General features: G+C 39.8%; 49 protein-coding genes, 1 tRNA gene and 1 pseudogene (1 of these 51 running past the window's edge). 37 read left to right on the top strand and 14 right to left on the bottom strand.

The features are described from left to right. Both ACWIB3_RS14970 and ACWIB3_RS14965 read left to right on the top strand, forming a co-directional pair. A protein-coding gene (locus tag ACWIB3_RS14970; RefSeq protein WP_454292001.1) for a DEAD/DEAH box helicase crosses the window boundary here: on the top strand, positions 1 to 3302 show its 3' portion. Its footprint begins 34 nt before the window's first position; 3302 of the gene's 3336 nt are visible here — the last part of the coding sequence; its start codon lies off the left edge, out of view; it ends in the stop codon at positions 3300 to 3302. 144 nt (positions 3303 to 3446) lie between these two features. After that, a complete protein-coding gene (locus tag ACWIB3_RS14965; protein WP_454292000.1) occupies positions 3447 to 5423 on the top strand; it encodes a tetratricopeptide repeat-containing sensor histidine kinase in 1977 nt (658 codons plus the stop codon). Between the two features lie 146 nt (positions 5424 to 5569). Here the strand turns inward: ACWIB3_RS14965 and ACWIB3_RS14960 are convergent, their stop codons facing one another. Then, complete coding sequence (locus tag ACWIB3_RS14960; protein WP_454291999.1) at positions 5570 to 6643, bottom strand: leucine-rich repeat domain-containing protein; 1074 nt, start codon at positions 6641 to 6643, stop codon at positions 5570 to 5572. Positions 6644 to 6844: 201 nt separating this feature from the next. Between ACWIB3_RS14960 and ACWIB3_RS14955 the strand changes: the two genes are divergently transcribed. Beyond that, positions 6845 to 7786 (top strand): glycoside hydrolase family 43 protein, encoded by a 942-nt coding sequence (locus tag ACWIB3_RS14955; RefSeq protein WP_454291998.1) that lies wholly within the window; start codon positions 6845 to 6847, stop codon positions 7784 to 7786. A gap of 4 nt (positions 7787 to 7790) precedes the next feature. Here the strand turns inward: ACWIB3_RS14955 and ACWIB3_RS14950 are convergent, their stop codons facing one another. Continuing rightward, the gene (locus tag ACWIB3_RS14950; RefSeq protein ID WP_185212711.1) at positions 7791 to 8972 is read right to left on the bottom strand and encodes an MFS transporter; all 1182 of its coding nucleotides are present in this window, start codon (positions 8970 to 8972) and stop codon (positions 7791 to 7793) included. Positions 8973 to 9198: 226 nt separating this feature from the next. Here ACWIB3_RS14950 and ACWIB3_RS14945 point away from each other — a divergent pair, with 226 nt between their 5' ends. Both ACWIB3_RS14945 and ACWIB3_RS14940 read left to right on the top strand, forming a co-directional pair. Continuing rightward, the gene (locus tag ACWIB3_RS14945) at positions 9199 to 10995 is read left to right on the top strand and encodes a hypothetical protein (RefSeq protein WP_454291997.1); all 1797 of its coding nucleotides are present in this window, start codon (positions 9199 to 9201) and stop codon (positions 10993 to 10995) included. Between the two features lie 9 nt (positions 10996 to 11004). After that, positions 11005 to 12381: a S41 family peptidase gene (locus ACWIB3_RS14940; RefSeq protein WP_454291996.1), complete on the top strand. Its 1377-nt coding sequence runs from the start codon at positions 11005 to 11007 to the stop codon at positions 12379 to 12381. A 79-nt stretch (positions 12382 to 12460) separates the two neighbouring features. Here ACWIB3_RS14940 and ACWIB3_RS14935 read toward each other — a convergent pair whose 3' ends face one another. Further along, positions 12461 to 12643, bottom strand: coding sequence for a hypothetical protein (locus tag ACWIB3_RS14935; protein WP_185218148.1), 183 nt, complete (start codon positions 12641 to 12643; stop codon positions 12461 to 12463). A gap of 714 nt (positions 12644 to 13357) precedes the next feature. Here ACWIB3_RS14935 and ACWIB3_RS14930 point away from each other — a divergent pair. The 8 genes from ACWIB3_RS14930 to ACWIB3_RS14895 all read left to right on the top strand — a co-directional run bounded on the left by ACWIB3_RS14930 (position 13358) and on the right by ACWIB3_RS14895 (position 21478). Then, positions 13358 to 14920 (top strand): calcineurin-like phosphoesterase C-terminal domain-containing protein, encoded by a 1563-nt coding sequence (locus tag ACWIB3_RS14930; protein ID WP_454291995.1) that lies wholly within the window; start codon positions 13358 to 13360, stop codon positions 14918 to 14920. A gap of 693 nt (positions 14921 to 15613) precedes the next feature. After that, a complete protein-coding gene (locus ACWIB3_RS14925; protein WP_454291994.1) occupies positions 15614 to 16285 on the top strand; it encodes a 3-keto-disaccharide hydrolase in 672 nt (223 codons plus the stop codon). Positions 16286 to 16306: 21 nt separating this feature from the next. Beyond that, entirely contained in the window at positions 16307 to 17677 is a 1371-nt protein-coding gene (locus tag ACWIB3_RS14920) for a Gfo/Idh/MocA family oxidoreductase (protein WP_454291993.1), read from the top strand. A 73-nt stretch (positions 17678 to 17750) separates the two neighbouring features. Then, positions 17751 to 18386: an HD domain-containing protein gene (locus tag ACWIB3_RS14915; RefSeq protein ID WP_454291992.1), complete on the top strand. Its 636-nt coding sequence runs from the start codon at positions 17751 to 17753 to the stop codon at positions 18384 to 18386. 212 nt (positions 18387 to 18598) lie between these two features. Then, a complete protein-coding gene (locus tag ACWIB3_RS14910) occupies positions 18599 to 18976 on the top strand; it encodes a hypothetical protein (RefSeq protein ID WP_454291991.1) in 378 nt (125 codons plus the stop codon). Between the two features lie 155 nt (positions 18977 to 19131). Beyond that, positions 19132 to 19204 (top strand) — tRNA-Lys (locus ACWIB3_RS14905). 186 nt (positions 19205 to 19390) lie between these two features. Next, entirely contained in the window at positions 19391 to 20695 is a 1305-nt protein-coding gene (locus ACWIB3_RS14900) for a phage integrase SAM-like domain-containing protein (RefSeq protein WP_454291990.1), read from the top strand. A gap of 507 nt (positions 20696 to 21202) precedes the next feature. Then, positions 21203 to 21478 (top strand): alpha/beta hydrolase family protein, encoded by a 276-nt coding sequence (locus ACWIB3_RS14895; protein ID WP_144034496.1) that lies wholly within the window; start codon positions 21203 to 21205, stop codon positions 21476 to 21478. Positions 21479 to 21597: 119 nt separating this feature from the next. Here ACWIB3_RS14895 and ACWIB3_RS14890 read toward each other — a convergent pair whose 3' ends face one another. The 8 genes and pseudogenes from ACWIB3_RS14890 to ACWIB3_RS14855 all read right to left on the bottom strand — a co-directional run. Next, a complete protein-coding gene (locus ACWIB3_RS14890; protein WP_256962586.1) occupies positions 21598 to 22047 on the bottom strand; it encodes a PhzF family phenazine biosynthesis protein in 450 nt (149 codons plus the stop codon). A 221-nt stretch (positions 22048 to 22268) separates the two neighbouring features. Then, the gene (locus tag ACWIB3_RS14885; protein WP_093099843.1) at positions 22269 to 24062 is read right to left on the bottom strand and encodes a heavy metal translocating P-type ATPase; all 1794 of its coding nucleotides are present in this window, start codon (positions 24060 to 24062) and stop codon (positions 22269 to 22271) included. Between the two features lie 10 nt (positions 24063 to 24072). Further along, positions 24073 to 24834: a phosphatase PAP2 family protein gene (locus ACWIB3_RS14880; protein ID WP_093099842.1), complete on the bottom strand. Its 762-nt coding sequence runs from the start codon at positions 24832 to 24834 to the stop codon at positions 24073 to 24075. Between the two features lie 11 nt (positions 24835 to 24845). Next, complete coding sequence (locus ACWIB3_RS14875) at positions 24846 to 25415, bottom strand: cytochrome b/b6 domain-containing protein (RefSeq protein ID WP_045754281.1); 570 nt, start codon at positions 25413 to 25415, stop codon at positions 24846 to 24848. A 35-nt stretch (positions 25416 to 25450) separates the two neighbouring features. Then, positions 25451 to 26608, bottom strand: a complete 1158-nt coding sequence (locus ACWIB3_RS14870) for an efflux RND transporter periplasmic adaptor subunit (RefSeq protein WP_086946604.1) — start codon at positions 26606 to 26608, stop codon at positions 25451 to 25453. Between the two features lie 66 nt (positions 26609 to 26674). Next, positions 26675 to 31015 (bottom strand): CusA/CzcA family heavy metal efflux RND transporter, encoded by a 4341-nt coding sequence (locus tag ACWIB3_RS14865; RefSeq protein WP_093099838.1) that lies wholly within the window; start codon positions 31013 to 31015, stop codon positions 26675 to 26677. Between the two features lie 160 nt (positions 31016 to 31175). Continuing rightward, the gene (locus ACWIB3_RS14860) at positions 31176 to 31562 is read right to left on the bottom strand and encodes a hypothetical protein (RefSeq protein WP_454291989.1); all 387 of its coding nucleotides are present in this window, start codon (positions 31560 to 31562) and stop codon (positions 31176 to 31178) included. A 96-nt stretch (positions 31563 to 31658) separates the two neighbouring features. Further along, a pseudogene (locus ACWIB3_RS14855) lies at positions 31659 to 32288 on the bottom strand (TraM recognition domain-containing protein); the annotation flags it as partial. Between the two features lie 29 nt (positions 32289 to 32317). Between ACWIB3_RS14855 and ACWIB3_RS14850 the strand changes: the two are divergent. Further along, positions 32318 to 32578, top strand: coding sequence for a hypothetical protein (locus ACWIB3_RS14850; protein WP_045754276.1), 261 nt, complete (start codon positions 32318 to 32320; stop codon positions 32576 to 32578). 445 nt (positions 32579 to 33023) lie between these two features. Here the strand turns inward: ACWIB3_RS14850 and ACWIB3_RS14845 are convergent, their stop codons facing one another. Both ACWIB3_RS14845 and ACWIB3_RS14840 read right to left on the bottom strand, forming a co-directional pair. Next, positions 33024 to 33869: an AraC family transcriptional regulator gene (locus tag ACWIB3_RS14845; RefSeq protein ID WP_045754275.1), complete on the bottom strand. Its 846-nt coding sequence runs from the start codon at positions 33867 to 33869 to the stop codon at positions 33024 to 33026. Between the two features lie 18 nt (positions 33870 to 33887). Then, positions 33888 to 34412 (bottom strand): FUSC family protein, encoded by a 525-nt coding sequence (locus ACWIB3_RS14840; protein WP_454291988.1) that lies wholly within the window; start codon positions 34410 to 34412, stop codon positions 33888 to 33890. Positions 34413 to 34528: 116 nt separating this feature from the next. Here ACWIB3_RS14840 and ACWIB3_RS14835 point away from each other — a divergent pair, with 116 nt between their 5' ends. The 9 genes from ACWIB3_RS14835 (at position 34529) to ACWIB3_RS14795 (ending at position 43395) form a co-directional block, all read left to right on the top strand. Then, positions 34529 to 35443 (top strand): AEC family transporter, encoded by a 915-nt coding sequence (locus ACWIB3_RS14835; RefSeq protein WP_045754273.1) that lies wholly within the window; start codon positions 34529 to 34531, stop codon positions 35441 to 35443. 123 nt (positions 35444 to 35566) lie between these two features. Next, positions 35567 to 36346, top strand: a complete 780-nt coding sequence (locus ACWIB3_RS14830) for an SDR family NAD(P)-dependent oxidoreductase (RefSeq protein WP_086946681.1) — start codon at positions 35567 to 35569, stop codon at positions 36344 to 36346. Between the two features lie 33 nt (positions 36347 to 36379). After that, a complete protein-coding gene (locus ACWIB3_RS14825) occupies positions 36380 to 36853 on the top strand; it encodes a Dps family protein (RefSeq protein ID WP_093099830.1) in 474 nt (157 codons plus the stop codon). A gap of 1021 nt (positions 36854 to 37874) precedes the next feature. Beyond that, complete coding sequence (locus tag ACWIB3_RS14820) at positions 37875 to 38000, top strand: hypothetical protein (protein ID WP_261771990.1); 126 nt, start codon at positions 37875 to 37877, stop codon at positions 37998 to 38000. A 446-nt stretch (positions 38001 to 38446) separates the two neighbouring features. Continuing rightward, positions 38447 to 38659 (top strand): hypothetical protein, encoded by a 213-nt coding sequence (locus tag ACWIB3_RS14815; RefSeq protein ID WP_454291987.1) that lies wholly within the window; start codon positions 38447 to 38449, stop codon positions 38657 to 38659. A gap of 278 nt (positions 38660 to 38937) precedes the next feature. Beyond that, positions 38938 to 39171 (top strand): response regulator transcription factor, encoded by a 234-nt coding sequence (locus ACWIB3_RS14810; protein ID WP_157739592.1) that lies wholly within the window; start codon positions 38938 to 38940, stop codon positions 39169 to 39171. A gap of 483 nt (positions 39172 to 39654) precedes the next feature. Further along, complete coding sequence (locus ACWIB3_RS14805; RefSeq protein WP_157739590.1) at positions 39655 to 41853, top strand: glycosyltransferase; 2199 nt, start codon at positions 39655 to 39657, stop codon at positions 41851 to 41853. Between the two features lie 306 nt (positions 41854 to 42159). Next, a complete protein-coding gene (locus ACWIB3_RS14800; protein ID WP_261771989.1) occupies positions 42160 to 42282 on the top strand; it encodes a hypothetical protein in 123 nt (40 codons plus the stop codon). Between the two features lie 51 nt (positions 42283 to 42333). Beyond that, positions 42334 to 43395 carry a fatty acid desaturase family protein gene (locus ACWIB3_RS14795; RefSeq protein WP_093099822.1) on the top strand — a complete coding sequence of 354 codons (1062 nt, stop codon included), beginning with the start codon at positions 42334 to 42336 and terminating at the stop codon, positions 43393 to 43395. Here the strand turns inward: ACWIB3_RS14795 and ACWIB3_RS14790 are convergent. Then, positions 43373 to 43708: an NAD(P)H-dependent oxidoreductase gene (locus ACWIB3_RS14790; protein WP_197700960.1), complete on the bottom strand. Its 336-nt coding sequence runs from the start codon at positions 43706 to 43708 to the stop codon at positions 43373 to 43375. The genes ACWIB3_RS14795 and ACWIB3_RS14790 overlap by 23 nt on opposite strands. Before the next feature lie 729 nt (positions 43709 to 44437). Between ACWIB3_RS14790 and ACWIB3_RS14785 the strand changes: the two genes are divergently transcribed. From ACWIB3_RS14785 to ACWIB3_RS14720, 14 genes are all read left to right on the top strand, one after another. Further along, positions 44438 to 45235: an ABC transporter permease gene (locus ACWIB3_RS14785; protein WP_093099820.1), complete on the top strand. Its 798-nt coding sequence runs from the start codon at positions 44438 to 44440 to the stop codon at positions 45233 to 45235. Positions 45236 to 45269: 34 nt separating this feature from the next. Beyond that, the gene (locus ACWIB3_RS14780; RefSeq protein WP_454291986.1) at positions 45270 to 45866 is read left to right on the top strand and encodes an ABC transporter permease; all 597 of its coding nucleotides are present in this window, start codon (positions 45270 to 45272) and stop codon (positions 45864 to 45866) included. Between the two features lie 53 nt (positions 45867 to 45919). After that, positions 45920 to 46903: an ABC transporter permease gene (locus ACWIB3_RS14775; RefSeq protein ID WP_454291985.1), complete on the top strand. Its 984-nt coding sequence runs from the start codon at positions 45920 to 45922 to the stop codon at positions 46901 to 46903. Positions 46904 to 47483: 580 nt separating this feature from the next. After that, complete coding sequence (locus tag ACWIB3_RS14770) at positions 47484 to 47810, top strand: ArsR/SmtB family transcription factor (protein WP_093099816.1); 327 nt, start codon at positions 47484 to 47486, stop codon at positions 47808 to 47810. Beyond that, positions 47810 to 48379, top strand: coding sequence for a hypothetical protein (locus tag ACWIB3_RS14765; RefSeq protein ID WP_454291984.1), 570 nt, complete (start codon positions 47810 to 47812; stop codon positions 48377 to 48379). Before ACWIB3_RS14770 ends, ACWIB3_RS14765 begins: the two co-directional genes overlap by 1 nt. Before the next feature lie 54 nt (positions 48380 to 48433). After that, positions 48434 to 48907 (top strand): DUF6428 family protein, encoded by a 474-nt coding sequence (locus ACWIB3_RS14760; protein WP_045754520.1) that lies wholly within the window; start codon positions 48434 to 48436, stop codon positions 48905 to 48907. Positions 48908 to 48960: 53 nt separating this feature from the next. Further along, entirely contained in the window at positions 48961 to 50022 is a 1062-nt protein-coding gene (locus ACWIB3_RS14755; protein WP_093099813.1) for an ArsO family NAD(P)H-dependent flavin-containing monooxygenase, read from the top strand. 143 nt (positions 50023 to 50165) lie between these two features. Then, a complete protein-coding gene (locus ACWIB3_RS14750; protein WP_229678254.1) occupies positions 50166 to 50711 on the top strand; it encodes a metallophosphoesterase family protein in 546 nt (181 codons plus the stop codon). A 105-nt stretch (positions 50712 to 50816) separates the two neighbouring features. After that, positions 50817 to 51428: an arsenate-mycothiol transferase ArsC gene (locus tag ACWIB3_RS14745; RefSeq protein ID WP_093099812.1), complete on the top strand. Its 612-nt coding sequence runs from the start codon at positions 50817 to 50819 to the stop codon at positions 51426 to 51428. A 1-nt stretch (position 51429) separates the two neighbouring features. Further along, on the top strand, positions 51430 to 51921 hold the full coding sequence (locus tag ACWIB3_RS14740; RefSeq protein ID WP_093099810.1) for a GNAT family N-acetyltransferase: 492 nt from the start codon (positions 51430 to 51432) through the stop codon (positions 51919 to 51921). A gap of 6 nt (positions 51922 to 51927) precedes the next feature. Then, positions 51928 to 52959, top strand: coding sequence for an ACR3 family arsenite efflux transporter (arsB, locus tag ACWIB3_RS14735; RefSeq protein ID WP_093099809.1), 1032 nt, complete (start codon positions 51928 to 51930; stop codon positions 52957 to 52959). 531 nt (positions 52960 to 53490) lie between these two features. Continuing rightward, entirely contained in the window at positions 53491 to 55662 is a 2172-nt protein-coding gene (locus ACWIB3_RS14730; protein WP_093099806.1) for a TonB-dependent receptor, read from the top strand. Positions 55663 to 55666: 4 nt separating this feature from the next. Then, positions 55667 to 56461, top strand: coding sequence for a cation transporter (locus tag ACWIB3_RS14725; protein ID WP_093099804.1), 795 nt, complete (start codon positions 55667 to 55669; stop codon positions 56459 to 56461). A 417-nt stretch (positions 56462 to 56878) separates the two neighbouring features. Next, positions 56879 to 57337 (top strand): WapI family immunity protein, encoded by a 459-nt coding sequence (locus ACWIB3_RS14720; protein WP_454291983.1) that lies wholly within the window; start codon positions 56879 to 56881, stop codon positions 57335 to 57337. The last annotated feature ends 334 nt before the right edge of the window (positions 57338 to 57671 follow it).

Here is a 57671-nt window from a genome sequence, read left to right as displayed (position 1 = left end):
ACAATTTCAGCAAGCTTTCCGTATTTGAAATACTCAAGCATGTCGAGCGGGCAGGCTTTATGGACAGCAAGGATTACAGGAACATATATCCCGTCAGCATAGAATTAAACTGTGGAGTCTTTACAAAGGCTGTTGTTGGACTTGAATACCCAAGGGTATCCGTGGTTCAGATGTCGGATCGGATTGTAACAAGTTGTTCCTGTGGAAACTATTCCAAGAAGATGTGTGAGCATCAGGGAGAGGTCATACATGCCATCTTGGAAAAGGAAGAATACCGGGTTTTCTTTGATGCCGAACTTCGGGAAAAAACATTGAAACAATATGCAAAGCCTTATGGCTTAGATAATGAGCCCGCTCTAGACCGCTACTTTGATCTGCACTATATGGATGGGAAGCTGTCGGTAGAGCCTAAGATCCAAGGTTTGTTGCCCTATGACAAACAGGCCATGGCAAAGGGTCTAAGTCCAAAACAAGCCAAACTAAAAACAACCGCTCAGGATATTTTAACAAAGAAACCCTTTATCCTGATTGACAAACACCGGTATTACAACCAATTGAACTTTCAATTGATGAAAGCCGATCATACTAAGGCCGGAAAGATCAAAAACCCAATTGAGACGATGGATCCCATGGCCCAAGTTTGGAAGACCAATGAGCCAGAACTACTGAAGTTTTATACGGCGATCCATAGCTTTCAGAATAAATACAACGATGACGAACTTGATCTGGATGCCGAACCCTTAAAACAGATCATAAAGAACCCTTTGGGTTTAGACTTTTACATCCATGACAGCAAGGTATCCGAATCACTTTCTCCCAAATCCCTAGCCTTAGTAATGTTAGAACAGCTGCAAGCTGAAATCAGGCTAACGGTCCTTAAAAAAGAGCCTTTCTATGAAATTACAGGTGAATTGCTGTTCAAGGACAACATATTAGGGTTCAAAGAGCTGAACATCCGCAACGATTATCTGATTTATTATCGCAAGACCCTCTATTTTATCGACAATCCAGACCTATTGCGGGTCATCAAATTTTTCAAGGCCAATAATGAAATCCTGATCCTACATGCAAACAAGTATGAGGAGTTCTTCCAGGATATCCTTTCGCCATTAGAGCACATCTTGCACGTCAATTACAGCTACATCAAGCAGGCGACCCCTGCACAGTTGAAGGAGAAGAGCTATGAGCAACAGAAGCTCATCTATCTCGAACAGGACGGCAAATACATTTCCATAGTGCCAGTCATGAAATATGGGGAAATAGAAGTACCTACAACCTCTAAAAAACAGCTTTTTGATACCGATCAAAACGGCAATGTATTTCAGCTCGAAAGGGATTATGTAGAAGAGGATAAATTAGTTTCCAGCATTATGGAAAAGCATCCGGATTTCGAAAGCCAGGTCGTGGAAAGGAATTATTTCTATCTGCATAAAGATAAGTTCTTGGATGACGATTGGTTTATTGAGGTCTTTGATGAGTGGCGTGAGGAGGATATTTCCATTTTAGGCTTCAGTGAAATCAAGAACAATAGGGTCAATTCGCATAAAGCCAAAATCTCGATAGAGATTATCAGCGGCTTGGACTGGTTCAATGCCAAGTTAAAGGTCGGATTTGGAAACCAACAGGCAGCCCTGAGGCAGATCCACCGGACCATACGAAACAAAGGCAAGTATGTACAGCTTGATGATGGCAGTCTGGGACTGCTTCCTGAGGAATGGATCGAGCGAATTGCAGCCTTTTTCCAGATCGGAGAAATAGACCAGGAAATGATTACCATACCGAAGATTAACTACTCTGAGGTTTCCGATCTGTTTGACAAAGAGATCATGAGCAAGGAAGTGCAGCATGAAATCGAATTGTTAAAAAGCGACTTTTCATCTGAACTGAAGATCACTCCGGTCACAACCCCGAAAGACCTGAAGGCCGAATTAAGGGAATACCAACAAGAGGGCCTTAACTGGCTCAATTTCCTTGATACTTACAACTTTGGAGGTTGCTTGGCAGATGATATGGGGTTGGGAAAAACCATACAGGTCCTTGCCTTTATCCTTTCCCAAAAAGAAAAGCATGGGCAAAAAACCAACCTAATTGTGGTTCCTACATCGCTTCTTTTCAATTGGGAGGATGAAATAGCAAAATTTGCACCTTCGCTGCAAGTAATAAAGCATTATGGACCAGACCGAGTTAAGGATGTCGACCATTTTGAAAACCATGATGTGGTCCTCACGACCTACGGGATGTTGCTTTCAGATATCAGGTTCCTGAAGAACTTCAAGTTCAATTATATATTCCTGGATGAATCCCAGGCAATCAAGAACCCGAATTCTGAAAGATATAAGGCAGCCAGGCTGTTGCAGGCAAGGAACAGGATCGTGCTGACAGGAACGCCAATCGAGAACAATACATTTGATCTCTATGGGCAGCTCTCCTTTGCTAGCCCAGGCTTATTGGGCAGCAAGCAATTCTTCAAGGACACCTATGCTATTCCTATCGACCAATTCCAGTATACCAAAAGGGCGATAGAGCTGCAGGAAAAGGTGAAGCCCTTTATCCTTCGCCGAACAAAGAAGCAGGTGGCCAAGGAGCTTCCAGAGAAGACGGAAATGCTCATCTACTGTGAAATGAACGATGAACAGCGGAAGATCTATGAGGCTTACGAGACAGAACTGCGCGAATTTATATCGGCCAATGAGGATGAGGATATCAAGAAAAACAGCATGCATGTCCTTACAGGGCTTACCAAGCTGAGGCAGATCTGCAATTCTCCAGTATTATTGAAAAAGGGGCACTCCGCAGAAAATGCAGTAAAGGTTGAAATCCTATTGGAGCAGATTGAAAACAAGTCCAAGGAGCACAAGATCTTGGTCTTTTCGCAATTTGTGGAAATGCTGGATATCATCAGGCCCGAATTGGAAAAAAGGAATATCCCCTTTGAATATTTGACAGGGCAGAGCAAGGATAGGGGCAAGAAGGTCCATAACTTCCAGAACAATGAGGAAGTCCGTGTCTTTCTGATCAGTCTAAAGGCCGGCGGGGTAGGCTTGAACCTTACGGAAGCAGATTATGTCTACCTTATTGACCCCTGGTGGAATCCTGCAGCCGAAAATCAGGCAATCGACCGTTCCTATAGGATTGGACAGACCAAACATGTGGTGGCCGTTCGACTGATCTGTTCTAATACCATCGAGGAAAAGATCCTGAAGCTTCAGAAACGGAAAAGCCAGCTTGCCCAAGATTTGATACAATCGGAAAACGCCTTCTTCAGCTCTCTCAGCAAAGGCGACATTTTGGATATTCTTTAATAGGCAGGCTTGATTATCAATTAATTGATAATAAATCCTTTGGAATAAATTTTCCTTCGATTCAATTATTTTGTACATTTCCCTTAATTTCAATAATTTAGTTGATAATAATTAACTACGCTAGCTGATTTCTCAACCTTGACTATGAAGTATATTATTTCCCTTTGCCTATTATGCTGCCTGACCCTATCTGCTTTTTCACAATTGGTTATCCGTATTGATGAAGACCATGAATACCTGAAAACATTGGAAAAGAGACTCCTGGATGCCAAGACGGATAGTGCCAAAGCGATGACGGCTTTCCGGTTATCCTATATGTACAAGAAGTATAGGAACATGGACCTTGCCAAGCAGCGTCTGGAACAGGGGGTAAAGTATGCCCAAGGGAATAACCTTTTGGAAGGGATAGCCAGTTACAACGAAGCCCTGTTTGGTATCGGTCTGGAGGAAATGAGCAAGATTGAAAACAACCTTAATCGTAGTGATAGCCTGCTAAAAGACATACAGGATCCAGAAGCCAAGAAGACCTTGAGCGGCCTATGGATCATGCGTGGCGTCCTCAGCCAGCTAAAAGGGAACGAGAAAGGCGGTCTAGAGTCCTACATTAACCATGCGCTTCCCTATGCCAAGGAATCCAAAGATAAATTCAGCATTGCCAATGCCAATAAATTCGTGGCCACCAGTCTTTTAAACGCGACTGAACGGGTACGCGGAAATGACTACCTCAAAAATGCACTTGCACTCTTCAAGGAAGCTCCTGCCGAAAGTGAGATCACGAAGTTGGAGGGCATATTGGAAGTAACCATCTTACTTGCTGAAAACAACCTATACCTGAATGACCTGCATTCCAGCAAAGCCTATTTGGATGCCGCCTATGCAGTATTGAAGGACTATCCTGAATCCAATGTTTTCCTGTTCTATTATTTCCCCGAAGGGGTTTATTATGAAAAGATGGGTAAATATGTACAGGCGATCAACAGCTTTGACAAGGCCATCGCTTTTCAAGGCTCGGGTCCTGAGAACTTCTACATCAACCGTTCGAAATTTGCCAAGTTCAACCTATTGCGTAAGATAGGCAGGAATGAGGAAGCTATCGATGTGATGCAGGACTTGCTGAAAAGTACAACCCTGTTGCCTAGTGACCGTAATTCTTATGCCAACCTCTTGGCCGAGACCTATGCCAATACCGGAAACATGAAGGAGGCCTATGAATGGTCCCAAAAATACATCACGGTAAATGATAGCTTGCATGCCGCAGATTACAAAAAGGACATGCTGGATATGGAAAACAAATATCAGTCAGCAGAAAAAGCCAAGCAGATTTCCCAGTTACAGGCAGAGAAACAGGCTGCCGAGCTGGTACAGAAGAACCAGAGGCTTTGGGTGCTGCTCCTTGCAGTCGGTGCTGCGGTGCTCTTGTTGGCCTTCCTATACCTGAACAATATCCTGAAAAACCAGAAAAGAGCCAATGAATTTAAGTTCAAGGAATTGGAGCAGCAACGGGAATTGCAAGTGACAAAAGCCTTCTTGGAAGGGGAGGACAAGGAACGTCAAAGGATCGCCCAGGACCTGCATGATGGCCTTGGAGGCGCACTCTCTGGCATCAAGATGAAGCTATCTGCCGTGCAGAACAACTTCCAGGAACCTGAAATAGACAGTTCCGTCGATCAGCTTGACCGATCCATAATAGAACTGCGTCGAATTGCCCATAACATGATGCCGTCCAATCTCCTGCGAAGTGGGCTGGATGTTGCCTTAACGGATCTCTGCAGTGCCCTTTCCAGCAGCAAGACCGAAATAGAGCTGCAAACCGAAGGCTTAGACCCCAACTTAAACCAGCATTATCAGGTCAATATCTATCGCATTATCCAAGAGCTTCTGAGCAATGCCCTTCGGCATTCAGATGCCAACCATATCTTGGTCCAATGCATCCAGAATGACGAGCAGATCTTGATCACCGTCGAAGATAATGGCAAAGGATTCGACCTTTCAAGGGCTAAAGCCTCCAATGGAATGGGCCTCAACAATATTCAGAACCGTGTCGACATCATGAAAGGAAGCTTGGATTATGATGTTATGCCAGAAGAGGGAACCATAGTGAATATTGAATTGACGGTGTAAAAGCTACATTTACGATATTGCGGGCGTATTCAATACGCCCTTACACTGCGTAATACCATTCTAGGGTTATTTTATTTTTCCCACGCCACGATCATGGCCCATCCTCTCATCCATTCCATCCTGGTTCAAAACCCACCTCCCCCTCACTACACAATCACCTTTGTGCCCTTCAAAGCCTTAACAAGATTCACTTTCTCCTCCTCCGGAATAGGATTGGTACTGATGCGTAACTTTTTCAGCCAGGTCATCTGCTGCATGGATTCAGGAAGGTGCTTTACCTTATTATTATCAATATCGAATTCTCTTAAGGAAGTCCATTCGGCAATGTTTTCAGGAAGCTTAATACTGGTCTGGCAGCTCCATAACTGCAGGTCCTGTAGGTTAGCGAGCTCCTTGACACTGTTGAACAGGTTTTGGAGATCGATCGGAGGATTGAAATTCGAATTTATTTTAAGGGTCCTTAACTGGTTCAGGTTTTTTATATCGGCTGGGATGGTCTTGATTCCGTTCTGTCCTAGATCCAACAGTCTTAAGCCACTCAACTCAAAAAGCGCCTTAGGAAGGACCTTAATGCCATTACCACTTAGGTTCAGTTCCTTTAGCCCTTGTAGTTTATTGATATTTTCAGGAATGCTTAACATTCCACTTAGCGAAAAGCTCAAGTTCTCCAGTTTTGGAAGGGTAGAAAGGACCTCGATTACAGCTTCAAAATCAATTGGCTTAGCCTTTCCTTCAAACAGGAGCTGCGTCAATGTAAAGGATTTTAAGTTCACCAACTTCGAAAAGCTGTCGGGGATGGTTGTTAACTTTGGGGTATAAAATTCAATTTCCTCTAGGGAAGTAAGCTCAAAGAACTCATCCGGAAAACCATAGATCTGTTCATGGATCACCAATTTCTTGAGTTTTTTCAATTGGGCGAGTTCTTTCGGCAAGGCCTTCTTGATCGGTGAATCGAAAGCAAGGAATTCCAAGTGCTGCGCCTTAGTAATATTGGCCGGCAAGGTCTCCATGTCATTCAAGGAAATATCGAGTTTCTTTAAATGGGGAAGCTGTAATAGCCAGTCAGGAATTTCGTAGATATTGTTTCCGGTCAGTTTAATCTCCTCAACCAACCTGCATTCCTTTAACACCTCTGGGACATCCTCCAGCCATTTCTCAGATAAATTAATTTTCTTGATCGTATCCTTCTCTTCGACTATCTTTTTCAGGTATTTTTCCATGGGTAGATGCGGTTAAATGTGAATCCTGCAGCTTGCAATTACTCTTTATATAGCAAAGCCTGTTTCTTAAATATATTGAAATTTTTCTATTCATGACAAAAATTAATTGGTCACGAGTGGAGCGATATTTCCTTGATGCAGGGTTAAACCTTGTGGGAATCCCTATTTTCATTATATTTGAGTTATCACAAAACCTAAACCATGTACAATAAACTAATTTCCATTTTGGCAACCCTATGTTTTGCATTGACGGCTTCGGCCCAGCAGGACTCAGCCTATGTATTTTCTTATTTTAAGGGAAATGGGGAAGATGGCCTGCACCTTGCGTACAGTGAAGATGGACTGAAATGGACCGCCTTAAAAAACGATGCCTCTTTTCTCACACCGAAGCTGAGCCCCGATAAATTGATGCGCGACCCTTGTATCATAAAGGGTGGCGATGGGCTCTATCACATGGTCTGGACCGTTAGCTGGACCCAGAAAGGTATAGGACATGCCAGCTCTAAAGACTTGATCAATTGGTCTGAGCAGCAATATATTCCCGTGATGGAACATGAAGAGAATACCAGGAATTCCTGGGCACCTGAAGTCACCTATGATCCAGAAAGCAAACAGTACATGATCTATTGGGCATCCACCATTACCGGAGAGTTTCCCGAAACACAGGTAGAGGCGGATAATGGCTATAACCATCGGATGTACTATACCCTGACCAAGGATTTCAAGACATTCTCGGAAACCATGCTGCTCTATGATCCAGGCTTCAACTCGATCGATGCCACAATCCTGAAAAATGGAAACAACTGGATGATGGTCATCAAGGATGAAACCCGAGAACCTAAGGCCGAGAAAAACCTAAAACTTGCTTTTGCAGATAGCTTAGAGGGACCTTACAGCGATGCCAGCGAGAAGATCACCGGAGATTATTGGGCCGAAGGACCCACCGTAGCCAAAATAAACGGGGAATACTATGTTTATTTCGACCGGTACATGGACAATCATTTTGGCCTGATCAAATCAAAGGACCTCAAGACTTGGACCGATATCAGCGATCAATTGGAATTGCCAAAAGACCTGAGACATGGCACCATACTAAAGATTTCAAGAAAAGAATTGGACAAGCTTAAGGCTGTAAAGCCTTAAGCCTTTATTGCTCCCTAAAGATTTTCAGTCGGCTGGTCATGATGAACATCAAGAAGCCGAACATGGAAAACAGGGCAAATGAATATCGTAGATTGAATATCTCAGCTACATATCCGATCAACGGAGGGCCCATTAAGAACCCGAGATAGGAGATACTGGAAACCATGGCCAAGGCCACTCCAGCTGGAATGGTCTTATGCTTGCCAGTTACACTGTAAACCGTAGGCACATTGCAGGCAACGCCTAATCCGACCAGCATAAAGGCCAGTGTACAGACCCAAAGGTTCGGGAAGACTACAGAAGACAACATCCCCACAAACATCAGGATTCCACTGATCTGTAGGGTCCTTTGCCTACCAATTTTGCTGATGATGGCATCTCCGATAAAACGGCCGGTTGCCATCATGATCATAAAGGAGGCATATCCCAATATCACTAGGTTCTCTGGGGCATGTACAACATCACTGAAGTACACACCGCTCCAATCAAACATGGCGCCTTCCGTTGCCATACTGAAGAAACCTATGATACCCAGTTGTACGATCAATGCATCCGGTTTAAACTTGGTCTTTTCTTTTTCCTTCTTCTCGGTACTGACTTCCGGAACCAAAAACTGTTTGTTCAACAGGATATTGATGGTCAAAAGGACGATAACCCCGATGAAATGGCCATAGGTGTTGATATTGAAGTTCAAGGTCAACAAACCGATCAAGGCACCGGTGAATCCCGCCAAGGACCAAGCCCCATGGAAGGAAGACATAATGGACCTTCCGTAAAGCTCCTCGGCCAATACGCCTTGGGTATTGACGGAAATATTACAGATGTTACCCGTTACCCCAAAAAGGAAAAGTGCAGCGCCCAAAAACCAGGCGTTAGTTGAAAAAGCGATGAACAACAATACCAAAGCATAGAGGAATGCCGCCCAAGGCAATATTTTATGGCTACCGTATTTGTTGACCAAGGCTGCCGAAATAGGCATGGTCAGCAATTGGCCAATCGGTAACATCAATAAGATGGTTCCCAACTGGGCTTCGGACAGCCCCAATGCCGTTTTGATGGTCGGGATACGGCTTGCCCAACTCGCAAAGCCCAAACCTTGACCAAAGTAAAATAAGGCTACCGCCCACCGGATCCTGCTTTTCATGGATTGAGAGACATGGTTGCCTGCCTCACCTAATGATGTCATCGTTGATAAATTTGTAACAAAAATAGCACATTTTTCAGATAAGTCGTACAGATAAGTGTAAAAAATACACAATTCTAACTATTTATTAATCTTGCCGTTATAACCAGTTTTCATTCTGTTCCTTTTCATGGTTTCGTTGAAATCCGCAAATTCCAAGTTCAGGTTTTAATATTACTGAAATTGAATTGTACATTTGTTTTGAATCAATTCAAAATTGACCCAATTTATGAATAAAACACTTCTGTCACTAGCCTTGTTGTTAGGGGGATCCATGCAATTGAAGGCTCAGGTTCAACCGACCTTTTTGTCCAATCCTACCCTCAGCCCCGATGCCCAAACCATTGTCTTCAGTTTTGAGGGCGATCTATGGAAAGTAGCAACAGCTGGCGGACCGGCTCTGCGCCTAACGGCAATGGAGGGCAATGAAGTCATGCCAAGGATCTCTCCAGATGGGCAATGGCTGGCCTTCTCTTCCAACCAAAATGGGAATATGGATGTCTACATCATGCCGATGGCCGGTGGAAACATCAAACAGATTACCTTCCACGAAGCTAGCGATGAGGTCGATTCCTGGAGCTGGGACAGTAAACAGTTGTATTTTACCTCTGGACGCGAGAACCGCCTCAGCAGCTATAAGGTAAGCAAGGATGGTGGTACCGCAGAGCGTATCTTCCCACATTTCTTCAACTATATCCATAATATGGTGGAGACACCAAGCGGTGAATTGCTTTTTACCGACTCTTGGGAAAGCTATAGCGCAGCCAATAGAAAGCGATATAAGGGCGCATTTAACCCCGATATCAAGGGTTACAACCCTAAAACCAAAGCCTATAAGGAGTACACGACCTATGAAGGCAAGGACCTTTGGCCAACCGTGGACAGCAAAGGCACGATCTTCTTTGCCTCCGATGAAGGTAATGACGAATACAATCTTTACAGTATAAGCAATGGGCAAAAACAAGGCCTGACCCAGTTTCCTGAGTCTATCCGTAGCCCGCAGGTTGCGGCGAATGGTGCTGCGGTAGTCTTTGAAAAAGGATATCAGCTATTTGTCTATGACGTGGCCAGCAAGAAAACCACGCAACCCGCCATTAGCCTGAGCCGAAACCAGGTATTGGGCAAGTCCAAGGAATTTGATGTCAAGAGCAATATCAGCAATTTTGATGTCTCTCCCGACGGAAAGAAAATGGCCTTTGTGTCGAGGGGCGAACTGTTTGTCTCGGATGTGGATGGCAAGTTTATACGGCAGATGCCTAGCCAAGGCGAACGTATTTCTGAGGTCATGTGGCTGAAGGACAATAAAACCTTGGTCTACAACCAGACCCTGAACGGCTATCTCAATTGGTATTCCCGCTCGGCAGATGGGAAAGGCGAAGCAAAGCAACTGACCCAGGACAACAGGAACAACCGTGATATCAACTTCAATAAAGAGAATACCAAGGCGGTTTACCTGAGTGGACGCGATGAAGTCCGTTTATTGGACTTGGGGTCCCTGAAGAGTGAAACCATCGTCAAGGACGAGATCTGGGCCTTCCAGAACTCTTCCCCGTCTTTCTCTCCTGATGGAAAGTATGTGCTCTTTACGGCCATCCGCAATTTTGAGCAGGATATTTTCGTGTACAATCTCGCGGATAAGAAAACGCTGAACCTAACGAATACCGGTGTAACGGAAGCTTCACCGGCATGGTCGCCTGATGGTAAATATATCTACTTCTCCAGCAACCGCACCAAACCTTCCTATCCAACGGGAATGGAAAATGCAAGCCTCTACCGGATGGCCCTTGAGAATTATGATGAACCCTACCGCATCAGCAAATTCGAAGAAATGTTCAAGGAAACCGAAAAGGATACGGTAAAGAAAGATAGCACAGCGACCAAAAACGATAAGAAAAGCAAGGACAGCAAAGCAAAACCAGCCGCAAAGGAGGATAAGAAAGATGATAAAAAGGTTATCGTAAGCATTGACGTACAAGGCCTTTCTGACCGGATAACTCAAGTCAGTCCGCAGGCTGGCACCCAATAGAACCCTATATTGTTTGCAAAAGGGGATAAAACATTCCTATTCTACCAATCCAACCATGAGGGCAAATGGGCAACTTACCGCATTACCTTTGAACCTTTTACCAACAGCAAAACCGAAAAGGTATTGGACGGTGGTCTGCAAGCCCTTCAGGAAGTGGATGGTAAATACTTTGCCATCAGCAATGGTAACATACAGAAATACAACATTGACCAGAACAAGCTTGAAAATGTAGATATCAATTTCAAGTTCAACCGAGATCTAGACAAGGAATTCAAGCAGATGTTCTATGAAACCTGGGCCAATGTGGAAGAGAACTACTATGACGAGAAGTTCCATGGCATAGACTGGGAAGGGATGAAAAAGAAATATGGAAACTACCTTTCGGGCATCAACAACCGTATGGACCTTCGGATCCTACTGAACGATATGCTGGGCGAATTGAACTCCTCACACATGGGCTTCAGTACCTTTGGTACCGACGAGCGCAAGCAATATAATTTCATCACGAATGAACTCGGGGTAACCTATGATGCCAAGGATCCCTATAAGATCGCGCATATCGTTGCCAAGGGTCCTGCTTCCAAGAAAGATGTCAACCTGAAGGTTGGGGATGTCCTGGTTGCGGTAAATGGAAACAAGATCGATAAAACGCGTGACCGCGATTCCTATTTTACCTGGCCATCACTTGCCAATGAAGTACAATTGACCGTAAACCGTGGAGGTAAGGAAGAGATCATCAATATCCGTCCGCAGAGCAATGCTGCTTTCAAGGACCTATTGTACGATGAGTGGATCAAGGGAAATAGAAATAAGGTCGATCAATTGAGCAAGAATAGGATTGCCTATTCGCACATGAAGAACATGAGCGGGGATGAACTGCAATCCTTCTTGATCGATATGGCAGAGCAGGAGAACAACAAGGATGCTGTTATCCTTGACCTTCGCTATAATACCGGGGGCAATGTGCATGATGAGGTGCTTAGGTTCCTTTCCCAACGACCTTACCTAAAATGGCAATATCGTGGCGGTAAGTTATCTCCGCAGAGTAATTTTGCACCGGCAGGAAAGCCAATCGTGCTATTGATCAATGAACAGTCCCTTTCGGATGCGGAAATGACTGCAGCAGGTTTCAAAGCCCTCAAGTTGGGTAAGATCATCGGAACGGAAACCTATAGGTGGATCATCTTTACCTCAGGTAAGGGTTTGGTCGATGGTTCGTTCTATCGCTTGCCGTCGTGGGGATGTTATACCCTGGACGGACAGGATCTGGAACTGACCGGTGTCGCTCCGGATATCGCCATCAAGAATATCGTAGCGGATCGTGTTGCAGACAAAGACCCGCAACTGGAAAGAGCGGTGCAGGAAATCTTAAAGGACCTGAACTAATCGATTCTCCATAAACTACAAAAGCCCTGAATTCAAACTTGAGTTCAGGGCTTTTGTAGTTTAGTATCCTTAGCGTGGATTATGTATTTTTTAATTGCCTATTCTGCCTGATGAGGAGAATGGTCAAGGTAGCAAAGACCATGAAGCCAGTCCCGGCGCAGATTATCCGCCATATCTCCTTATCCAAAGAATCAAGAAAGATATAGAAGCTAAAGGATGCCAGTACCAAATTCAGCAATAATCCAAGTCTGTTGTTTTTCATATCCGTTAATTTTAATATCGGAAAAATATCTCAGAATTCCAGAGGTTAAAGGCTAAAAAACTACCTTAACGAACAAATATTAATTAATAGGTAATAATTCGTTAATATTCTCTAAATATTACTGGGTTACATTTGTGCAATTATTAAAATATTTAAAGAACGAGAATCCTTATTCCATTGGTTTTGACCACGTTTGCGATAAAACTCTCCCAGAATGAAAAAGACAAAACTTCAAAATTGAAGTAAAAGAGAAACATACAGCTTCAGTTGCAGCAAACTGTAAGCGTTTTTGTAGGTTGTAATTTATATTTGTTTGAGAAGGTTGCCTGTTGATCAGGCAGCCTTTTTTGTTGTGGGTTAGGCGTAGTGCATAACTCCGCTGTCGATGCTGTTCATGCATGGATCTTCCCGACATAGCCAGCTTGAATCCTTAGGATATACCATTTATTAACATTAAATACATCTTCAATTTTTCTTCGCCAGCATAAAAAATTCGAAAAAAATTTGACCATGTGCGCTTAGTCTTGCTCGACCCATATTCGGGAGATATTGCGAAAATTCGGAATATGTCCCGAATAAGACCAAGTTCAGAATAGGGGATAATTCCGTATTTTAGAAAATAACCGAGGAATTTTAATATAAGATTAACTTAACAGTGGCTTAACCTTTTATTTAATTACATACCCTATGTTTGGGACAAACAACCATAAACACATGAAAAAATTATATTGGTCTTTGCTAGCATGTTTATTGACAGGAACAGCTTTCGGTCAGGACATGGCAAAGGGAACTGTCTTTATTGATGCAAATGCAAACGGTCGTCTGGACAAAAAAGAGGCTGGCTTAGCAGGGGTAAGTGTCAGTAATGGCAAGGAAGTCGTACAAACGGACAAGAACGGTAAATATCAGATCCCGGTTGATAACGACAACATCATCTTTGTGATCAAACCTTCTGGTTATGAACTACCGGTAGATGCCGACAATCAGCCTAAGTTCTATTATATCCATAAACCAAACGGTGCCCCCGCCTTGAAATACCCTGGCGTAACGGCAACCGGTGCGCTTCCGAAATCAATAGACTTTGCCTTAAAGGTGAAGGAAGAACCGGCAAACTTTACGGCTTTCGTGTTTGGCGATCCTCAAGCCTATACAGCTGAGGAAATGGAGTTCTTTAAAAATGGCGTGGTAAATGAGGCAAAGACCAGAAAAGGTCCTCTTTTTGGGATCAGCCTTGGCGACTTGGTAGGTGATGACCTTACCCTGCACCCAAGCTATAAACAGACGATCGGTCAGATGGGCTTACCATGGTTCAATGTGATGGGTAACCACGATATGAACTATGATGTGAAGGAAGATAAGTATGCGGATGAAGGTTTTGAGAAATCCTTTGGACCGGCAAATTACTCCTTCAATGTGGGCAATGCACACTTTATCGTGCTAGACGATATTATCTATCCGCATCCAGAAACAGGAAAAGGATACCAAGGCGGGTTGAGACAAGATCAGATCGATTTCGTTGCCAATGACCTGAAGTTTGTCCCTAAGGATAAACTGATCGTCCTTGCTTATCATATTCCATTGTTTCCGGAGAATGCCAAGTCATTCCGTCCGGAGGATAGAAAACAACTTTTCGATATCCTAAAGGACTACCCGAATACCTTAGGGCTCTCTGCACACACGCATTATCAACAACAAAACTTCCTAACGACTGAGCATGGCTGGTCAGGTAGCAAACCTTACCATGAATACAATGTGGGAACGACCTCTGGCGACTGGTACTCTGGTCTTCCAAATGAACAGGGTATCCCCGCTTCGACCATGCGTGACGGTACGCCTAAAGGTTATGCCATCCTATCTGTAGATGGAAATCAATATAAATTCGACTATAAGGTTGTGGGAAAAGATGACAGCTATACCATCGGTCTATTTGGCCCGGCAGTGGTAAAGGCGAAATATGCAGGTCGCTATAATGTATATGCCAACTTCTTCTTAGGTTCAGCAAATGATCAGGTCCGTTATAGGATCGACAATGCAGACTGGATCGTGATGGACAGGGTACAAGGAGAAGATCCAGCATATATGAAAGAACTGTTGGCTTACGATGGCGCCAATACCTTGGTTGCCGGCAGAAGACCTAGCGATCCGGTTCAGTCAGCCCACCTTTGGAAATTGAAGCTTCCAAAGCTTAATACTGGTAAACATACCATCGAAGTGGAAGCCGTAGATATGTTCGGCAGAACACATGCAGCAAAGAAAGAAATTGAGGTTGTTGAGTAAGCGGGTTTGATGTAAGGTGTTGGGGGATAGGTCTTTGTGAGGAATGTTTCACGGGGAGCGTGAGGGGATTTGAACCAGGATGGGGCTCGACTCCGCTCGCCCAACGAGGATGAGAGGATGGGCCAAGATCTGGGTTTTGAACCAGGATTAATGGGATGGGAGGATAGGCCAAGATCTACCCGCAGAGGATAAATTCAATATTTTAAGAAAATAACAAAAGCGGTATTTTTGCAACAAGCAAAAATACCGCTTTTGTGCATTTTGATTCTGAACAATTCGTGAAGAATCTGTACGTTTCTTCTCCCTTGGGTCTTGTCATCCTGGACCGCAGGTTTTGGAAAGTGCGCCAATGGAATCCATGATATTTTTGGTTGTGAAGGTTGGCATTTTTCCGAGTCCATTTTGGAAAATCCTACTGTGGCACAAAAGCATTAATTATAGGATAGTCGGAAATCAAAAAACAAATGTTGATGCCATGTCTATATTAGCGTACAGTTCCTCTATCTTCGATAGAGGATGACAGGGAGGGTGGTTCAAACCCCCATACCCCCTTATACCATTATTTTTACAATTAATAACCCTACATGTATATACAATCTGTTCATTAATTTATTATATTAGGGTCTATAAACCTGATAGCTAAAGGCTTGCGTCGCATTATCTTATAGACCTAAGAATTAAAATTTATTGTATATGAACATATTGAGATTTAGTGCCAATCAATGCTGTGCATTGATTTTGCTGTGTTTTTTTGGATGTTTTGCTGTTGGTTCTGCTGCTGCGCAGACGCAGGCTGAGAAGGATGAAGGTTGGATTTCGCTGTTTGACGGGAAGACCCTGAACGGCTGGAGGGTGAATGAAAACCCGGAAACCTTTTCCGTGAAAGATGGTGCCATTGTGGTGAACGGTAATGTGTCCCACTTATTCTATGATGGGGATGTCAATAACCATGATTTCAAGAATTTCGAACTGAAGATCGATGTCATGACTTTCCCGAATTCCAATTCGGGGATCTATTTCCATACTGATTTTCAGGAAAAGGGCTTTCCAGCTGTAGGTCATGAGGTGCAGGTAAACCTGACCCATACGGATTGGAAGAAGTCTGGTAGCCTTTACAATGTGGTAAATGTGGATAAAGCGCCAGCAGTGGACAACGAATGGTACACCCAACATATCATCGTGAAGGGCAAAACGGTAAGGATCCTGATCAATGGACAATTGCTATATGAATATGTGGAGCCAAACCTAAAAAAGGATGCTGAACGTGGTCAGTTTATCTCGCACGGAACCTTTGCCCTGCAGGGACATGATCCGGGAAGCAAGGCCATGTTCAAGAATATCCGTGTGAAAGTACTTCCAAACTAACCAACAGCAAAGCCAACCATTATGAACAACAAGAACCTTACTTCCAGAAGGAATTTTATCCGTACCGTTGCGGGTGTTGCAGTCTCTGCACCATTTTTCCTAGATCAAGCTTTTGCAAATACTCCTGCCAAGAAACTGAGACATGCCTGTATTGGCGTTGGTGGAATGGGCGGACATGACCTGCAGCAGTTTAAGTCGCACCCTGATATTGAGATCGTTGCCCTATGTGATGTGGATGAGAATCACCTGAAGCAGGCGGGACAGCAGATCCCCGGGGCGAGATTATATACCGATTGGCGAGAAATGCTCGAAAAGGAGAAAAAGAACATCGACTCGGTGAACGTAACGGTTCCTGACCATAACCATTTTATCATTGCCATGGCCGCCATCGATGCGGGCAAGCATGTGTACTGCCAAAAACCGATGTGCCATGATGTTGCAGAGGTCAGAGTTCTGACCAAGCATGCCGTAAAGGCTGGGGTGGTTACTCAATTAGGGACTCAGATTGCTTCATCCATTGGGGACCGCACGGCGGTGCAATGGATCAAGGAAGGTCTGATCGGAAAGGTGAAACATGCCTATTTATGTTCCAACCGTTCGGGGATCGCGGGCTATCGCTTGGAAGGACCAAGACCAAAGGAAACCTTTGATGTTCCAGTGACCTTGGACTGGGATAAGTGGATTGGAACAGCACCCATGCGCCCTTTTGCGCCGAGCATCTATCATCCTGGAATCTGGCGTACCTGGCAGGATTTCGGAACAGGTTGGTCCGGAGATATTGGTTGCCATATCTTCGATGCGGTCTGGAAAGGTCTGGGCTTGAAAGCTCCGCTTTCCGTAGTCGCTGAAGTGCAGGAGTCTTGGAAGGATTCCCCAGAGCGCAGGGCAGATACCTGGTCCCAAGGAAACCATATAAGCTGGCAATTTCCGGGAAATGAGAAAACAGCGGCAGAAGTACTGCCTTTGGAATGGTTTGATGGTGAGTTCTACCCTCCAAAAGAGGTTCAAGCCCTGTTCAATAATGGTGAGAAGTACCCTGAAGAGGCCGCAATGTTGGTCGGTACGGAAGGGGCGCTGTTGATTCCGCATGGAGGTACGCCGGTTTTGTTGCCACAGAGCAAGTTTAAGGACCATCAGTACCCTAAGTTGGAGGAAAGGAACCATTATCACCATTATGTGGATGCCTGTCTGAAAAAGGCGAAAACGGAATCCCATTTTGCGCAGACCGGTCCGATGACTGAAGCGATATTATTGGGTACAGTGGCGATAAGAGTGCCTGGGAAGGTTCTGGAATGGGATGCAGTGAATTTGAAATTCCCAAATGCTCCAGAAGCGGATGGATTTTTGAAGAGGAAATATAGGAAGGGTTGGGAAGTGAAGGGTTTTGGGTAGGGGAATAATTGCCTCAGAAAAGTTATTTGTTGTTTCGTCTTGATTTATTAAATTTAATGAAACAACAAACAATATGAAAAAAGAGCAATTGGTTGCCATTTTGGAAGTCCTGAAATTAGCAGAAAAGCTAAAGTTTGAACTTAGGCACAGCTGGTTGTCCAATGGTAGACAAGAGAGTGTTGCCGAGCATACTTGGAGAATGTCCTTAATGGCGGTTTTGCTTGAACCATTGTTGGATCAACAGGTCGATATGGCTCGTTTATTAAAAATGATCATAATCCATGATCTAGTGGAAGCTGAAGCTGGTGATGTCTCTGTGCTCGACCAAATCCGTAATCCTGAAATCAGAAAAATAAAGCAAAACAGAGAGGAAATAGCCATCAATAATCTCCGTAAAAAACTAGCTGCTAGCAATGGTGAAGAGATATACCATTTGTTCTATGAATTCGAGGAGAAAGAGACCTTTGAAGCAAAAGTGGCCAATGCAATAGATAAGCTAGAAGTCCAACTTCAACATAATCATGCCGATATTACTACTTGGGAAGAGATTGAATATGATCTGTCATTTGTAATAGGTAAGCATGTGCAGTTTGATGAAACCTTTGCGATGTTGAAAGACTTAATGGAGCAGGAAGCAGAAGAAAAGCTTAGGGGAGCTGGTTTGGATGTTTCAGAGATTAAGATCAGAGCGATTTCTCAATTTTCGTAAGGGAAGTGGATTCGGAATTGATATTTTTAGTGAAAGAGAACATATTCAACTCCTGTTATTAATCATTGCTTTTTATGAGGCCAATAGCTTTAATTGTATTTCTGTTTTTGATAAGCAGTTGTGTTCAACCAAAATATTATTCTGAAAACGTATTTCCCTATAGAAACTATACAGAAAACTACTCTCCATTTGTTCCTATCAATCTGCTTAATATGGATACAGTCTATAGAATATGGTTATTCGAATCGACTTCATTGGATAGATTGATAATCATTACGAATCACGAAAAGAACAATTTTCAAGCTGAATTAGTCGAATTTGGCTTTGTCCATAACAAGAAGCAGATAAAGGAGGTTTTTCGCTTGAAGGCGATAACTGGGAAAGATAGTCTAAGTAAATTTATTGAGTACTTGGATGTGATTTCAAAAAATGATTCTATCAGTGTTGATACTACAGAAATCGCTTATGATCAGCCCATCAAACATTTTTTCTTAGAAAGGAAAATCAACAAAACCATTGAAACTATTGTTTTACACCCTGAAAGTAAGACCTTAAAACTAATAAAAGATCAATTTAATCTCAATAATTAGGCTTTTGAAATAATTGGTATTGCCTATTATTCCTGCAAAGAGGCTTCTGTTGAATTTTATTTAAGGTGAAAATTTATACAATGTCAGAAAAGTTCAAAAAACCTTAGAATTTATTTGATTTTTTTGTGATGACTTGTACCTTTGATTCATCAAATGACTTCGTAGCTCAGTTGGTAGAGCAACAGACTCTTAATCTGTGGGTCCTGAGTTCGAGCCTCAGCGGGGTCACTATCTAAAAAAGCCGTTTTTACTTGCGTAAAACGGCTTTTTTGCTTTCCTTAGGGTGGTTTTGGAACATCCTCCCTACACGTTTTGAAAAACCTCAAAACGGTGTGTTTTGCATAGTTTTTTGTTGAACTTCACGTAAAACCGTCACAAATACGTCACAAAGGTTTTCGTGGTAATGAAAAGATTATGGCAACCGTAAGCGCAAAGGTTTATGAACACCACAAAAAAGCAGATGGAACCTACAATGTGAAAATTAGGGTCTATCACAAAGAGGAAAAAAAAATTATAGACACTCCTCATTTCCTTTCCCTAAAACAACTCACCAAGGTGAAAGGAAAAAAAGAATTTAGTATTAAAGATCCTTTTGTCCTTGAAATAGTTGACAAGAAACTAAAGGACTACCGTAAAACGATCAGCGACCTCGAGGAGAAGCTTGACTTTTTCACCGCGGGTTCATTAAGGGATTATCTCAAAAATATAGATGAAGAAATTGATTTTATCAAGTTCTGTGCGAACTGTATTCAACAAGAGAAGGATGACGGTCGTGATGGTTCTGCCGCTAACCATCGATCAGTCCGTAACCACCTCATTGATTTTTTTAATCGGGAAACTGTCTCAATAAATGAAATACATTTTAATATGCTCGTTCAGTTTGAACGTTACTTGAAATCTGAACGGACAATAACAAGAATAAACCAGTTGGGAAAGCCCGTTACTACTGTTTCAAAGCCTGTTTCGGATACTAGTTTATATAATTATATGAGAGATCTTCGTACATTATTTAATGAAGCGTTGAACCATTACAATAATGAAGATCTGGGCATTATATTGATTAAACACTATCCCTTCAAAAAATATAAGGTAGGTTCAGCTCCTCTTACCGAAAATAGAAATAATAATCTTGAAGAGGTTATTAGAATTCGAGATTGTAAAGTGTTACCTAACACTAGGGCTGAACTCGCTCGGGACTTATATATGCTCTCATTCTATTTGTGCGGGATGAATGCTGTTGATTTATTTAAAATATCTACTGACAATGTTCGAAATGGTCGGGTTGACTACAATCGATCTAAAACTAAGGGGAAACGAAAAGACAGAGCATTTATTAGTATAAGGATAATTGATGAAGCTAAACCTTTATTGGAGAAATATATTGGAAAGTTATCACAAAGATATTCAAGCCGGACCACTTTCAATTCCTCATTAAAACATGGAATGAAGAAACTCCGAGAACTTTCGGGTGTACAGGTAGTAACGCTTTATGGTGCGCGCCATACCTTCGCAAATACAGCTAGAAATGACTGTAGGATGAGTAAAGATGATGTTGCTTTAGCACTCAACCATGTCGATAATGGAAATCGTGTTACAGATATTTATATCGCCAAGGATTGGAGAATTATAGATGACGTCCAAAATAAAGTAATGCAGTTCTTGAGGAAATCAGAGCCTAAAATTTTGGAACTGATTAGGAAGAAAGAAATAAGCAGGTAAAGCTGCTTAACTTGATTTGTATCCAACGATTACAATTCGTTGGATACAGACTTAATTTTTTAATATTTAAACTTTTACTCATGAAAAATTTACTTTTATTCTTTTTAACGTGTTTCTTGTCAACAATCGGGTTCTTTGCTGCGATCAGCATGAAGTCTCCTTGGATCGGATTCAGTGTAGCTTTTGGTGTATGGTTCTTATTCCTTTGGATTACAACAAAACCCCATAGAAAACATTGATTTTTATGATGATGGTGTGGTTAAAAAAGTCAAAACATCCTCTGTAAACTTCGAAAAGTCATCCTCCGAATAAGCAATATGGCACATTCCTTGCGGCATTATACACTCAACGTGAGAATTTGACTATTAGTGATTTCGATTTTGACCAATGCTCCAATTCGTTATGAAAATAATAAAAATCCTGTCTCTAATTACTGTACTATTTTTGATTACACCGGGATTAAAGAGCCAAGAGCGATCTGTTGAGGATATCCTTGATGTACTTGATATGAACTCCTGGTACTTGCCTTCCGCTGATTCAAAAGCAAAACTTTACGTAACATCCATTGGACATGGTGATACCGTGGTTTCCCTTCATGGTGGACCGGGAAACAACTTCTATTATCTTGTAGATGCATTTCGAAATAATACGCATTCGAATAGTTTTCTACTGTATGACCAGAGGGGAAGTCTGCTCTCGAGAGTGCCCGATTCGATTGCCAACACTTTGAATCTTATGGTACTAGTCGAGGATCTGGAACAGCTGAGAATAGAGACGGGATAAAACAAATTAACCTTGTTTGGGCATTCTTTTGGTTCAATGGTAGTTCTTTTTTATTATATCAAATATTCCATTTGCTTAAATGTTTTTTAGCTGATTCTATACTCATTCCACCATTTTTATCAGATGAATATTTCGCCTTTCAAATACAGTACGGCTGTTCCTCCCAGCTCAACTCTGTCACCCAATATCTTACAATGTACTTCGCCTGTTTTTTCTGAAAGTTGAAAAGCGAGTAATTCAGTTTTGCCTAATTGTCCAGCCCAATAAGGAGTGAGCGTTGTATGTGCAGAACCGCATACGGCATCTTCGTTAACGCCACATGCCGGAGCAAAAAAGCGGGAAACGAAATCATATTGATTACCTTTGGCGGTTACAATAATTCCTCGTGCATTTATTTTGGCAATTTTCGCTAAATCAGGGAGTAGAGAAGCAACATCCTCTTCCTTTTCAAATACCAGCATATAATCTGTCTTTCCTTTAAATGCGGCTATAGGTTTTTTGTCGGTAGCTGTTAACAGCTCGTCAGTCAATGATACTTCAGTGTACTCGTCTACTGGAAAATTTAGTATATAATTACCGTCCTGAACGGATACGGGCAGCTCTCCGCTGCGTGGCGAATAAAAAGGAATGACAATCCCCTTTTAAAATTGCTTAATTAGAAGCGATTCTTTTTAACAACCCTTTATGCCTTTCAACAGGTCATTATCGACCCTTCGGTCTTTATGGACGTTTTTATTTTGCTTGAACAGCGACCTTTGAAGGTTTTCCTGACAATTAACAAATGTTGTGGTTACGTTCTGTCCTTCAAAGCCCTTAATGCCGAGGTAATGGAAATCAGATCCACCACTTCCTGCAATCCTGCACCAATCAATGCCGGTAAAACACCGAAGGCTGCAATCAGCATAAGCACGGTACAAACGGCAATGCCAATGAAAACGGATTGACGGGCAATCTTCATCGTTTCTTTGGAAATGAGAATAGTATCACTCACTTTTTGCAGATTGTCTCTTAAAATCACCACATCAGCCGAATCGCTGGCGGCACTCGATCCTTTAGCACCCATCGCAATGCCTACATCGGCAACGGTTAACGACGGTGCATCGTTCACGCCATCACCCACCATTACAACCGGGCGAAATTCGTCGGGCATACTTTTCAGGATTTTCAGTTTGTCTTCCGGCAAACAGCCACCGTGCACTTCCGTAATGCCAATTTCTTTGGCAATGTTTTCAGAAATACTTTGCTTGTCGCCGGAAATCATCATAATTTTTTGGATACCCATTTTTATTAATTGGGCAATGGTTTGCCGGGCTTCGGGGCGCACTTCATCGGTAAAGGTGATTTCCCCTGCATATTTGTCATTCACCGAAACAAATAACGAGGTTTTTTCCGTTTTAATTGAAATGGGTTCGGTCGTTACAAAATTCAGTTTACCCACTTTCACCAGTTTGCCGTTTACTTTTCCTTCAATACCATTTCCTTCTATTTCCTTTAAATCTGTTGCCAGAGGAATCGGTTTATCCCCGATATATTTCATCACCGAAACCGCCAAAACGTGGGAAGACTGCTGTTCTACGCTGGCTACAAAATCAATCAGTTCGTCTTGCGAATAAGAATTTTCCGGGATGATGTCGTCCACAGTAAGATCGCCTTTGGTTAAGGTTCCGGTTTTATCGAAGGCGATGGCTTTCATTCTGTCCAGTTTTTCGATGACAGTCCCGGATTTTATCACCACCCCATTTCTGCTGGAACGGCTCATTCCGGCTATCAGGGCAATGGGAGCCGCCAGAATCAGCGGGCAGGGCGAAGCCACCACCAACACTTCGGCAATGCGGTTGGGATCTTTGGTAATCAAATAAGCAATTCCGGCAATTAAAAAAGCAACGATGGTAAAAGGCAAAGCGTACCGATCCGCCATTCGCACAAAATGTGCCGGCTCTTTTTCGGAATTATGCACCAATTGCACGAGTTGCTGGTACTGGCTGTCTTTGGCGAGTTTGGAAACCTGAATGGTAATGGCTCCCGAACCATTCACCGAACCCGACCATAAGCTGTTGCCTTTGGTTTTGTTGACGGGTTTGGATTCGCCCGTGAGCGAAGATTCGTCCAGCAGCACCTCTGCACTCAGTAAAATTCCGTCCACGGGAATAATTTCCTTGGGTTTTACGATGATGATGTCACCGATTTTAATATCCTCCACAGGAACATCATGTAAATCGTTTCCTGTTTTTTTATGAGCAATTCGGGGTGTATTATCAAGCAATGATTTTAAATCTTTCCGGGCTTTTTTCTGGGCATAATCTTCCAACGAATCACCTCCGGTAATCATAATGAGGATAATGAGTGCCGCCCAATAATTACCAACAGCTAAGGTTGCAGCAATGGCAGAAATCGCCAAAATATCCACGCCAAAATTCCCGGAACGAAGCACGTCGATCATTCCTTTCAGAAGAACAATGGACATCAAAATGCCGGTTGCCGTAATTAAGATTTTAGCATAATGCGGTTCTTTCAGGATAAATTCCAGAACAAGTGCCACTAAGGCAATGCTGAGAACGATAATGAATTTATATATATTTTTCATTTTTATAATTTTAAAAGTTTAAAGACAAACCTAATCCCATTGTTTTATTTTGATAAAACGGATATACAAGAGCACTATTTTTGCTATGATCTTTTGAAAATAATTGACTGACTTTTGGGAACAACCAATAGGCAACTTCTGTGGAGAGAATTCCAATACCGGCACCTGCAACCACATCACCCACCCAATGTTTATCATTCAAAATGCGATAAACTCCCGTAAAAACAGCAATTGGATAACCAGACAAACTTAACCAAATATTTTCATCCTGATATTCACGGAACATAAAATGTGCTGTTGTAAAAGCAGTTGTAGTATGTCCCGAAGGAAACGACAAATTATTAGAACCATCTGGTCGTTCTTCTCTCACCAAATGCTTGGTAGGTAATACGACAGCACTTGAAATCAGCAACGATGTGCCTAAAATAATACTTCGGTCTTTCAAATTATGTTTTCCTTTAAGTCCAATAGCATTTAATCCATAAACCAATATTGCAGGTACGTATTGGGTATAATTATCCAGTTTTATTTTATCCGGCTGATGCTCCCCAATTTCATATTGGGTGGAACGGTTCAGCTGTTTCAGATCATCAGACGTCAGGCTTAGGATTCCGTATCCGATAAAAACAGAAGGTACAATCAGCTTTTTATATTTAAATTGATAGGCGTGGTCAAATGATTGATCCATCTTTTGACCTGTTACCAAACTATCCGTTTGTGCTATTCCCAATTGATAAACGCACAATATGAGTATCAATAATAAATGTCTCATTCTTAAATTTATTAATCATCTCCGCCAATCATTTTGGAAGCAATTCCCTTTTGAGCTGTTTTTTCTGCCAGCCAAATCCCGCCAAAATGCAAAATAATAAAAATCGGAAACCAGTAAATTGCCCATTTATGAATGGTTTCCATTGTATCTTTCAGGTCTCCATTCCACCATTTCAGGTAGGCTCCGGTGATGGATGAAACAATCACAAACAAGTAAAATAGCAGATAAATAAATCCCTGAAATTTTTCTTTTGCTGATGTATTTGCCGAAAAAGGATTTGGAAAACGAATGCCCTTTACCAACATATAAATGATGCGAACCGCAATGATTACAAAGAAAACATACGCTGCATATACGTGCCATTGCCACATAGGGTCCAGAATGCTTTTTACTGTTACGATGGTTTGTTCATTGGTTAAATCAATGCCTTGCATATTTTTTTCAATAGCTCCCAGAATGGCTTTTTTACCCATCCAGTTGATCCGAAGAAATCCGGTGATAAACAAAACCGTCATTAGTAGAGCTGTGCCCCAGTGTAAACCACGATGAAGCGGGGTAAATATTTTTGTTGAATTTCTCATTATTTTAAATTTTTATATCAGATTTTATCTGACTGTTATTCTTCATCTTCACTGGTATTTTTCAACTTCATCAATATGGTATAGGCGTTTTTGACCACGATTTTCTTACCTTGAAAATCAGCAAAGTTGAGGATTTCAACAAAGCCATTTTCGGAAATTCCCAATGTGACCGGGACCATCTTCCAGGTCTGTTTCCCGGTTTCTGTAAAGACATAACTTTTCCCTTCAAAATCCACCACGCTTTCTTCCGGAATAGCATTGGCAAAAGAATTTTCTGTTTTCACTTCGGCATTCATATACATTCCGGGAATGAGTGCAGGATCGTATTTTTCAAAATGACAATTAACCTCAGCCATGCCGCTTCCGTCCACGTCTTTACTCGTCAGCAAAATTTCACCGGCATATTTTTTTGAAGGATCTACATTGGTATAAGCCACAATCTGTTGCCCGGTTTTCAGCATTTCTAAATCCTTTTCATACACTTTTAAATTGAGGTGAATATCAGAAGGATTGATGAGTTTAAACAGCACATCCGAAGACGTTACATATTTGCCTACATTCACATTCACCTTGCTCACAAAACCGTTGATGGTACTATAGACAGGTACGCTCTGCTGAATATTTCCGGCAGATATCTTAGCCGGATTTATGTTGACCAACTTCAGTTGCTGGGCAATGGAATTCATCAGAATTTTCTGATCGCTCATAATGGATTGTGCCTGCTGCATCACTTTATCACTACTTGCCTGGCTTTGGTTGAGCTTAGTTTGTCGGTTATAATCCAGTTGGGCAAAGTGGTATTTGGATTTTGCCATCAGATAATCCTGCTGCAACTGTACAAACTGCGGATTTTCAATAACGGCAATTACCTGACCTTTAACTACTTTCATCCCTGGCAAAAGGCGGGTGCTTTTCAGATAGCCGCCCAGCGGTGTACTTACGGAAACCAGATTTTGCGGTGGTACATCAATTTTACCGTTGAGTTTCAATACGGTGGAAATATGCTGCATCGACAGTTCCGCGGTTTCAATGGGGGTATTGTGTAACTGTGCATCGGTGAAAATAACCGTGTTTTCGTCTTTCGGATTTGCAGTTTTGGTGGCGGTGGTTTCTTGTTTTTGTTGACATTGAACTGCGGAAAGCAGTACTATCAAGACCAAAAAATAAGAACCGTATAATTTTAATATTTTCATTTTCTTGTCTAATTATATATTGATTTGAAAAATTCTGTTTACTGTTTAAAATATTCTGTTCATCAACTACTGAATCGTGATATAATTCAGTTCAACCACGCTTTCGTTTAGTTTCAATAGGGCATCTGCATAATTGCTTTTGAGCAAAACTGCCTGATTGACGAGCATTACAAATTCCAGATAATTGATTTCTCCGTTAATGAATTGTTGCTGTGCTGTTTTGGTAATGATGTCTGCATTTTTCAGTTCATCAGTTTCGTAACGGTTGATGATTTCGAGATTCGTTTGATACATTTGCTTGAGCTGTTGCTGTTTTTTCTCTAATGCAAATTCCGTATTATGCCAATCGTTTTCCGCAATGCTTTCCGCCACTTTAGAAGCGTGAATTCTTGCCTTTTGTCCGCCTGAAAATATTGGAATGCCAACACCTACCATCACCGACTGAAACTGTGGTGTAGCAGAATACAGTTTATCATCAGGTCCCATACCTTTGAACGAATTGAGATTATAACCGATTTGCAAATCCGGAAGAAGTCTGGATTTTTCCACTTCGGTTTGTTTGCCGGCAACCGTTTTTTGCTGTTCCAATACATGTAACAAGGGATGCGAAGCATTTTCCTGAAGCAAAAGAACCGGTCTGGAATTTTCCAAAGGAAGATATTCCGTTTCGGAATTGAGCAACCAACTGAACTGCAACTGCAAGGTTTTTATTTCCTGCTGCACTTGTTTCAACTGAATCTCAATTGCCGATTTTTGGTTGGAAGCCGTTGTTTTTTCCAGAATATTGCTTTCTCCAGCTTTTAAACGCAAACTGGCTTTGTCTAAAAATTGGGTGTACAGTTGCAACGTTTCATTCAGCAATTTTTCCTTATCTTTCCAATACACCATCTGGAAATAACTTTGGCTGACGGCTTTTTTCAGTTCAAATTCTTTAAGCGAAACATTCAACTGGCTTTTTTTCCATTCTTCGGAATGCAAATTTTTCTGTTTCTGATACACAGTTGGAAAAGCGATGCTCTGTGAAATCCCGAATTTCATATCGTTGTATGCACTATTTATTTGTCCGTAATCTGCTGTAACTGCGGTTTGCGGAATATCGGCATTAGAAGTTTTAATCAATGCTTTGGCATAATCCGAACGCAGTTTTTCATTTTTCAGGTTGCGATTGTTTTGCAACGCTGTTTGCACGGCTTCATCTAAAGAAATTATGGTTTGTGCCTTCATTTTTATTCCTGAAAACAGCATAAAAATCAACAGAACAGAGGCGACATGTTTGGATTTTGGTTTTTTCATTTTAAATCCATTTTCGATATTGACATATAAAAGCGGTAGGACAAAAAGGGTGAGCAAAGTGGCCAATATCAGTCCGCCAATTACCACGGTCGCCAAAGGTCGCTGCACTTCTGCTCCAGCACCTGTGCTTATTGCCATCGGGATAAAGCCGAGGGAGGCAACGGCTGCGGTCATCAATACCGGACGCAATCGGCTTTCGCCGCCATCAATCACAATTCTGACGATATTTCTAATGCCGTTTTTATGCAGTCGGTTAAATTCTGAAATCAATACAATACCGTTCAAAACCGCTACGCCAAAAAGAGCGATAAAACCAACGGCAGCACTGATGCTGAAAGGCATTCCGCGTAAATTCAACATAAATACACCTCCGATGACCGACAACGGAATGGCGGTGTAAATCAGAAGACTTTCTTTAATCGACTTGAACGCCATAAACAACAGGACAAATATCAATGCCAATGCCAGCGGAACGGCAATCATCAACCGTTGTTTGGCGTTGTTCAGATTTTCAAAAGAACCGCCATACGTAATAGAATAGCCGGCCGGAAGTTTAATCTGTTTGTCCACTTTACCCTGCAATTCTTCCACAATGCTTTGCACATCACGGTCTTTGATGTTGAAGCCGACGACAATACGGCGTTGTGCATTTTCACGTTGAATTTGATTGGGACCTTCCACCACATCTACGGTTGCCAGCTGATTGAGCGGGATCTGATTGCCTGCAGGTGTTGGAACCAATAGATTTTGAATATCATTGATGTTTTTTCGGTCACTGGCATTCAGGCGTACTACCATATCAAAGCGTTTTTCGCCTTCAAAAACCAAACCTGTACTCTGTCCGGCAAATGCGGTATTAATCACCCGATTGACATCTGCAACAGAAAGATGATACTGAGCAATCACGGGACGATTGTATTTTACCACCACCTGCGGAAGCCCGGAAACCGGTTCTATATAAAGGTTTTGTGTACCTTTTACCGTTTCAATGATTTTACCGAGTTGGTTGGCATTTTGCACCAAAGAATCCAGATTATCGCCAAAGATTTTGATGACCACATCCTGTCTTGCACCAGTCATCAGTTCATTAAAACGCATCGCTACCGGATACTGAAAACCAACTGTAATACCGGGCACATCTTCCAGTGCTTTGCTCATTTTTTCTGATAATTCGGAAAACGTTTTGGCGGAAGTCCATTCTTTTTTGTCTTTCAGAATGACCATCATATCCGAAGCATCCATTGGCATCGGATCGGTAGGCACTTCTCCACTTCCTATCTTGGTGACCACTTTTTCCACTTCGGGGAAACGGGTTTTTAAGATATGGGCTGCTTTTTGCGTACTTTCAATCGTGGTGGTAAGGTTGCTGCCCGGTAAAACGCGGGTATCCACCGCAAAATCACCTTCTTCCAAAGACGGAATAAATTCGCCGCCCATTCTGCTTAGCAGAATTATTGCCGTGATGAACAATATCCCGATTATGGTAAAAATGGTTTTCGGAATGCGTAAAACTTTCAGCAAGGTTTTCAAATAAAGCGCTTCTACTTTCTTCATTACCCTGTCCGACCACGAAGGTTTTAAACTTCTTTTCTTCAACAAAACCGAACTCATCATCGGAATGTAGGTTAGGGAAAGCAGAAATGCACCTAATAATGCAAACGCCACCGTTTCTGCCATCGGGCGGAACATTTTCCCTTCAATCCCCTGCAATGTTAGGATCGGAATGTACACAATGAAGATGATAATTTGTCCGAAAACTGCACTGTTCATCATTCTTCCGGCAGATTCTGTAACTACACTATCCATATCATTGGACGGAATTTTCAGCAGGCTCTTGAACTTAGGATTGAGGGATAACTGATGCAGGACGGCTTCTACAATAATGACCGCTCCGTCGATGATTAATCCAAAATCCAGTGCACCCAAACTCATCAGATTGCCGCTCACCCCGAAAAGGTTCATCATACAAATGGCAAAAAGCATTGCTAGTGGAATCACCGAAGCCACGAGTAAGCCGGCTCTGAAATTTCCGAGAAATAAAACGAGGACAAATACCACGATTAAAGCACCTTCCATAAGGTTTCTCTCTACCGTGCTGATGGCATTATTCACCATTTTGGTACGGTCAAGAAAGGGTTCTATCACCACGCCTTCGGGCAGGGTTTTCTGGATTTGAGCCACTTTGGCTTTTACATCTTTGATGACCTGACTACTGTTGGCACCTTTCAGCATCATCACCACCGCACCCGAAACTTCGCCCTGATCGTTGTAAGTCATCGCTCCGTAACGGGTGGCAAAACCAATTTTGACATCAGCTACATCTTGGATAAACAGCGGTACATCGTTGTTTTTATTGGTAATGGAAATGTTTTGAATATCCTCAATATTGCCCACCAAACCTTCGCTCCGAATGTAGAGAACGGTTGGCCCTTTTTCGATATAAGCACCGCCGGTGTTCTGGTTATTGGCATTCAGTGCATCAAAAACATCATTGATGGTAATGCCGTAAGCATTAAGTCGGTCGGGATTCACGGCAATCTCGTATTGCTTCAATTTACCGCCAAAACTGCTGACTTCCGCTACGCCTTTGACCTGAAGTAGCTGTCGACGCACAATCCAATCCTGAATGGTACGGAGTTCCGTAACGTCGTATTTTTGTTCAAAACCTTCTTTAGGACGAACGACATATTGATAGATTTCGCCCAAACCGGTAGAAATCGGCCCTAATTGCGGTGTTCCGATACCTTGCGGAATTTCATTCTGAACCTGTTGCAGCCGCTCTGCCACTTGTTGTCTTGCCCAATACACATCAATACCATCATCAAAAACAATGGTAACCAAGGACAATCCGAAACGGGAGAAACTGCGGATTTCTTTGAGTCCGAAAATATTGGAGTTCGCCTGTTCAATTGGGAAAGTAACCAGACGTTCGATATCGGTTGCCCCAAAAGACGGAGCGATTGTAATAACCTGCACCTGATTATTGGTAATGTCCGGCACAGCATCAATCGGTAATTTGCTTACCTGATAAGAGCCAATGCCGATTAAACCAAGAACCAATAATGCTATAATGAGTTTGTTCTTTACAGAAAACTCAATGATTTTTGTAAGCATAATTTATTCTGTTAATCGTAAATGATAAATAAAGAGATTTGACGTTTCGAATACATGATCAATCCTACAGGCGGACACAAAATACACCGACTGCCCGAATGAAAGTATTATCAAACAGCAAATGCACGATGAAAGGATTCATCGTGGAAATCAAAAAAGATTAACAGAATTTCGGAGGTTGCCAGATGGCAGAACGGTAATTGTTATCAGAAAATGTATCGTCCAAAGGCAAGGTTTTGGGTTCTTTGCCTACAAGTTTTTTGGTTTCTATATCAAAACTAAAAGGGGGGACAAGTACAAAACTGATATTCAAAACATCGATATGTACGATAAACGGTAATTGTTTGTCTTGTTCATAATCGTCATCGTGTGGATGGTTTTCCAGATGGCTCTCGGCGTAATGAACTTCCAAAAATTGCAAAACAGTAACCTCCGGATTTTTTTCTTTGTGATCGAAATAATGCTCTATAAGTATAGGAAACTTCAATAACTGACCTAATTCAGTTGTCGAAATTAAATACACAGACAATAATAATATTGAAAACATTTTTTTCACTTAACAAAGTTAATAAAAAAGTCTGCTCTCTTTTATAAGACGCTGTAATTTAAAATATTTCAAAATAAATGATTTAAAAATTCAATATTATCCCTCCTGTATCAAATGCTGTAAATTCGGGTCGTTCTTTATACGCTCCATTTCACTTTCCACGATATGAACAATGTCTAATTTTATCTGACGATAATTGTTCTCAATATCCCGTTTCATATTATCTTCTCCGCTTTCATCGACAAAGGATAAAATTTCCGGTATCTTCTGGTACGCTTTTGTTTCGGCAGCAACTTTCTCGTTATCTACTACAATTTCTGCGTGAAATATCTTTTGTTCTATACGTTCGTCAAAGTTATCGGACACTGAACCGACAAACATACCTTGTGTAAGTGTACTGATTTTTGAAGCTGGAATAAGACTGTCTAATTGGGTAGAAATTGAAGTTGATTTGTCATTTCGGTTAATCGTCATACTTTGGCGTTTCTGTAATACTTTCCCAAAGCGTTCTGACAGGCTCTTTGCCGTTTCGCCCACGACCTGACCGCTAAAAATATTACCGACCGTGTTCTGAATTACCTTAGCTTCCTTATCTCCATAGTCACGAATTAATTGGGAAAAATCCTGAAAGCCTAAGCAAACCGCTACCTTATTACTTCTCGCCGTTGCAATAAGATTGTCCAAGCCTCTAAAATAAATTGTCGGTAACTCGTCTATAATGACAGGTGCTCTTTGGAGGCCATAACTATCTATATATGGAGCTGGAGTTGGCAAATTCATGGAAACAGGGCCTGGGATATGGCCTGGGGGGAGTCGGTGGAGCTGCCATTGCACAGAACGCCATAAAGGGAAAAGGCATCGTATGGAACATCCACGACAAGCAGTTCAATATTTTCAGGAGCTGTAAGGATTTCAATGAATTCATCTTAGAGAGATATCCCGAGGGCGTTCAGGAATGCATAGATAGACAGCCCGATCTTCAGCAGGTTCGAGCAGCTGTTGAAAAGATCAAGTAGACATTGACAATTCATTTTGTGTGTTATTTTGTTTTCATTCTCTATCGATTATCCCTAATTTTATTTTAGGGTCATATCGCTTTTTTATTAAAATCCTCATTGATAATGTAAAACGAACGTACCATACCGGTGCTATAAAATTCAAAAGGAAATTCATTATTATTGCACATTTGATTAGAGCATGGATGGTCACAGGATATTTTCCAGAGTTCTTTATTTTATGAACTGAAAACACTAATACAGTTTATCACAAATTTTTCTAGATTGTCTTTTTTTGGAGGGTTACAATTACTTCCATAATTGTTCTTCATTTTGCTGTGAACAGTGAATTTAATAAGGATAATTACTCTTATACTTTTGGCAGGTTTGTTTGGCTATGAGAAGTAGATTTTGACCGATTAATGAACTCATTTTGTAATAAAATTATTTTTTATAATTCCTTGTGTCATTTCTTTTTTTTAGAAAGATCATAAAGAGATGGACTGTGACCTGTGTTGTTCTTATAAAAATGAGAAAAATGGCTTTCATCATTAAATCCAAATTCTTCAGCAATTTGGCTCATGTTAAATTGTCCAGATTTCAGTCTTTTATTAATAAGCATCAAACGGTAATGATTAAGGTATTCTCGGTAATTTATATCAAAATTACGTTTGAAATAGGCACTGAAATACGTAGTGGCAATGTTGAAATGTGAAGCAATATTCTTTATTTTTACTTTGTCAGGAATGTAAATGTGCTGATGGATATATGAAATCAATTGTTCCCTTGCTGGAAAATGGTCATTTCCGTTAAGCGACATATCCTGCATAGCTTCCTTTATAATGCCGAAAACAGAAAGCACCTGATGAAAAACGACAGGTGATGTAACAACATTATGCGAGTTGTTGTAAAGAAGTATATTATCAATTGTATTTCGTAGTATTTGATGAATTTCCGGGCTAAATTCTAATTTAACTTCCTTCAAGATTTTGTTGTTCATAATGCTTTCAGGATTGTTATTCATATAATCTTGAAATTTCCAGTGCTCTTTACTGCTAAAATAGTCATCTGTAAATTTAATGCAGATGACCCTGGTTTTTGTATCCATTTTAAAATTATGCTCATCCTCCGGAGAAATCACAAATAAGTCTCCTGAACAATATGAAAGATGATTTTGATTAATCTGATGAATCCCCATTCCATCATAAATATACACCAGCTCAAAATAATTTTGACCGTGAATCGTAAGGTGAAACGAAGCTTCTTCAAAATCTAATATTTCTAACGGGAAAAACTGTTTTAGTTTAGTCATGCTTTGCTCTCTCAAAAATTACTTGTTCGTTTTTATTTTTATTTGCTCTATGACGATAGTAGCGACAAGAGAGAGAGTACATCCGGCAACAGATTCAAGAAAACGCATTAATCCTGACCGCCAGACAATTTCAAAAGCTTTGTCATGGGTGCTCAATCCAACAATAATAACAGTAATACATCCAATTTTTAACGCTCCTGTCCATTTAAAAACAGAAATAAAAATACAGGTACAGAACAATGCAATGCCAATTGACAAAAAAAGATTTGTAGTAAAGTAAACTATTATTGTTGTCAGCAAAACTCCTACAAATGTGCCCAAAAGTCGGTCTTTCATCAGACTTTTAGCATTTTTTGGGAGGTCATCAAAGACCACAATAGCGGATACGGCACACCATATACCACTTAAATAATCATCAGAAAGTTGTAGTAACTTATTAATCCCAAGACCTAAAAAATAAGAAATTAGGATAACAAGCGTAAGTAAAGAAGCTTTTACAACAATACCGGCATCTGGGAGGTCTTTAAAAATTTCAAATTTCACAAATTATTTTTCAGATAGGTTAATATAACACAAATATACAAACCTTTATTTATTTTATACATACATGGCGGTATTCCAATCTGCTAATTTTGCATAGTTAAAATATTATTGAAATTATGGTCAATTTTGTGATGATAGCATTCTGCATAATTGCCGGAATGATATTTCGAAAAGCAAAATTAATTCCGCAAGATGCACATAAGGGAATCAACACATGGATTTTATATCTGGCACTCCCTGCTGTTTCTTTTAAATATATTCCTAAGATTGAATGGAGCAGCCAAATGTTATTTCCTGCTCTTTCTCCTATATTGGTTTGGGCTGGATGCTGGATTTTTATGGAATTTTATTCCCGGTACAAAGGGTATGGTCAACGCTCCCGAAGTACACTTGAGCTTGCTGGAGGTTACAGCAATACGTCTTTTATAGGGTTTCCATTGATTATGGCATATTATGGCGAACAAGATTTAAGCATAGCCATCATTTGCGACCAAGTGATGTTTGTACTTTTATCCACTGTAGGTATAATTTCAGCAATTAAAGGAAACCGTTCAGATAAAGAAGGAATAAAAGCATCAGTTTTGGTTAAAAGATTGCTGACTTTTCCGCCCTTTATAGGTTGTATGGGTGCACTTATCTTATCTAAGGTGACAGATTTGAGCATAGCTGAACCTTTCTTTGATAAATTGGCAGCTACGGTAGGACCATTAGCTCTTTTTTCCGTAGGGTTACAATTGAAATTTAAGGGATGGAAACAGGAAATCTCCCAGATTTCAATGTCCATGTTATACAAATTAATGATTGCTCCGGCATTGGTTTTAATTGCTTCAATTTTGTTAGGAATTAAAGGAGATATTGCACGTATAAGCGTATTTGAAGCAGCAATGCCCACCCTTATTACTTCCAGTATTATTGCAGAACAATTCAGGCTTAATGCGAGGTTAATTAACCTGATTATCGGAGTTAGCATTTTAGTTGGTTTTATTACTACAGCATTCTGGAACAGCATTATGCAGTTATTGGTTATCTGACAGATTTTAGAATGATTAAATCTTTTCTACATCATTTTGTCATCGTTCTACAAATAGACTTGGCTGATAATGAAGTAAATTTGTAATATAAAGAACAGATAGCTAACCTTAGAAAGATGAAATATGGACAATTTTAAAGATAAAACAGTATTTGTAACCGGAGCAGGTGGCGGAATTGGAAAAGCAATTGCTTTGACTTTTGCTAAGAAAGGTGCCCATGTAGCTTTGGCAGATGTAAAAAAAGAATTCGTAGAAAAAGTAGCTAAAGAAATCAAAGCAATTGGAGGTAAAGCTTTGGCCTTGGCTGTAGACGTAACAGATTATGCTTCCGTAAAAAGTGCAGTAAGTGAAACAATAAATACCTTTGGAAGTTTAGACGTAGCCGTAAATAACGCTGGTGTAGTGGGTATAGGAAGTATCGAGGAAATAGACGAACATGAATGGGACAGAGTACTTTCGGTAAATGCAAAAGGTGTTTTTATATGTACTAAAGCGGTGTTAGAAGTCATGAAACCACAAAAAAGCGGAGCCATTATCAATACGGCCTCTATAGCCGGCAAAATGGGTATGGCACATTTATCACACTATGTAGCTTCTAAATTTGCGGTGATTGGTTTTACCAATAGTATTGCAAAAGAGGTTGCCGAAACGGGAATTACCGTAAATGCTATTTGCCCTGGTATCATTGGTACAGGGATGTGGCGTGGTGAAGGTGGTATCGCAGACCGCTGGAAACAAGCCGGAGAAACCGAAAGTCAGTCATGGGAACGTAACAAGAAAACACTGATACCGCAAGGTGTGGATCAGAGTGCAGGGGATATTGCTGATGCGGTTTTATTCATCGCTTCTGCTCCCCATATCACAGGGCAAGCCATAGCTGTTGATGGTGGGATGACTATGTAAAAAAGTATTATTAATAAATAAATAAATCAAGAAATGAAAACGCAAATTGGAATTAAAAGCGAAAACAGACAGGCAGTAGCCGAAATTCTTTGTAAATTATTGGCAGATGAATTTGTATTGTACACCAAAACAAGAAATGCACACTGGAATGTTGAAGGACCTGACTTTCATTCTATGCACATTTTCTTCGAAGGTCAGTATCAACAATTGGCAGACTTGATGGATGGTGTAGCTGAACGTATCCGTACGATAGGTCATTATGCCCCCGGAACATTAAAAGAATTTTTGGAACTTACGCATCTTAGCGAAGTCTCTAACCAAAAAAATGACAGTGCTGGTTTTATAACAGAACTCTTGGCTGATCATGATACTATAATCGATTTTATCAGGGGTAGTATTGATGCGGTTCAGGAAAAATATAACGATGCCGGTACCAGCGATTACATCACCGGATTTATTGAAACCCACGAAAAAATGGCGTGGATGTTAAGAGCACATTTGAAGTAGTAATCTATTAAAATCTCTTATATTATTGAACAAATGCAACAAATGCAACGTTTAGTTAAACAAGTTGCATTTATTTATTATAGCTTATTAGGATAGATCTCATTTTCTATTTTTTAGTAAATTCTGATTTCGCCAAATGTTTTTAAAATTTAGCATTATTCCGCTTAATAACCTAATCTTGTTGTATACGTTAAAATCTTAGGTAGGTCTGAATATCAAGTTATTGTGGTTTCCATATGACAATTTCTTATAAATATTTGAAAAGAATTAATGAAATTTATTAGAATTAATCGATAAAAAGGTATAAATGAAGTAATTAACTTGCAATTTGGTTGATTTCCATAAATTGGTGGGAAAGTTTCCTAAACCCCATCTGTGATAAGTTTATCCAAAAACTCAAAGTAGTTTTAGGAAATTTTTTTGCTTCTTTTTGTATATTTCTTGTTCTGTTTTTTCAGTTGGTCCAACGTAAATATATGGTTTAGTAAATTTTCATTCAAGTATAAAATTTAATATTATGAATTAATACTTTAGCATGTAATGAACTTATCGACAATTAGACTCCCTAAAAACATTAATCAAAAATCCAACCTGTAATCCTTCATTATGGGAAATTAGAGGTCTCAAAGCTTTCTTGGAGGACCCTTTGAAATAACTTACTGTTTCCTTTAAATCAACCGTCACAAATACGTCACAGCTGTAAATTTTGAATAATAAAAAGAAGTTCATAAATTGCTAAAGCAAGCAGGAAACATAGATTTTTACTCCTGTTGAGGAGAGCCGGCCTGCAGACTCTTAATCTGTGGGTCCTGAGTTCGAGCCTCAGCGGGGTCACTGTCAAAAAAAGCCGTTTTTACTTGCTTGAAACGGCTTTTTTGCGTTCTTTTGGACGGTTTTGGAACTTACTCCCTACCCATTTTGAAAAACCTCAAAATGGTGTGTTTTTGCACAGTTTTTTGTTGAACTTCAGGTAAAACCGTCACAAATACGTCATAAAGGTTTTCGCGCTAATGAAAAGATTATGACAACCGTAAGCGCAAAGGATTATGAACACAACAAAAAAGCAGATGGAACCTACAATGTAAAAATTAGGGTCTTTCAAAAAGGAGAGAAAAAATTAATTGACACTCCTCACTTCCTTTCCTAAAACACCTCATTAAAGTGAAAGGGAAAAAAGAATTTGATATTAAAGATCCTTTTGTTCTTGAAATAGTTGACAAAAAGCTAAAGGAGTACTGTTAAACGATCAGCGAACTAGAGGATAACCTGGATTTTATTACAGCCGAATCCTTACGTGATTATCTCAAAAACAAATATGAAGAAATTGATTTCATAAAATTTTGTGATAATTATATTCAACAGGAAAAAGATGATGAACGGGAGGGTTTCGCTGCCAACCATCGTGTAGTTCATAATCATCTTGTTGATTTTTTTTAGCGGGAAAACGTTTCAGTCAATTAAATTCATTTTAACATGCTCATTCAATTTGAACGCTATTTAAAATTATAGCGGATAATAAGAAGAATAAATCAATTACGTAAACCTGATACCAAGATTTCAAAGCTTGTCTCAGATACGAGTCTATATAAATACATGTGTGATCTTCGAACCCTATTCAATGAAGCTTTGAACCATTATAATAATGAAGATATGGGTATTATCCTTATCAAGCTTTATCAATTCAAAAAATACAAAGTAGGTTCAGCACCACTTACTGAAAATAGAAATAATAATCTTGAAGAATTTATCCGAATTCTGGATTTCGACACCTATGGCCATCCATATATTTCTGCAAAACTTTTGTAATATCAATATCATAGTTCAGTTATAGTATTAAAGTTCAATTCCGATATTGAAAAAAGAGATCATAGGGAACATTCCTGCGACTTCCAACTTGCCAGGAGTATCCGAAGGCTATACAAAGAAGGGATTTACCCGATTATATACATTATAAATACCTACTCCAAGCCATCTGGAAATTTCCCTGCTTGTCTTCCATTTTCAGTCTAAATTGATATCCAGCCGATGGAGGGCCAGCAACGTATATTGTTAAGACTTCCCATAATCGGAAAGCCAGATCGCCATTGTTCAATTTCCGGCATACTTTTAAGTACTGTGAATGGTCTTCCCCACTTATAGAGGCAGCTTTTACCAGGGCAGATGCCCTGACACTTCTGGAAACCAACAAGGTCGATGTTGTTTTGGCGAATATCAACATGCCTAGAATAAATGGTATTGATGATACCTTGTCCATTAAAAAGAATCAACCCAAAACACGGGTTAATGCCATAAGTAATATCAGTGAGGGTATATTTTGAAGGAAAATGATCACAAACATTTTATCTTTAATGTCGGGAGTCCCACTTTTAAAAACCTCTTTGACTCTTTTATATAGTAATGAGTGTGCTTAGCTAATATAGCGATGGAGTTCATTGATTCCCTAAAGCTTCAAGATCGAAGATTAAATCATAAAATGTTTGCAAATTTAAAGTATGCAGCCTTTTTTGTTTCTGGTGAGGACCAAAAATTAAAAGGATCCTTCAACAATTAGTGATTAATTCGGTGAATCATTTCTAGAAAGTTATCTGTTCCAGTGTAAGACCTCAGTTTTCGACCTTTTATATCCAACTCTCTACAGTATTGAAGCAAAACTTTCAAAATGAACAGTAATACTTGTTTTAAACGAAGACTAAATATCTTTTTAAAAATGTCTGTTTTATTCCGTATATTGGTACCCCTTCCTACATGCAGACCTTGTAATAATGCGAGACGAAAGTATGCAAGGCTCAATCTTCAAGATTATGACATTTATATCAGTAAAAGGAATCGCTTTCCTTTCGACTTTCCCCCCTCGCGCATGCGGTATCGCTACCTATACGACAGATCTTATGACGGCAATTGTGGATAAATTCCCTTCATTTAACCTTATACCCATACCGATAGAGAAGGGAATTGAACATATCTATCCATTTTACACACCTCTTAAACTAAACGTTTCAGACCTCGGCTCATTTGACCGTCTTAAGGAATATATAAATACATCTTCGGATATCGATATGGTATGTGTCCAGCACGAATTCGGCCTGTTCAAAGATCAAGAAATGGATTTTCTCTCGTTCATCAGCAATCTGGAAAAGCCCTTGGTTCTTACTTTCCATACCGTATTGCCCTCACCAGATTTATTGTTGGCTGAAAAGGTGAAGGCACTAACGGAAGCCTGCTCCCGTGTCTCGGTCATGACCAGGAATTCTGCAAGTATTCTGTCCAAGGATTATCAAGTGTCGGAGGACAAGATTATCATGATACCCCATGGTACCCACATAGCACCCGCAGTTGATAGGATCGAGATCCGTCGACGCTATGATCTGGCAGATCGGAAAGTGTTGAGCACATTCGGTTTGTTGGGCCCCGGAAAGAGCATTGAAACTACATTGGAGGCGCTCCCAGCGATCATTGCACGGACACCAAATGTCATGTTCCTCATTCTTGGCATGACACATCCTGCCCTGATCCAACAAGAAGGAGAACACTATAGGGATATGCTTAAAGAATTGGTGGATCGATACCAGATCGCCGATCACGTCCGATTTGTCAATGAGTTTTTATCAACTGAAGATCTACTGTCGTACCTGCAGATTACGGATGTATACCTTTTTACTTCAAAAGATCCGCTTCAGGCCGTCAGCGGTACTTTCTCCTATGCATTGAGCTCTGGCTGTCCTATCGTGTCAACGCCAATACCCCATGTACGTGAAGTATTGAAAGAAGACATGGGGATCATGATCGACTATGAAGCTCCTGGTCAGCTGTCGGATGCCGTCAACCAGATATTGGAGGATTCGTCAAAACTTGAGAGGATACGCCATATCAATCTGCAAAAAACGGTGGCCACATCCTGGCAGAACGCCGCATTGGCACATGTCAATCTATTCGAAGATCTTGTCGGCGAGCAGCGAAGGATAATATATGCTCTTCCACCGATCAATTTGGATCACATTCAGCGCATGACAACGGATATGGGGTTTGTTCAGTTTGCCAATATCAGTACGCCCGATATGCAAAGTGGGTATGCTCTGGACGATAATGCCCGTGCCTTAATCGCTATGTTGCACCACTATAGGATATTCGAATCATACAGCGATCTTGCCCTGATACAGAAATACCTGCAATTTATCGCCTACTGTATACAAGATGACGGTACGTTTCTGAATTATGTGGACAAGAAAGGCCTTTTTACGGTTCAGAATAATCAAGAAAACCTGGAGGATGCAAATGGGCGGGCAGTATGGGCATTGGGCGAGGTCATCGGGATGTCCGATATACTGCCTGAAGAATTGTCTGCGCTCGCAAATGAATTGTTGGAACGGACATCGGATCATTTCCTATCCTATCACTCGACTAGATCAATGGCCTTTACGATCAAAGGATTGAGCTTTCTGAAGCACAATCGCTATATTAATGTGCTGAAGACATTGGCAGACCGCTTGGTAGCCATGTACGATCATGAGAGCTCAACAGACTGGCAGTGGTATGAGTCCTACCTGACTTACGGCAACAGTGCTATTCCAGAATCATTGCTCGCGACATACCAAGTTACGGGGCATAACATTTATAAAGAAGTTGCGTACAGATCGTTTGATTTTCTGCTTGGCAAGATTATGATAGGTGGCGAAATCCATGTCATATCCAATAAAGGTTGGGCACAGCGTGGAATTCCAGGAACAGATAGCAAGGGAGGCGAACAACCTATCGATGTGGCCTATACAATCATGGCATTGGAACGGTTCTACAGAGTCAGTCGGGAATATCGCTATAGAGAAATGATGCACTATGCATTCGAATGGTTCTTGGGCCGGAACCATCTTGGACAGATCGTTTACAACCCTGTTACAGGAGGCTGCTTTGATGGACTCGAAGAGGAGACGGTCAATATCAACCAAGGTGCAGAATCAACCCTGAGTTACCTGATGGCAAGGCTTATCATGGAGCCTTATGCATAACTGAGCTGTCACTTATTATTCAGCAAACATAATGTACTGAATGTCAATTAAAATCATTACCTTTAACTTACGGGTCTGCAACTTATTTAACACCAATAAGCAGATCGGACATGAAATATAGCATGATTTATTATCCTGAATTATTTCAAATTGTCCTGTAACAACCCCTTCTTTTTAAAGCAATTCACAATTTTTAAATCGAAAGAACAAATTTCTTGACTCCCTCCGGGATAGGTCAAACAAGCTAATGGTCAATCGTAGAAAACGATTGGCAGGCGAAAATTAACAGTATAAAATTTACCCATCATGAGTAAAGATCAGAAAAAAGCAAAAAGTACGAAAGAGAAGACACAATCTTCTTACCAACAGGAAAAAGATTCGACTTCAAAGGAAACAACAACAAATGTGTTTAGCAAGAAAAAGAAATAGGCCTTTATATGAGCCTGCTAGTATCTTTTATATTACCATTAACAATTCCACATGGCACCAGTAATCAAATTCAGCAATGAAGATTCATTCTTTTCAAAATCGCTCAGAGCAAAGATAAACGAATATTTTAAAGTGAGTGGCAAATCTAAAACAGGTGATTGGCGGATCGGTTTAAAGGCGACCATCCTTTTTCTCTCACTTATCTGCATTTATACGATTCTGGTATTTGTGCAGCCATATTGGCCGATCAGTATCCTTTTGTGTTTGCTCTTGGGAGTCAATCTTGCAGCAATCGGCTTTAATATCATGCACGATGCAGGACACAATTCTTTATCGCGCAATACGAAGATAAATTCCCTGCTATCGTACTCGCTAAACCTTGTTGGGGGCAATATATACCTCTGGAAACTGAAGCATAATATCGCACACCACACGTACACCAATATTGATGGAGAGGATCATGATATTGAGATCAAGTTTATGCGGGTTCACCGCGATCAACCACTCAAGCGCTATCACAAGTATCAAAGATATTACTTTATCTTCCTGTATGGTATATCTTACCTCGCGTGGGTTTTCTTTCAGGACTATGAAAAGTACTTCCGGCAAAAGCTTGGTAAAAACTCCGAAAGATTTGCTTTCCCCCTTAAACAGAAAGTTATCTTTTGGATAAGCAAAGGTTTCCATCTAGGTATATTTGTAGTCATACCTATGATTGTTGTAGGATGGTTGTCGACCCTGATGGGGCTGTTAGTGGCCGGGGTAGTCTGCGGGATCTGTCTGGCTACCGTATTCCAGCTTGCCCATGTGGTCGAAGAAACAGAATTTAAGTCGATAGCTACTGACAAGCTGGAGGAAGAATGGATGGTACATCAGGTTCATTCGACAGCTAATTTTGCGACTAAGGATAAGGTGTTGACATGGTTGCTCGGAGGACTGAATTTCCAGTTGGAGCACCATCTTTTCCCCAAGATCTGCCATGTGCATTATCCTGCTATCAACGAGATCGTAAAAGAGGCCTGTAGAGAGCTCGGAATCAAGAGCGTTGAGTACGGAACATTCCGGGAGGCATTCAAGTCCCATGTCCGGGTCATCCGCAGTATGTCGCAATAGCACTCGTTTGATGTTTGTAATCGTTATAACTTCTTTCCGATGTACGAACCGTAATGCTCGGTACGAAATTTTTGCCTTTCAGTTTGTCGCCTTTCGAACCGCACGCAAACTGGTGCTCAAATACTTCATCGAACCAATGCTTCAAAATAGCATACTTACTGTACCAATAAATTGGATACTGAAAAACAATCGCCTGATGTCTTAATAGTACTTCGTGCTCTACTTTTTTGTTAATCTTGTAATCGGGATATTGGGTATGAATATCCCTGATTTCTAAATCTAAAATGCTTTTTTGTAATTCTTCGATAATCATTCTGTTTGCAAAAGGGTTAGCAAATGTTGTGGATGTGGCAGTATAATTAATGCCATAATTTCTGTTTTTTTAAGATTTAAAATATCATACTATAATAGTTTTAGTTGCAAAACTTATTTGAGTTAATTACGTTTCCAATAGCTAACAAAATAGATAGGTTTAAAAGATTTTATTAGGTCTTGATGCTACATTCTATACGAATAAAAATCTCTATATAGTTCCATTTTTTGCTATCTACGACACGGTTTCCGTTAAGGATCAGGGTTTTCTGTATTTGTGCCTTTCAATTCGGTGATCAAGTTAGAGTAAAATCAAAGCTACTGATAATGAAAGAAAGGGAATTGCCAAATGGCAAGATCTCAATTTTTTATGAAATGATTTTAGAGCTAGAGTTTGTTTAGAATACCCCTAACAGAGGTGAAATATTTGTAGAAGATTGAATCGATAGAGGAGAACCTCAGAGGGTAATGCAATAAGAATTAGAAATCCTAAATCATATCCAAATCTTGTTATTCTCCAATCCTTTCCATCTTGGCTCAACTGTATTACGTTCATTTACGAACAACAAAATGTCCGATAATGGACAGCAACTTAACCGAAACAAACCATAAACGTTTGAAATACAAATCATTAAACTATTGGCAGATAAATTGTTTTTTGCTTTTAGTTTAAAGAATATTTTTAGGAGATGACTTTTTGGTCAACTTCCTGTTAATTAAAACATTCGATATGTTCCAATTATTATTCAAAAATAGCATCAGGCATTTAAAGAGAAATAAGCTCTTTACTTTCTTAAACATTCTTGGTTTGACTATAGGAATTAGTTCCTGTTGGGTGATATTTAAGTTTGTGAATTATGAACTGAGGTATGAAAGCGGACTTCCTAATAAGGAAAATATCTATAGAATAGTTAGTCGAATAAATTTCGGTAAGCAGGAGGAAGACACATGGAATGGAGGTGCTTCACGGCCCATATTCTTTGCTCTTCGAGATGATGTGCGATCATTAGAACGTGCAGTTCCAGTATATAAATTCTATACAGAGTTGGTGACCATACCTGATAGTAAAGGTCAAGCTAAACGAGTGGAGGAGTTGGAATACGAAAATCAGATCATACAAACGGAGAACTCCTATTTTGATATGATTGGTTACAAGTGGTTGGCTGGAAATAAAAACGGGGCATTATCTTCACCTAGTCAGGTCGTACTAACGGAGGATAGGGCAAAATTTTATTTTCCAAACATGGATTATAATGACATAATCGGGAAGACTCTAATATATTCGGATACTATCCAAAAAACAGTCTCAGGTGTTGTAGCAGCATTGGATTACCCGTCAGAATTTAATGGTGAGGTATTTATTTTATTACAAAAAAGAGAACAGGACAATAATATAGGTGAGTGGACCAATACCAATTCATCAGATCGGATTTATTTTCAAGCAATTGGTCAGAAACAAGCTGATGATGCTTTTAATCAGATCAATAATATTGTAGAAAAAAATATCAAGAGTTTCTACAAGAGGTAAAGCCTATTATACATGGTCAAGAAAATTAGAATTATTGCCATTAAAAGAATCCCATTTTTCAACTTACATCGATGAAGCAAATATCCAGAAAACTAGTAAAAACGTATTGTATGGGTTAACTGCTGTTTCAATATTCCTATTGGTTTTAGCTTGCATAAACTATATCAATCTGACTACTGCCCAAATACCGCAACGTTCGAAAGAGATCGGGATTCGAAAAACACTAGGGAGTTCAAAAAACAGCATCATTCTTCAAATGATGATGGAAACTAGCACCATCATAACTATTGCTTTGCTTGCCAGCTATTTTGTTTCAAAATTAGGATTAGGACTATTGGGAGATTTAATTAGTCAAGGAGCAAAAGAATTTAACAGTCCAATTATCTTTGGAGGTTTTATTCTTATGGTATTACTCTTTACTTTGATTACAGCAGGACTTTACCCTTCCTGGCTGATCACTAAAGTCAATGCTATCGATATATTCAGAAGCAAGGGCAGTTTGAATTCTGAAAAAGGCGGTTTTAATCTTAGAAAGGCATTGATTGTCTTTCAATTTATCATTGCACAAGTATTTATCGTGGCGGCGATTATTATAGGGCAGCAATTACAATCACCATTAAAAAAGATTTAGGTTTTAATAAAGATGCGGTAGTCATTGTGGCCATTCCATACCGGTTATTTAGTATGGAGAATTTTGACAGTAAGAAACAAACATTGGCCACAGAACTCAGAAAGTTATCAGGTGTAAAAGAAATGACCCTAGGTAATCCACCATTATCAAATAGGGTTAGTTCATCTGCAATGCCATTGAAGTCTAGTGAAAATTCTGAGACTATCATACCTCAGGTTTTTAGGAAATCTGTGGATTCTGAATATGTAAAGTTTTATGATTTAAAACTATTGGCAGGAAAAAACTTAAGTGCATCGGACACAACGAACTCCTACATTATCAATGAATCTGCTATGCATGCTTTTGGCTTCAAAAAACCTGAGGATGCAATAGGTCAGATCATTGGGCAAAAAGGCCAGGATTTTCCAATCGTTGGTGTGATTCAAGACTTTCATGCCCGTGATTTTTATCAGAAAATAGAACCATTAGCATTAATGAGTGAAAAATGGAATAAGAGCACTTTTAATATTCGTTTAACAAACTCTGACAGTAAAAATGTTCGCCAAACGATTGAAAGCATTAAATCTAAATGGTCAGAATTCTTTCCGGTAGAAAAGTTTGATTACAAATTCTACGATGAAACCATTTTAGACCTTTATAAAAAAGAAGAGCAGCTTCAGAAAATCACAAATATCAGTACAGCAATTGCTATCCTATTAAGCTGTTTAGGACTTTTTGGCCTAGCAACAATAACTGCATTTCAAAGGACTAAGGAGATTGGCATTCGGAAAGTTTTGGGTGCATCAATTTCAGGTATTGTCGGCCCTCTTTCAAAAGATTTTGTGAAAATGGTTTTGATTGCGATCCTGATCGCTTCACCAGTTGTTTGGTGGGCATGCAATAAGTGGTTAGAAGATTTTATTTACCGAATAGAGATTTCTTGGTTTCTTTTTTTGTTTGGCGGATTATTTGCAATTGCCGCTGCTATAATCACAGTGAGCTATCAGGCAATCAAAGCCGCAAGAGTAAATCCGGTGGATAGCTTGAGGGATGAGTGATGATGCAAGTACAAAGGCCTTGAATGGATATGAAATATGATATTTGAGAGAGGGAAAGGGTTTATGGCCATAGACATAACTCATTAAGACTTATTTCTTCCGTTGATTGTTGCTATTTACAAATATTTATGAATCTTAGAAATTCTAGTAAGAAAATAGTCACAAATACGTCACAGCTGTAAATTTTAAATAATAAAAAGAAGTTCATAAATTGTTATAGTAAACAGGAAACAAAGATTTTTAACTTTGTTGACGAACGCTGACCTGTGTACTCAAAATCTGTGGGTCCATGATAAACAAAATTGCCAAAATTGCACTTGCTTTCGATTCCTGTTGAATGCTGTATTAAAAGATGGTGAAAACGGCACAAAAACATTCACGGAAAAAAAGTAGAAAATAAACAGTATATATCTCGAAAACTCACGAATCAACTCATACAATTTTTTGACCCAAAGTGTCTTCCATTTTTTAACATTTTTCCCTATACGGCCTAGTTTTATGATCATGGCAAAATAAAATTGCATTTATTATTTTTTTGTTTCATTATTATATCGTAATATTGCAATATAATAATTTAAAAATGGGAGCAACAAAGACAGATCATTTTACGGACCGCCAAAACCAGATTGCGGTTATTGCTAAAGCATTGGGCCATCCTGCAAGGGTTGCTATTATAGAATATCTGCTAAAAGTCAATACCTGTATCACCGGAGATATTGTCAATGAGCTGCCACTAGCACAGCCAACCGTATCACAGCATTTGAGAGAATTAAAAAATGCGGGATTAATACAAGGGAGCATTGAGGGAACATCTGTATGCTACTGTATTGACGAAAATACTTTCAATATATTGAAAGAGTATTTTTCAAAAATAATTTCTACAGTAACCAATCAAAAATGTTGTTAATGATGGAAACTGCTTTCATTGTATCTTCGGTATTCCTGATCAGCTATTCATTATTGGCAGTATTTGATGGTGTATTTTTGCATCTTTACAAATATCGCCTCTATGAACATAAGGAAAGCCGTTTTGAACATCTTATTCATACGATGCGGGCCTTTTTATTTACAGGTATACTTGTCTCTTTATTTATAAATATCGAAAAAAACAACCTGTTTGTATTCGGATGCCTTTTGATTGTTGCGGATATCATTACATTGGTGTTGGATGCTTATGTGGAAAAAGACAGCAGACAATTTATGGGTGGACTTCCCCGTTGGGAATATATTATCCATCTGCTGGTGAACGGCTTACATTTTGCCGCTATTGCCATATTTTTAGTGATCAAACTCGATTTTCAATCTAGCGGTATATCGTTAGTAAATAAGTTTAGCCATAGCGCAGGCTATGATACTTTCCAAATTATAGCTAAAAATCTACTGCCGGGAGCGATTATCATAAGCCTCTTACATGTGCTGCTTTACATTCCCAGATTCAGTAAGTATTTTAATAAATTACAGCTAAAGTGCTGTTAAAAAATTTGCTTGAATTTATCGCAATATTGCATTATAACTATAAAATATAAAACAATGAAATTATCAGAAATCAAAGAAATCCTTCCAACATTGAAGAATGTTGAATTTCAATTAGAAAACGGAACATTTGTACCAGAGCATTTCCATGTGACCGAAGTCGGCCAGATCAATAAAAGATTCATTGACTGCGGTGGTGTAATACGTGATGAAAAGGCCGTGAACTTTCAGCTATGGAACGCCGATGATTATGAACACCGATTAAAACCCGGAAAATTATTACATATTATCAGCCTTTCGGAGGAAAAATTAGGCATGGAAGATGCCGAGATCGAAGTGGAATATCAAAGTGACACAATTGGGAAATATGATCTGGAATTCAATGGCAAAACTTTTATATTGAAAAGTAAGACTACTGCCTGTCTTGCACAGGATGCATGCGGGATACCTTCCGAAAAGCAAAAGATAAATCTTTCTGTAGTTACAGGTACTGAAAATAATTCGTGTACACCGGGTGGAGGATGTTGCTAATTCGCTGTAGAATGTCAGATGTCTTTTAAATAACATGTATTAAAGCTAAATCAATGGATGAGATCTTTGATGTTATTGTTATTGGCGGAGGCCAAAGTGCGCTAGCATGTGGATATTATTTAAGGCGGGCAAAACTGAAATATCTTATACTGGATAAACAGGATATTCCTGGTGGTGCCTGGCTCCATAGCTGGGATAGCCTGACCCTATTCTCTCCAGCAGATTACAGCTCTTTACCGGGATGGCTGATGCCAAAATCTGAGCATCGGTTTCCGCTCAGACAAGAAGCAATTGACTATTTGCGTAAGTACGAAGAGCATTATCAACTGAATGTGAGGAGGGGTGTTGAAGTTGTTGAAATTAAAAAGGATGGGATTGTTTTTAAGGTCCTTACCCATCAGGGGGCTTTAAAAGCTAAAACAGTTATTTCGGCAACTGGGACATGGGGCAATCCGGCTATTCCAAAGCTAGCAGGAATAGAAGATTTTAAGGGGCTTCAAATTCATTCAGGAAAGTATAAAAATCCAAAAGACTTTACTGGACGGAAAACGCTGGTGGTAGGCGAAGGTAACTCCGGTGCCCAGATTGTCGCAGAGGTCTCAAAAGTTACCGCTGTAAAATGGTCAACCAAAAAGGAACCTGAATTTTTGCCTGATGAAGTAGACGGATATTATCTGTTTAACGTAGCCTCGGCGCGATACAAGGCCGAAAAAGAAGGCAAACCCTTCGATGCATCGCAGTATAATCTAGGAAATATCGTCATGGTTCCATCTGTTAAAGAGGCCCAAAGCAGAGGCGTATTAGTGTCAAGCGGCACATTCGATAAGTTATATGATAAGGGGGTGATTTGGCATAGTGGGGACAAGGAGGAATTTGATGCTATTATTTGGTGTACAGGATTCGGTTATGATACTTCTTATCTGAAATCATTGATACACATAGACGAAAAGGGCGTTGCAAAGACCAGTGAAAGTAAATCATTAGAAATGCCCGGATTGTGGCTCGTCGGATACGGCAATTGGACCGGTTATGCATCCGCCACAATCATAGGTGTAAATAAAACAGCAAAACAAACAATACTTGAGATTGAAGAATTTTTAAAAAATAGTAACTAATATAATATGAAAATTGCATTATTCAGCGATATACACGCCAATTTACCCGCTTTGTAAGCTTTCTTTGAAGATGTCGATAAAAGAAATCCAGATAGTATCTATTGTTTGGGTGACCTGGTAGGTTACAATAATGGCCAAACGAAGTGATTAACGAAATCCGTAAGCGGAAAATTCCAACCATTGCAGGAAATTACGACTTCGGTATCGGACGTATGAGCAATGAATGTGGCTGTGCCTATAAAACCAATAGTGAAAAAGACAATGGCAATATCTCCAATTCTTTTACAAATTCTATCATGAAGGACGACGAACGTGCCTATTTGCGCACGCTCCCTGCCCACATCAAAGTTGAGTTTCAGTTGAATGAAGATAAACTCAATTTGCTTCTGGTGCATGGCAGCCCAAGAAAGATTAATGAATATCTTTTTGAAGACCGTGAGGAAAAGAGTATGCTCAGGATTATGGAGCAGGCTGATGCAGATATTATGTGTTTCGGCCATACGCACAAACCTTACCACCGCATTTTAAATTCTGGATCCGAAGACCAGGCTCATTATCGTCATGCGGTCAATATCGGTTCGGTTGGTAAGCCCAAGGATACTGATGTCCGCGGTGCTTATGTCATGCTGACCATCAATGAAAACAGCTCTATACTGAACAAAGAAAGTATCGGTGTCGAGTTTATATGATTTGATTATGACGTTGGAAAAGCAGCTAAGGCAGTAGAAGAAAGCCCCCTGCCCAATGAATATGCAGAAAATCTAAGAAGAGGCTATTAATCTTAAACCATAAAAATGAACCACAAAATTATAACGACCATTGAGTCTATTTTAACAAATAGTATTTCAGAAGAAAGAAAAACAGTTTTACAGCCCCTGGCAGACTACATACAGAGGAAGGTAAGAGAGAACCAGACAATCCGGTTAAATTTCATCTGTACGCATAACAGCCGCCGGAGCCATTTATCACAGATCTGGGCCCAGACAATGGCCTATCATTTTGGAATTACTAATGTGTTTTGCTATTCAGGTGGTACTGAGGCAACAGCAATGTTTCCCAAAGTGGCAGAAACATTGAGCGATCAGGGGTTTCAGATTCAGAAGCTCAGCGGAACAGAAAACCCTGTCTATGCAATTAAATATGCCGAAAATGAGGCCGCGGTTATCTGCTTTTCCAAAGAGTATAACAGCGAATTTAATCCAAAAAATGAATTCGGTGCCATTATGACCTGTAACAATGCAGATGAAGGCTGTCCTTTGGTTTTCGGAGCAGAGGCAAGATTCCCGATAAAATACGATGATCCTAAAGTCTCAGATAACACTCCACAGCAAACAGAGGTGTACGCAGAAAGAAGCTTACAGATTGCAGCAGAAATGTTTTATGTTTTTTCACTGGTAAACAAATAGCATGGAAATAACAGCAATCGGTAAGGAGCATTATTCGAATATCTCCAGAATATACAAAGAAGGCATTGAAACAGGCCATGCCACTTTTGAAACAACAGCCCCAGCGTGGGAAGATTGGGATAAAAGTAAACTAAAACACAGCAGGTTTGCAGCAGTAGTTGATGGTATCATCGTTGGCTGGGCAGCCCTTTCGGCAGTGAGCGACCGTTGCGTTTACGGAGGTGTTGCAGAAGTAAGTATTTACGTTACTAATTCTCATAAAGGAAAAGGAGTCGGAAAGACTTTGATGGCCAAGCTAATTGAAGAAAGCGAAGCTTATGGAATTTGGATGCTTCAAAGTGGAATGTTTCCTGAAAATGAAGGAACAGTAGCGCTTCATCAGCGCTATGGTTTTAGAATAGTCGGTTTCCGTGAAAAAATAGGAAAACTGGGAGACACCTGGCGCGACACGATCATTATGGAAAGAAGAAGTAAAACAATAGGAATAAATTAAAATAATATGCAGCCAAAATTAAAATTTCTCGACAGATACTTAACACTTTGGATATTTCTCGCTATGGCAGTTGGCGTAGGCCTGGGCTTTTTATTTCCCGGCACTTCAAAAGTAATGGATTCACTATCTATAGGTACAACTAACATTCCATTAGCCATTGGACTAATCTTAATGATGTACCCGCCACTCGCTAAAGTTGATTATTCCCTTTTACCTACTGCTTTTAGGGATAAAAAGGTAATCAGTCTATCTCTATTATTGAATTGGGTCATAGGCCCTATTTTAATGTTTATCCTTGCCATTTTGTTTTTAAGAGATGAGCCGGATTATATGATCGGATTAATTCTTATTGGTTTGGCCAGATGTATTGCAATGGTGATTGTATGGAATGATCTCGCTAAAGGAAACCGTGAATACGCAGCCTTATTAGTCGCCTTAAACAGTATCTTTCAGGTATTTACTTATAGCTTCTTTGTATGGTTATTTATCAATGTACTGCCAGGTAAATTAGGACTAGCCAACTTCGATGTCAGTGTTTCAATGAAGGATGTCACAGAAAGTGTATTGATTTATTTGGGTATTCCTTTTCTTGCGGGCTTTTTGAGCCGATATATCTTAGTGAAGTCAAACGGGATAGAATGGTACAATAGAAAGTTTATTCCCACAATATCACCCATAACATTGTATGCCCTATTGTTCACGATTGTCTTAATGTTTAGCCTCAAGGGTGAAAAAATAGTGGAACTGCCGATGGATGTAGTAAAAGTAGCGATACCACTGATAATATATTTCGTACTGATGTTTTTTGTGAGTTTCTTTGTAAACAGATCAATGAAGGTTCCCTACGATAAAAATGCATCCATTGCATTTACGGCTACTGGAAACAATTTTGAGCTGGCAATTGCTGTCGCCATCGCAGTATTTGGCATCAATTCTCCTCAGGCATTTGTTGGTGTTATTGGTCCCTTAGTCGAGGTTCCTGTTTTAATACTTTTGGTTCGGGCCAGCCTTTGGTTAAAGAAAAAATACTATACCTAGAACATTCGGGGGCATAGTTTTAGTTCGATCACCTGAAATAATTTTGTGTCCCTGTTGTTCTATTACCTATGATTAAAAAAAGGCTTATTCCCCCTTATTTTTAATCAATTAATTCAACATAATTTAATAAATTTGCGCAATGAGGTATTTATCGTTCATCATGGCAATAATGGTCTTGGTCTTATCGGCCTCACCTTGCTTTATTGAGGATAAATGTCTTGAACAAACATGCATGTCAACAGAAGATCAACACCAAAATGACGATGATTGTGGAATGTCCTGTTGTTCTCCTTTTTCCAAGTGCAATACCTGTACAGGCTTTGTTGTAACTTCTTTTTGTTTTTCATTAGTTTCGCCCGGAAAATTACAGATAATAAAATTGGGTTCATTATCTGCTCCGACGATTTTAGATTTTCCCTACTCTACTTGGCATCCGCCACAGTTAGCTTAATATACCGTGCTCTGCACAAAAAGGTAGGAACAGCACTTTCCAACTATATTTCTCCTTTACAATAATATTAAGCATATTTCATGAAAAATATATTCATCGTGTCATTATTCATGACATTCAATCTTTGTGGTTACGCCCAAAGTATTTTTAAGGCCGTAGTTAAAGACGGTGAACACAAGGAAGTTTTAATTGGCGTTACTTCGGAGGTAGTAGGAACCGAAATTGCGGCAACTTCAGATCAAAGTGGGAAAATTACGTTGATCGATATTCCCGATGGATCGCAAACTATAAAGTTCAGCTATGTTGGTTTTAATGAGCGTATTGATACATTTCAATTTCCGTTAGAGGACACAAGCTTTATTGAGATCTTGCTGGAGGAAGCCAGCGAAAAGTTGGAGGAAGTCGTAATTTCATCTACAAGAAGTACGAGGACCATACAAAATACGCCGACCCGTATTGAGGTTATCGGAAGTGAGGAACTGGACGAAAAGGGCAATATGAAAGCGGGGGATATCCGCATGCTTTTGAGTGAAAGCACAGGTATTCACGTACAAACAACTTCACCCATCAGTGCCAACGCAAGTATTCGTATTCAAGGGCTCGACGGACGATATACACAAATTTTAAAAGACGGCTTCCCTCTTTATTCGGGTGCTTCAAGCGGATTGGGCTTGTTGCAAATTCCACCGCTTGACTTAAAGCAGGTCGAAGTTATCAAAGGTTCAACCTCTACCTTATATGGTGGCGGCGCAATAGCAGGTTTGGTAAATCTCATATCCAAAACACCAACGGAAGAACGGGATATGCGTTTTCACTTAAACGGTACGTCGGGCAGAGGATTGGACATTAACGGTTTTTATGGACAGAAGTTTAAGAAGATTGGAACAACCATTTTCGCTTCGCATAATCGCAACGGGGCTTATGATCCCGCAAAAATAGGACTTTCGGCAATCCCTAAGTTTGAAAGGTATGTACTGAACCCTAAGTTATTTGTTTACTTCAATGATAAAACAAAAATGAACTTTGGTATTAATACCACCATTGAAAACCGCTTGGGTGGCGATATGCTTTACATCAAAGGAAACGGAGATAACATCCATCAATATTTTGAAGAAAACAAAACACAGCGTTATTCTACTCAATTTGTTTTTGACCATACTGTAAACGAAAACAGTTCTGTAAAATTAAAAAACAGCGTAAGTTATTTTAACCGGAATACGGCTATTCCGAATTACGAATTTGAGGGAACGCAAACCGCTACTTTTACGGAAGCAAGCTATAGCCACTGCAAAGAAAAATCAGAGTGGGTAACAGGCTTTAATATTTGGACGGACAATTTTAAAGAAAAACAGATTACCCCATTTCCGTTGAGGGATTATAACCAAACCACATTCGGGGCTTTCGTTCAAAATTCTTTTAAGGTCACGGATTGGCTTCAATTGGAAACGGGCTTAAGGGCAGACTATGTTATAGATTATGGCGCTGTGTTCTTACCAAGAGTATCGGCATTGTTTAAGATTGCAAACGGATTGACTTCACGTGTCGGTGGTGGATTTGGCTACAAGACGCCAACCATTTTTACAGAAGAAATTGAACGCATACAATATCGCAAAGCAATGCCAATTGACGACGAGATCAATAAATTGGAAAAAAGTTATGGAGCAAATGCAGACATCAATTACCGCACTAATATTGGCGAGGATTGGACTTTCAGCATAAATCAATTGTTTTTTTATACTTATCTGGATAATCCTCTGTTGCTTCAAAATGCATTGCCAGATCTTTATCAGTTCGTCAATTCACCGGGTTACATCCATACAAAAGGGACCGAAACAAACGTAAAGATCGGCTATGATGATTTAAAGATGTTCTTGGGCTATACTTATACCGATACACGTTTGCTTGAAAACGGAAGAAATACAGATAATCCTCTGACACCAAAACACCGAATCAACTCTGTTTTGATGTATGAAGTAGAGGATAAATGGAAGATTGGCTTGGAAGCTTATTATTTCAGTCCCCAAATACTGAACGGCGGAACAACCGGAAAGGACTATTGGACCTGTGGCTTTATGGCTGAAAAGATCTGGGAACGGTTCTCCCTGTATCTTAATTTTGAGAACTTCCTTGACACAAGGCAGACACGTTTTGATACTATTTATACTGGTACAATTACAAATCCTGTCTTTAATGACATTTACGCACCATTGGACGGATTCGTGATCAACGGCGGTATAAAAGTTAAACTTTAAACTGATGAATAAAACAATATTTAATATCACTAAAATGGACTGCCCGAGCGAGGAGCAGTTAATCCGTATGAAGTTGCAGAACTTCGACATGGTAAAATCATTGGAATTTGATATTCCAAACAGAAAATTGAGTGTTTTTCACAATGGAGGCCCGGAACCTGTTTTCTCGGCTTTGGAAACCCTAAACCTGAATACCACATTGATTTCAACCGAGGAAACTGATGTAGTTAATGGAATAGATACTGGCAATAACCAACGGAAGCTATTATTCACAGTATTGGTTATTAATTTTCTCTTCTTTGGATTAGAAATGCTGTTCGGTATTTTTTCCAACTCAATGGGATTGATAGCAGATAGTCTGGATATGCTTGCAGATAGCATAGTTTATGCATTGGCTTTGTTTGCAGTTGGTGGCACGATTGTACGAAAAAACAACATTGCTAAATTTGCTGGTTACTTTCAAATCGTTTTAGCAGTTATCGGCTTTGTAGAAGTAGTCAGGCGTTTTGTTGGTTTGGGAGAAATGCCCGATTTTAAAACCATGATTATTGTTTCTGTGTTAGCACTGATGGCTAACGTACTTTGTCTTTATTTATTACAAAAGAATAAAAGCAAAGAAGCACATATGCAAGCGTCTATGATTTTTACGTCAAATGATGTAATAATAAACTCGGGAGTTATTGTCGCGGGATTATTAGTTAATTGGCTGGATTCAGGGTATCCTGACTTGATTATTGGTGCAATTGTATTTGTTATCGTAGCCAGAGGAGCATATCGTATTTTAAATATCGCGAAATAAATTTGTAAACTTCAGACGCAAATACTGACGAAAGATCTTTAGCGATATTCTCTTCAGAACTCAAGAGTTGGTAACAATAGAATATTAAACTATCTGAAAACCGTCACAAATAAGTCACAGCGCTAAATTTTGATTACTGAAAAAAAACACATAAATTGCTCTAGCAAGCAGGAAACAAAGATTTTTAACCTTGTTGACGAATGCAGACCTATAGGCTCTTAATCTGTGGGTCCTGAGTTCGAGCCTCAGCGGGGTCACTGAAGACCATCTCTAGATAATAGAGGTGGTTTTTTTGTTTATACTTTTAGAAACAATGATATTCAAAAAGAATTTCTGAATATCAATTTTTTGATTGATTTTATCCTAAATAATTTTTCATGTTCAAAATTTTATATTTGAATAACTTAGAAAAGTGCGATGGAACTCGATGAAGACCTAAAATTTGAGATTAATGCTTCTGGTAATTTTATTAGAATCACTCCAATTCACCGTATCATTTATTTTTCTGATTTAGATTGGGATAAAAATGTGATAAACACTCGCATTGAAGTAAAAGCCGGAGGCTTTATAGGATCCTATGAAACTGACCTAACAACTTTTGATTTTAAGAATTTAAAAGAAGACTTAAGCAAATTATACAATAACCTAAATGAGAAAATAATATTTAACGATTTAGAAGGTTATTTGCAACTTATCTTTGAGGGCGATAATACAGGCAACTTTACTATACAAATTACTTGTATTGATCAACCTGGAATTTATTCAGCAAAACTTAAATATGAAATGCTATTTGATCAAACTTATATAAAACCATTGATTAAAATATTGGATGATATCTTAAAGCAATACCCTATTGTTGGAGATAATAAAGATTAATTCTCTTAGTTTATCTATCCAAAAACTTTAGTGAAAGTAATTGAAAAAAAGTTGATAGGTCGATTCAATGCCATCTTCGAAGCTTTTTAGATCAATAGAAACCAAACTCTTATGGAAGGAAGGTGTATTTTTGAAATTAAAAAGAATTAAGAGTTTTTTTATCAGTGACGCTCTGTAAATAATTACGGGAAACCGTTTTAATAGTAGATTGGTTTGGCGTATATTCAAAGTGGTAATTCTGAAAGGGAATACCATTTAACCTTATCAAGTAATTACGTTTTATTTATTCAGTGATTCGCTTCACAAAGGAATAAAATATATTGATAAATAATAT

The sequence above is a fragment of the Sphingobacterium sp. NPDC055431 genome, assembly GCF_053644255.1.
The sequence above is the reverse complement of the archived record's forward strand: the minus strand, read 5'-3'. Positions and strand labels throughout refer to the sequence as shown.

What these genes read in the sequence shown, in the direction of transcription:
- ACWIB3_RS14965 (WP_454292000.1), top strand. Translation starts at nt 3,447, where the DNA reads ATGAAGTATATTATTTCCCTTTGCCTATTATGCTGCCTGACCCTATCT.
- ACWIB3_RS14960 (WP_454291999.1), bottom strand. Translation starts at nt 6,643, where the DNA reads ATGGAAAAATACCTGAAAAAGATAGTCGAAGAGAAGGATACGATCAAG.
- ACWIB3_RS14955 (WP_454291998.1), top strand. Translation starts at nt 6,845, where the DNA reads ATGTACAATAAACTAATTTCCATTTTGGCAACCCTATGTTTTGCATTG.
- ACWIB3_RS14950 (WP_185212711.1), bottom strand. Translation starts at nt 8,972, where the DNA reads ATGACATCATTAGGTGAGGCAGGCAACCATGTCTCTCAATCCATGAAA.
- ACWIB3_RS14945 (WP_454291997.1), top strand. Translation starts at nt 9,199, where the DNA reads ATGAATAAAACACTTCTGTCACTAGCCTTGTTGTTAGGGGGATCCATG.
- ACWIB3_RS14935 (WP_185218148.1), bottom strand. Translation starts at nt 12,643, where the DNA reads ATGAAAAACAACAGACTTGGATTATTGCTGAATTTGGTACTGGCATCC.
- ACWIB3_RS14930 (WP_454291995.1), top strand. Translation starts at nt 13,358, where the DNA reads ATGAAAAAATTATATTGGTCTTTGCTAGCATGTTTATTGACAGGAACA.
- ACWIB3_RS14925 (WP_454291994.1), top strand. Translation starts at nt 15,614, where the DNA reads ATGAACATATTGAGATTTAGTGCCAATCAATGCTGTGCATTGATTTTG.
- ACWIB3_RS14920 (WP_454291993.1), top strand. Translation starts at nt 16,307, where the DNA reads ATGAACAACAAGAACCTTACTTCCAGAAGGAATTTTATCCGTACCGTT.
- ACWIB3_RS14915 (WP_454291992.1), top strand. Translation starts at nt 17,751, where the DNA reads ATGAAAAAAGAGCAATTGGTTGCCATTTTGGAAGTCCTGAAATTAGCA.
- ACWIB3_RS14910 (WP_454291991.1), top strand. Translation starts at nt 18,599, where the DNA reads ATGGATACAGTCTATAGAATATGGTTATTCGAATCGACTTCATTGGAT.
- ACWIB3_RS14900 (WP_454291990.1), top strand. Translation starts at nt 19,391, where the DNA reads ATGGCAACCGTAAGCGCAAAGGTTTATGAACACCACAAAAAAGCAGAT.
- ACWIB3_RS14895 (WP_144034496.1), top strand. Translation starts at nt 21,203, where the DNA reads ATGAACTCCTGGTACTTGCCTTCCGCTGATTCAAAAGCAAAACTTTAC.
- ACWIB3_RS14885 (WP_093099843.1), bottom strand. Translation starts at nt 24,062, where the DNA reads ATGAAAAATATATATAAATTCATTATCGTTCTCAGCATTGCCTTAGTG.
- ACWIB3_RS14880 (WP_093099842.1), bottom strand. Translation starts at nt 24,834, where the DNA reads ATGAGACATTTATTATTGATACTCATATTGTGCGTTTATCAATTGGGA.
- ACWIB3_RS14875 (WP_045754281.1), bottom strand. Translation starts at nt 25,415, where the DNA reads ATGAGAAATTCAACAAAAATATTTACCCCGCTTCATCGTGGTTTACAC.
- ACWIB3_RS14870 (WP_086946604.1), bottom strand. Translation starts at nt 26,608, where the DNA reads ATGAAAATATTAAAATTATACGGTTCTTATTTTTTGGTCTTGATAGTA.
- ACWIB3_RS14865 (WP_093099838.1), bottom strand. Translation starts at nt 31,015, where the DNA reads ATGCTTACAAAAATCATTGAGTTTTCTGTAAAGAACAAACTCATTATA.
- ACWIB3_RS14860 (WP_454291989.1), bottom strand. Translation starts at nt 31,562, where the DNA reads ATGTTTTCAATATTATTATTGTCTGTGTATTTAATTTCGACAACTGAA.
- ACWIB3_RS14850 (WP_045754276.1), top strand. Translation starts at nt 32,318, where the DNA reads ATGGAGCTGGAGTTGGCAAATTCATGGAAACAGGGCCTGGGATATGGC.
- ACWIB3_RS14845 (WP_045754275.1), bottom strand. Translation starts at nt 33,869, where the DNA reads ATGACTAAACTAAAACAGTTTTTCCCGTTAGAAATATTAGATTTTGAA.
- ACWIB3_RS14835 (WP_045754273.1), top strand. Translation starts at nt 34,529, where the DNA reads ATGGTCAATTTTGTGATGATAGCATTCTGCATAATTGCCGGAATGATA.
- ACWIB3_RS14830 (WP_086946681.1), top strand. Translation starts at nt 35,567, where the DNA reads ATGGACAATTTTAAAGATAAAACAGTATTTGTAACCGGAGCAGGTGGC.
- ACWIB3_RS14825 (WP_093099830.1), top strand. Translation starts at nt 36,380, where the DNA reads ATGAAAACGCAAATTGGAATTAAAAGCGAAAACAGACAGGCAGTAGCC.
- ACWIB3_RS14820 (WP_261771990.1), top strand. Translation starts at nt 37,875, where the DNA reads ATGACAACCGTAAGCGCAAAGGATTATGAACACAACAAAAAAGCAGAT.
- ACWIB3_RS14815 (WP_454291987.1), top strand. Translation starts at nt 38,447, where the DNA reads ATGTGTGATCTTCGAACCCTATTCAATGAAGCTTTGAACCATTATAAT.
- ACWIB3_RS14805 (WP_157739590.1), top strand. Translation starts at nt 39,655, where the DNA reads ATGACATTTATATCAGTAAAAGGAATCGCTTTCCTTTCGACTTTCCCC.
- ACWIB3_RS14800 (WP_261771989.1), top strand. Translation starts at nt 42,160, where the DNA reads ATGAGTAAAGATCAGAAAAAAGCAAAAAGTACGAAAGAGAAGACACAA.
- ACWIB3_RS14795 (WP_093099822.1), top strand. Translation starts at nt 42,334, where the DNA reads ATGGCACCAGTAATCAAATTCAGCAATGAAGATTCATTCTTTTCAAAA.
- ACWIB3_RS14790 (WP_197700960.1), bottom strand. Translation starts at nt 43,708, where the DNA reads ATGATTATCGAAGAATTACAAAAAAGCATTTTAGATTTAGAAATCAGG.
- ACWIB3_RS14785 (WP_093099820.1), top strand. Translation starts at nt 44,438, where the DNA reads ATGTTCCAATTATTATTCAAAAATAGCATCAGGCATTTAAAGAGAAAT.
- ACWIB3_RS14775 (WP_454291985.1), top strand. Translation starts at nt 45,920, where the DNA reads ATGGAGAATTTTGACAGTAAGAAACAAACATTGGCCACAGAACTCAGA.
- ACWIB3_RS14770 (WP_093099816.1), top strand. Translation starts at nt 47,484, where the DNA reads ATGGGAGCAACAAAGACAGATCATTTTACGGACCGCCAAAACCAGATT.
- ACWIB3_RS14765 (WP_454291984.1), top strand. Translation starts at nt 47,810, where the DNA reads ATGATGGAAACTGCTTTCATTGTATCTTCGGTATTCCTGATCAGCTAT.
- ACWIB3_RS14760 (WP_045754520.1), top strand. Translation starts at nt 48,434, where the DNA reads ATGAAATTATCAGAAATCAAAGAAATCCTTCCAACATTGAAGAATGTT.
- ACWIB3_RS14755 (WP_093099813.1), top strand. Translation starts at nt 48,961, where the DNA reads ATGGATGAGATCTTTGATGTTATTGTTATTGGCGGAGGCCAAAGTGCG.
- ACWIB3_RS14745 (WP_093099812.1), top strand. Translation starts at nt 50,817, where the DNA reads ATGAACCACAAAATTATAACGACCATTGAGTCTATTTTAACAAATAGT.
- ACWIB3_RS14740 (WP_093099810.1), top strand. Translation starts at nt 51,430, where the DNA reads ATGGAAATAACAGCAATCGGTAAGGAGCATTATTCGAATATCTCCAGA.
- arsB (WP_093099809.1), top strand. Translation starts at nt 51,928, where the DNA reads ATGCAGCCAAAATTAAAATTTCTCGACAGATACTTAACACTTTGGATA.
- ACWIB3_RS14730 (WP_093099806.1), top strand. Translation starts at nt 53,491, where the DNA reads ATGAAAAATATATTCATCGTGTCATTATTCATGACATTCAATCTTTGT.
- ACWIB3_RS14725 (WP_093099804.1), top strand. Translation starts at nt 55,667, where the DNA reads ATGAATAAAACAATATTTAATATCACTAAAATGGACTGCCCGAGCGAG.
- ACWIB3_RS14720 (WP_454291983.1), top strand. Translation starts at nt 56,879, where the DNA reads ATGGAACTCGATGAAGACCTAAAATTTGAGATTAATGCTTCTGGTAAT.